Origin of the sequence: Caproiciproducens sp. CPB-2, from assembly GCF_036287215.1 — a bacterium.
Taxonomy (GTDB): domain Bacteria; phylum Bacillota; class Clostridia; order Oscillospirales; family Acutalibacteraceae; genus Caproiciproducens.
The window spans coordinates 1722916-1779756 of sequence record NZ_CP142860.1 but is presented as its reverse complement, the minus strand read 5'-3'; the positions used below and the strand labels follow the sequence as shown (position 1 = coordinate 1779756).

Here is a 56841-nt window from a genome sequence, read left to right as displayed (position 1 = left end):
GGCCGTAGATACGACGATCGCCGGCGTTTCCGTATCGTTTTCCGCTTCGACGTACTGCCGATAGACGTTGACCGCCACCGCCGTGTGGGTGTCGCAAAGGTAATTTTCCGCCCGGTAGATTTCCCGGATGGTTTCCTTTGTCGCGTCGTCGCCGCAGAACCCCGCCCAGAACAGCTCGTGAAGCCGGTTCAGGAGATCGCCGTCGACCTGATACCTGCCGCCTGACGCGAGTTCGCTCATCCACCCGGCTACTTTTGCGCTGGAGTTTCCGGTCAGGTCATACAGCAGGCGCTCCAGATTGCTGGATACCAGAATATCCATGGACGGGGAAATGGTGGTGTGAAAATCCCTGTTGCGGTCATAAACGCCCGTGTTCAGGAAATCGGTCAGCACATTGTTGGCGTTGGACGCGCAGATCAGCTTTTTCACCGGCAGGCCCATCTTTTTGGCGTAATAAGCGGCCAGAATATTTCCAAAATTGCCCGTCGGGACAACGATATTGACCTTTTCGCCTTCATGGGAAATTTTCCCGTTTGCCATCAGGTCGCAGTACGCGGAGAAATAATAGACGATCTGCGGCAGCAGCCTGCCCCAGTTGATGGAGTTCGCGCTGGAAAACATAATATCGTTCTGTTCAAGCAGACGGTTGATTTCGGGATCGGTAAAAATCTTTTTCACGCCGGTCTGGGCATCGTCGAAATTGCCTTCGATCGCACAGACCGCCACATTGTTCCCTTCCTGGGTGTTCATCTGGCGCTTCTGCATGGGGCTGACGCCGTTTTCCGGATAAAACACCTGAATGCGGGTTCCGTCCACATCTTTAAAACCTTCCAGAGCCGCTTTTCCCGTGTCGCCGGAAGTAGCGACCAGAATCAGAGCGGTCTTGGAGGACTGAATCTTTTTCAGCGATTTGGTAAGAAGGTGCGGCAAAAGCTGCAGCGCCATATCTTTGAACGCGCATGTCGGACCGTGCCACAGCTCAAGCAGGTACATCTTCATTTTCCCGTTCTGAAGATAAGAGAGCGGAGCCGGCCTGTCCTGCTCAAATTTTCCGCCGGTGTAAGCGTTCCCGACGCATTCCTCAATTTCTTCCGCGGTAAAATCGGAAAGAAAAGCCGATAAAATGCGGACTGCGCGCTCCGTATAGCCGCAGTGCTGCAGTTCCAGCAAATCCGAATATGAAAAACAGGGCAGCTTTTCAGGAACAAAAAGCCCGCCTTCGCCGCTGATGCCCTGCGAAATTGCCTGAGCAGAGGATACGCTGACGCTGCTGTTTCTTGTGGAGTGATAGTTCAAGTTTTTTCCCCCTTCGCGTTGTCTGTTTTTTAATCATATCATACTTTCCAGGAAAGAGAAACAAAAAAATGATAGGCATTCCTAAATAATATCGAATCAAATAGAAAATGCGTTTTCGATGTGTTCCACAGAAAGGATGGAGAAAGGGTCCGGCCTGGTAACAATGCCGATGACGTCAAACCGCGGCTGCAGCCCTGTTTCATGCGACTGCAGATAGTTAAGGGCGGTCTTGATAATTTTCTTCTGCTTTCCCGCCGTGACCGCCTCCAAAGGACTGACGCAGTAATGCTCGTCGCGTGTTTTGACTTCTGCAAAGACAATATAGTCCTTGTTTTCGGCAATCAGGTCGATTTCCCCAAAACGGGAATGGTAGTTGCGCGCAACAATCCGGTACCCCTTCTGTTCCAACAGCCGGGCCGCGCGGTCCTCCCCGATTTTTCCGGATGAATTGTTCATGGGGTCTCCCCCAGTATTTTTTTTAAAAACGTTTTTCTGTGAACCGGGCTGGGCCCGTACTGTTTCAGCAATTCCCTATGTAAAGCGGTGCCGTAGCCCTTATGTTTCGCGAACTGGTACTCGGGATAAATCCGGTCGATCTCGGTCATCAGCCGGTCACGGCTGACCTTCGCAAGGATGGAGGCGGCCGCGATGCTTGCGGAAAGCGCATCGCCTTTGATAATGGTCTGCGTATCCACCCCGAGCCGCGGCATCCGGTTTCCGTCCACCAGCGCCAGGTCCGGCCTGACGGAAAGCCCGTCGCACGCGCGCTTCATCGCCAAAAAGGTCGCCTGCAATATGTTGATCTTATCGATTTCCTGCTCCGTTGCGAATCCGACGGCGTAGACGATTGCAGTCTTCCTGATTACATCAAACAATGCTTCGCGTTTTTTTTCACTGAGCTTTTTGGAGTCGTTCAGCCCCTCGATCATCTGACCGGGGGGCAAAATAACGGCGGCAGCGAACACCGGGCCGGCCAGCGGGCCGCGTCCGGCTTCATCGATGCCGCAGATCATCCGGTATCTTTTTTTCAGCGCCATATTTTCATAGGCAAACCAATCCATACTTATCAACCAACCTGTTCCAGAGTAATTCTGCCTAATTTCGCACTTCGGAATTCATCCAGTATCATAATCGACGCGCGTTCCAGATCGATTTCCCCGCCGGAAATCAGCATCCCGCGTTTCCTGCCAATCAGCTCCAGCATTTCATAGCCTTTCAGATCGGCTATGTCGGCGCCCTCCAGCTTATATCTTGCTTTCAGCTCCCTGGGATAGCTGTCGCGGAGAACCTCCAGCAGACGGGAAGCCAGATGCTCCGTGTCAACCACTTCGTCTTTGACCGCTCCGGTAAACGCCAGCCTTTCCCCTACGGCTTTATCTTCAAATTTAGGCCACAGTACCCCCGGCGTATCCAAAAGCTCAAATCCCTTTCCAATGGTAAACCATTGGTTGGACCGCGTTACGCCCGGCCTGTCCTCAACATTTGCCTTGCCGTTTTTGGCAAGACGGTTAATCAGCGAGGATTTGCCCACATTGGGAATCCCGACGATCATGACGCGAATCTGCCGTCCGACCATCCCTTTTGCTTCCCAGGAGGCAATCTTGTCGCTCAGAACCTCTTTCACGAGGGGAATAAAGCCGTTCAGCCCTTTTCCGGTGCGGCAGTCGATCGCGATGGCGGGAATGCCCTGTGTTTGATAATAATCGATCCATCTGCCCGTCTGAACCGGATCGGCCATATCGCATTTATTCATTAAAATAACGCGGGGCTTCTGTTGGATCAGTCCGTTTAGAACCGGGTTCCGGCTGCTGACCGGAATCCGGGCATCGATAATCTCAGCGGCAACATCGACAAGCTTTAAGCTTTTTTCAATCTGCCTTTTGGTTTTGGTCATATGACCGGGGAACCATTGTATCGTTTGTGCTTCGCTCATTTTCGTTCGTCCCTGTATCTTTATTGTTATTTGATTGTCCCAAGTCTGTTAAACGGAAAGACAATCATTTCCGCTTTTCCAAGAATATATCTCTCGTCCACCATACCCACGTCAATAAACCGGCTGTCGTTGGACACGGAACGGTTGTCCCCGAGAACAAAGACATGTCTCGGAGGAACCTGAAGCGGATAATGGAAGTCCGAAGGCTGTGTGGTAATACCGTTTTCAATATAGGCGGACTCATCCAGCGCAACCCCGTCCACAGAAACGACGCCGGTTTCAAAATCAATATCCACAACCTGATTTTCCAGCGCGACGACCCTTTTGATAATCGGTTCCTTCAACTTGGTAGTGTGGGTGATTACAATCACGTCCCCCCGGTGCGGTTTGTAAAAAAAGCTGGACAAGATCACGCGGTCATTGGATCGCAGAGTCGGCAGCATGGAGGGGCCGCTCACATTGACCACCCTGAACAGAAACATGAATACCACGATCACGGCAATTAAAGAAGAGATCAGGGCTTCCACCCATTCGTAACTGTTGATGATAAAATTTCTTTTTTTCTCAGTTAGCGTTTCTTGCTGGGAAACGCTGTTTTCGTGATCCAATGAAGGAACAACTCCTTTATAAGAAAAAGGCAACGCCTTATAATTGACCAAATTTCTCAAACGGCATAATAATAAATTTGACCTTGCCGATAATATAGCGCTGGTCGATCATGCCGACCTCACTGAAACGGCTGTCCTCCGAAACCGTGCGGTTATCACCCAAAACAAAAACATGGCCGGCGGGGACCTTCTGCGGGAAAGTAACGTCATACTCGTCCTTGGTAATCCCATTCTCGATATAAGCGGACTCGTCGAGCGCAACGCCGTCAACGGAAACGATTCCGGTGTGAAAATCGATATCGACCGTCTGCCCTTCCGTAGCGATCACTCTTTTTACGATGCGCTTCTCCAAAGACGTTCCTTTGGCGTCGATCACGACAATGTCCCCGCGGACGAGGCCCGGCTCAGCACAGGCTGTAAACAGCTTATATCCGTCCACTAAATTGGGTTCCATGGAAGGCCCGTTTACAACGATATTTACCCTGAACAGGAATGTGAAAAAAATCATGATAATGATCAGTGCGGGAATCAGAGCCTCCATCCACTCGAAGCAGGCGCGGACGACACTGTTTTTTTCTTTTTCCGGGGACGCTGGTTCCATATCCGCCTGAATTTCATTTGCGTTCAAGAGGAATACAACTCCTTTTTTCAAATTGCTGTGTTTATATGGTTCCGAATTTTTCGTAAGGTATGAGAACGGTTTCGACTTTGCCGATAATATAGCGCTGATCGACCATACCGACGTCGCTTGAACGGCTGTCGTCCGAGAGCCTGCGGTTGTCGCCAAGCAGGAACACATGCCCTTTTGGGACAGTCTGCGGAAAACGGAGGTCGTACTGATTTTGGGTAATACCGTTTTTAATATAAGTCGATTCGTCCAGCGCAACGCCGTTGACAGAGACGGTTCCCGTCTGAAAATCGATATCCACCGTCTGGCCCTGGGTTGCAATGACCCTTTTGATAATCACCTCGTGAAGCGCGGTGGCCTTTGCGTCGACCACAACGACGTCTCCCAGAGAAAATGTCCGGTCAAAACATGATACAAGCACTTTATAGCCGTCCGTAAAATTGGGCTGCATGGAGGGCCCGTTGACCGTTATGATCCGGAACAGAAAAACAAATACCGCCATAATTACAAGCAGCGCGGGGATCAGGGCTTCCATCCACTCATAACAGCTCAAAACAACACGTTCCGGCGTTTTGCTGTCAGCCAGGGATTCCGCAGAAGGGCAACTTTTCAAGAACGGACACCTCTTTCGGGACCTGAAAAATATTGCAGTAGCAAAAAAGGGACACCTACATGTCCCTTTCAATCGCTATCTGATTCCTTATCTGAGCTGTTCCTTTACCTTTGCCGCCTTACCGACTCTGTCACGCAGATAGTAGAGCTTCGCTCTGCGCACACGGCCCTTGCGGACAATTTCAACACTCTTTACATTTGGAGAGTGAATCGGGAAAACTCTTTCTACGCCTACGCCGTAGGAAAGGCGCCTGACGGTGAAAGTTTCGGAAATGCCGCTGCCCTTACGAGCGGTAACGGTACCCTCGAAAACCTGAATTCTTTCTCTTTCGCCTTCTCTGATATTTACGCTCACCCTTACGGTGTCGCCAACTTCAAATACGGGAACTTCTGTTTTTACGGAATCTTGCGCAATCAGTTTTAACGCATCCATGGATATATTTCCTCCTTAAAATTCAGACATTCATGCCGCAGTGGCAGAGGACTGTCCGCTTCAATGTCACGGTACAACCGGGCATTAAACCCCACCAAAATCAATCAGCGGATTCCAAATGCCTATATATCATACCATAATCCTGAAAAAGGTGCAATATTTATTTTTATTTTACTCAAATATTTTAAAATCCGCGTCGTAAAGGTTGATCCTTCGGATATCGCTGAATAAATCCAGCAACAGGTATTTTTTCATCGCGTCGCATAAAAGCGAAGGGTTTACGTTCATGGTGCTTCCCGCGGGGAGCATCGCGCTGATTTCCACTCCGTCGTCCCGGGCAACGACTTCCGTCCTGTCAAGGTACGGTCTCAGATCCAGATCGATCATCCCGTTTTTTGTATGCTTGGGAACGACCACCGTTTCCCGGCTGAACAGTTCCCGGATGGCGGCGGCTGTTTCTTCGGGAGGGTGTCCCTGCGTCTCCAGCTTCATCAGGTAAGAGGCGTAGGCGATCTGCCCCGGCTTCATCACCGGCTCGGTAACGTCAAACACGGGGATGTCGTCCGGCAGAGCCGCGTTCAGCTTCCCGATGAGCTCTTCGCGCGTAATACCGTCGTCGTCCAACCGGATATCCATGCTTTCCCGCTCTCCCCCGATACCGAGCGACAGCGGAAGCGCAAACGTAATGAACGCGTGGGGATTATAGCCCTGGGTATACCAAAGAGGAAGCTTCGCCTTGTGAATCGCACGCAGCATGCAGCGGTTTAAATCAAGATGCGAAATATACCGCGCCGTTCCGATCTTTTTAAACCAGACCCTGACGTTTTTCATAGCAGATTCCTCCTTTGAAGCAGGACGCGCCGCAGGAAGAGCACTGTTCCCGGCAGTTGGGGGTGGTGACGTTTGCGTAAGCCTTTTTGCATTCGTCAATCAGGAAGGATTTTTTGATCCCGTAATCAATGTGGTCCCATGGCAGCACTTCGTCGAAGCTTCTCCTGCGGTTCGCGTAAAAGGCCGGGTCGATTCCGCACCTCTCGAAAATTTCCATCCATTTCGGAAACGAGAAAAAGTTCTGCCAGCCGTCCATTTTGCATCCGCTTCGATGCGCTTCCAGCAGGACGCCGCATAAGCGCCTGTCCCCGCGCGCAAAAACAGCCTCCAGAAAGCTGGTGTCCGCTTCGTGCCAATTGGGTTCCACCTTTCTGGTTTTGACCGAAGCGACCAGGTGGCGCTGCTTTTTGCGGAGCGTCTCCATGGTATCCTGCGGTTCCCACTGAAAAGGCGTGAACGGTTTCGGAACAAAGGAGGACGCGCTGACGGTGACTTTTACGCCTTTCCCCTTCGGTTTGTCAGGATTTGCGTAAAAGGCGTCGACCACCTTCTGCCCCAGCTCCGCGATCCCGGCAACATCATCCAACGTTTCCGTCGGTAGCCCGATCATAAAATAGAGCTTGATGGTCGTCCAGCCGCCCTTGAACGCGGTATTGACGGTTTTCATCAGCTCTTCTTCCGTGACGTTTTTATTGATAACGTCCCTCAGACGCTGCGTTCCCGCCTCCGGCGCAAAGGTAAGACCGCTGCGGCGGACGGATTTGATTTTGGACATCAGCTCCGGGGAAAAATTATCGACCCGAAGGGACGGCAGCGAAATACCGGTGTTCTCCTTTTCCGTCCATGTATGGAGCCGGTCGATCAGCTCGTTCAGCCTGGAGTGGTCGCTCGTGCTGAGCGAGGAAAGCGAAATCTCATCATAGCCCGTGCTGTCGCACAGATCGTGGCACTGCCGGTCAATGACGTCCACTGATTTTTCACGGAACGGGCGGTACAGGAAGCCCGCCTGGCAGAAGCGGCAGCCGCGGATACAGCCGCGCAGGACCTCCGCCACTGTCCTGTCGTGCACGATTTCAATGTAGGGCACCACAAATTTATCCGGGAAATAGGACTTGTCCACGTCCATCATAATGCGTTTTTTTACGGGAAGGGGCGCTCCCTCTTTCGGAACGATCGCCTTTACCGTATGATCTTCATGATAAGAAATATGATACAGAGACGGCACGTAGACTCCCTGAATCTGAGAAGCCGCCTTTAAAAATTCCTCTTTGGAACGGTCCTGCTTTTTGTATTCCCGGTAAAGGGCGACTACCTCCAGATCTACTTCTTCCCCCTCGCCGATAAAGAACAGATCAAAAAAGTCCGCCAAAGGCTCCGGGTTGCAGGCGCAGGGTCCGCCGGCCACCACAAGCTGGGAAAGGGAATGCCGGTCTTCGGCTTTCAGCGGGATTCCCGCCAGATCGAGCATATTTAAGATATTGGTATAGCTGAGCTCGTATTGAAGGGTAAAACCGATGATATCGAAGTCGCGGATGCTGTCCCCGCTTTCCAGCGCATAGAGCGGCAGGCCGTTTTTACGCATTTCCTCTTCCATATCCACCCAAGGGGCGAATACACGCTCACACCAGACATAGGGTACGGTATTCAGCTGGCTGTACAGAATTTTCAGCCCGAGGTGCGACATGCCCACTTCGTATATATCGGGAAAACAAAATGCAAACCGCACATCCACTTCATCCGCGTGCTTCCTCACGCAGTTGAGCTCGCCGCCGACGTATCTGCCCGGTTTTTGCACGTTTGCAAGCAGTTTTTCTATCTTTTTATTGACCATTCGTATCCTCCGCACAATATATGTTTTATATTATACTGCCCGCGTGCGGAGAATGCAAATCAATAATACCTTCCGTTCTTGTAAAGGAGCAGAAAGATTAAATAAACGGATACGGCAAGAAGATAAAAATTGCCGTTGGCACGGAACAGAAAAAGGAAACCAATCGCTGCCAGCGGCGTTAAAACCGCGAATGAAGCGACGGATACAATCCTTGCGGACAAAGTGGCGTTCAGGCGGGTACAAAGGACGGAATACAGCGCCTGCCCTCCGTCAAGCGGCTCCACAGGCAGTAGATTAAACCCTGCCAGCACCAGGTTGGCAAGGATAAAAGAGTGAAAATAACGCTCATCGGCGAGGAAACAGATCAGCGCGGCAGCAAGGTTGGTTCCCGGTCCCGCGACGGAAATGGCGGCGTCGCGCCAGTAGGACCGGTCGATACCCGCAGATTTGATCATATCGATTCCGAAGGGGGTAAACCGAATCTGCGACGGCGCCGCTCCGAACGCGGCCATGACCGCTAAATGACCCAGTTCATGCAGCGCCGCACAGGAAAGGCCCAGAACGGCCATTCCGCTCCTGTCGAACAGAAAAAAAACTGCCAGTACGGCTACAAATAAAAAATCGACGGTCACACGGCAGTTTTTGATGGAAAAAGACATCAGCCGCTGACCTGCTGGGAGGGTGCCGCCTGCTGGTTCTCCGGCTGCTGTGAATTTGTTGCGGAACCTGCGTCAGACTGGGAAACGGTTCCGGCCTGAGACCCGGGATTTGCCTGTGAATTGACGCCGCTTTGCGGATTCTCACTTGTCCGGGAAGTCACACCGGGCTGGGAGGCGGTGCTTTCTGACTGGGAGGAATTATCCTGAGCGCGCGGCTTTGTAAAAAAATCGGTAACCGACGGCAATATCTCTACAACGGTATGTTTTACATGGTCGATATCCTCGGTTGGAACAATGGAATTATTGATGTTCTGCAGATACCAGTTTTTGATGATCAGATATGCATTGCCCCCAAAGACCCGGAGAAAGACCGCCGTGGCTAAAATGATCGAACATACCGTTATTTGAATTGTGGTCAGCAGTCTTGTGCTGAGGGTTTTCGCTTTTTTGTTCCTCCTGTATTGCTGTCCGTCGTAGTCCTTTTCATAATTCCTTTCGTAGTCCCGCTGATCATCTTTTTCGTGATTCCTGTAATTCCTGTTGTCATTTCTGCTGTAGACATCCTCGTAATGATCTTCTACATAACCGTCGTCATCGTCTTCGTAGTCATCTTCATAATCTTTATCATACCGATTATCTTCATACCGATCGTCCATTGTTATTCCTCCTGCATCATTATAATCCTAATAATAATATGTCCGATGCAGGTGGAAGATGCCCTGATATGAAAAAACCGCCGTATTTTACGGCGGTTCAGTCGGTTTTGTCCTTATTTTGCTTTGTCTGCTTTGGACCGGATATACTGATCGATGGAGCGGGCGGCTTCCTTGCCGCCGCCCATGGCCAAAATCACGGTTGCGGCACCGCTGACGGCGTCCCCCGCGGCGTAAACGCCCTCCCGGGTCGTCGCCATGGTCGCTTCATCCACAACGATGCAGCCCTTCCTGTTTGCTTCCAGGCCCTCTGTCGTGGAGCGGATCAGCGGGTTCGGCGAGTTGCCGATCGCCATGACCACACAGTCCACCGGGATTTCAAAGTTGGAGCCTTCTTTGGGCACCGGCTTGCGCCTGCCGGAAGCATCCGGTTCGCCAAGCTCCATCTCGATGCACTCGATCGACCTGACCCTGCCGTTTTCGTCGCCGTGGATGGCAACGGGATTGCGTAAAAGATTGAAGAGAATACCCTCTTCCTTCGCGTGGTGAATTTCCTCTTTCCGCGCGGGCATCTGCTCTTCGGCGCGGCGGTACACAATATACACATTCTCCGCGCCCAGACGTTTGGCGGTCCTCGCGGCGTCCATCGCCACGTTGCCGCCACCCACAACGGCGACGTTCTTCGGCCGGATAATCGGGGTGTCGTATTCGTCCAGATAGGCTTTCATCAGGTTCACCCTGGTCAGGAATTCATTGGCCGAGTAAGTCCCGACCAGTTCTTCGCCGGGAATATTCATAAAGCTGGGCAGTCCGGCGCCGGTGCCGATGAATACGGCTTCATAGCCCATTTCAAACAGCTCGTCTACCGACAGCACCTTGCCCATGACCATATCGGTCTGAATGTCGACGCCCTTGTCCCTCAGACCGTCGATTTCCTTCTGCACGATCTCCTTCGGCAGTCTGAACTGCGGGATGCCGTACATCAGTACGCCGCCCGCGGTATGCAGTGCCTCAAACACGGTAACGGAGTACCCCAGGGCCGCCAGGTCCCCGGCGCAGGTCAGGCCCGCGGGCCCCGCCCCGATCACGGCGACCTTGTGTCCGTTCGGTTTCCCCTCAAACGTCTCGGCCCCGCCGTGCTTCATGTGCCAGTCGGCCACATAGCGTTCCAGACGGCCGATCCCCACCGGCTCCCCTTTGATGCCGCGCACACATTTTTGCTCGCACTGGGATTCCTGCGGGCAGACCCTTCCGCAGACGGCGGGAAGGGAGTTCGTCGTCTTAATGATCCTGTACGCGTTTTCCATATCGCCGGAAGCGACGCAGCTGATAAACTCGGGAATGCGCACGCCGACCGGGCATCCGCTGACACACGGCTTGTTTTTGCAGTTCAGGCACCGTTTGGCCTCTTCCGCGGCCATTTCTTCCGTGTAACCAAGCGAGACTTCTTCAAAGTTCTTGTTGCGCACATTGGGGTCCTGCTCCGGCATCGGCGTTTTTACTTTGGACATATTAGGCATTTTTCGCACCCTCCATCAAGCGGCAGTTGTATTCGCGCGTCGCTTCTTTTTCCGACTCAGAATAGGTTCTCGATCTTTTGATGGCCTCGTCGAAGTCCACTTCGTGGCCGTCGAAATCCGGACCGTCCACACAGGCGAATTTGGTTTTTCCGCCGACCGTCAGCCTGCATCCGCCGCACATGCCGGTCCCGTCGATCATAATGGGGTTCATGCTGATGAGCGTTTTGATGTTGTACTCTTTGGTCAGGTTGCAGACGGCGCGCATCATGACGAGCGGCCCGATGGCGATGACCAGGTCGTAATTTGCCCCGTCCTCAATATTTTTACGCAGGGCGTCGGTCACAAAGCCCTTGTTTCCGTTGGAGCCGTCGTCCGTTGTCAGGATCAGATGATCGCTGACCGCTTTCATCTCGTCTTCCAGGATGATGATGTCCTGATTCCGGAATCCCGCGATCATGTCCACCTTCGCGCCCATGCCGTGCAGGGCCTTCGCCTGCGGGTACGCGATCGCACAGCCGGCGCCGCCGCCAATCACCGCTACGTTTTTGTAGCCCCCCAGCTCGGTCGCTTTTCCCAAAGGCCCGATGAAATCCAGAATCGCGTCGCCGACGTTCAACTGATCCAGCATCAGGGTCGTCTTTCCGACCTTCTGATAAATAATGGTGATGGTTCCCTTCTCGCGGTCGTAGTCCGCTACCGTCAGAGGAATCCTTTCCCCGAATTCATTGACACGCAGAATAATGAACTGGCCGGCTTTCGCCTTTTTCGCAATATATGGCGCTTCTACCGCCATCAATGTCATCGAATCATTCAATATCCGCTTCTCCACAATCGTAAACATCGGTACACTCCCTTTTCTTTAACGAGTAGTAAAACATAGTCTTTTTTTATTATAAAGGTTTGTAGCAGATTTATCAATAAAAAAATGTGATTCGGCTAATTTTGCCGAATCACATTTGCGGTTTATTTTATGAATTTTACAGGATAATGCATATCAGGCCGTTGCAGCCTTCATTGATGATCCGTTCTATCGTCTCGCGCACCTTATCCCGTGCGTCCGTAGGCATTCTGTACAGCTTGTTGTGCAGGCCCTCGTTCACAAGCTCGTGCAGGCTCTTGCCGAAGATATTGGATTCCCAGATTTTGGAGGGGCTTTCCTCAAATTCCTTCAGCAGATACATGATCAGATCCTGCGACTGCTGCTCGGAACCCACAATCGGCGTCAGCTCCGTCGTAATTTTCGTCTTCATCATGTGGATGGAAGGCGCCGCCGCTTTCAGACGCACCCCGTATTTGCCGCCCTGTTTGATAATCTCGGGCTCGTCGAGCGTAAGCTCCTCAATATCCGGCATCACAATTCCATAGCCGGTGTCCTGCACATCCTGATAGGCGTCTTTGATCTTGTTATATTGATCCCGGATTTTTGCAAGTCCGAGGATGCTGTCGAGGAGCCCACCCTCATCCTCAATATCGATACCGGTTTTTTCACCCAGGATTTTATAGAACAGATTCGGCTGCAGATTGACGGCAACCCGCGCGTTGCCGGTTCCCAGATCGATGGATTCGGTTTTTGCGCCGCTGACATATTCGCATTGATTGATATCGTTGATAATCGACCCGACTTCCCGTATCCGGGAGATTTTCGAAGCCGAATTCTGGATGGTGCCGTAGACAGCGGAACGCAGCCAATGATTTTTTTCAAGGCTGGAAAGCCAGCGCGGCATGTCGACCTTAATCGCCTTCACCGGGAATTCAAACAGCACTTTGGAAAGAATATCCCTGATTTGTCCCTCTTCCATTTCAAGGCAGTTGACGGGCGCCACGGGTACCTTGTATTTCTCCTGCATCTGCGAAGCCATGGAAACCGCAGGACTTGAATTCGGGTCGGTACAGTTCAGAAGGACAATAAAGGGTTTGTTGATTTCCTTCAGCTCTTTCACGACCCTCTCTTCCGCTTCCTCGTATTCCTCCCGGGGAATATCGCTGATGCTGCCGTCGGTCGTGACGACCAGCCCGATAGTCGAGTGCTCCGTAATGACCTTCTTGGTCCCGATTTCCGCAGCCATGTTGAACGGAATCGGCTCGTCGTACCACGGGGTCATCACCATGCGCGGCTGATCGTTCTCTATGTATCCGAGCGCGCTTGGAACGATGTAGCCGACGCAGTCGATCATACGCACCGAGAAGGTGGCGCTGTCATCCACTTTTACTTTGACGGCCTGTTCCGGAATAAATTTCGGTTCCGTCGTCATAATGGTACGTCCTGCGGCGGACTGCGGCATTTCATCGATCGCGCGGTCGCGCCTGTAGTTGGAATCCATGTTCGGAACGACGATGGTATCCATGAATTTCTTAATAAAAGTGGATTTTCCGGTTCTTACCGGACCTACCACCCCAATATAAATATCACCGTTCGTGCGCTGGGAAATATCACTGTAAATATTGCGTTCTTCCATTTTACCTCCCCCTCAGGCAGAGAAATTTAATTTTTATTGCGAATGTCTCTCAAGGAATCCTTACATAGGAATCAGCAGCATCCCCCTGTTCTCAACGAAATCACCGGTAAGGTCGTTTTCCAGTTTAATCGCATTGACCGAGGTGCAGTATTCACGGGCGATATTCCATAAGCTTTCACCCGCGTCGGCGTAATAAATACTTAATGCCGCGGATTTGTCCTGTGCCCTGGGTTTGGTTTCGTCAGCTGCGACATCCGTGATCAGCTTCAGGTTGTATTGGCTGTAAATTCCGGCGCTGAGCCTTAATTCAACCTTCAGATCAATTCCGCCGCCCGTAATCCGGTAGCTGATCCCCGCTACCAGCATCGAGGCGCTGCATTTGATATGATCCTCTTTCGCCTGGTAGGGGCGGGCATATTCAAAATCCATCAGCCGTTCAAAATAGACCGCCTTATTGTCCGGATTCAGGGCAAGCACACAGATATTGAATTTCCCCTTGTAATTGATTTGTCCGTTTGCATAGTCGGCGGAAACAGTGTTCATTTCATTCCAGATATCGATAATCTTTGAAATCGGTACATCCTCCAGTGCCAGAGAACCCTTGTGAATATCGGTATCGTTGATGAATTCAACAGCATTGTCGATGTTTTTCTGTTTGGAGCTGATGTTCAGCTCGTACTGCTTGGAATAGGCGTCCGTTACCATAGTAACGTCGGAATTCTGATAGGCGGACGCATTTACAAACACCCTGGCCTGAACGTCAAAGTAAGTCTGATCACCGGAATAATCATTTTTGATCTGTGCTTCCAGCCCGGCAACATTCAGCTGGATATTGAAGATACAGTTTTCTGAGGCTCCCTCACAGTCAACCATTTCATTGAACGGAAGTGCGTACTCCATCACTTCCAGAGCAGCTTCGTTATCCGCTGTGGAATACAGGAATTTTACACATACTTCTCCCTTGATCATCAGCTTGTTTGCGACAGGGGTATAGTCCTGAAGCACCGCAAACGCGTCGGAACGGACCAGACTATCCGCGGGCGGCTTGCCCTGCCCGAGCTCCAGCACCTCTTCCACCGTAAACTGCTGCTGAGCGAACCCGGCCATCTTGTTGATCGACAGTGTGCTTTTCTGCTCTTCCACTCCTTCGCCGTCTATGTTGGAGACCACCTCGTTCTCCCCCTGCACAATTACTTTTGCGCATGCGGAAAAAGAACCGTGTATGTCCAGGCGCCGGGGACTGGTCGCACGGCAGTTAATATATTCCACCCTGGTAAACGCAAAAATCTGCGCGTTGTCGGCAGCCTGCTTCAACTGGATGGCGGCGGAAAACGACTGACTGGTTTCATAGCAGTGAACAGCCGTACCGCCGGGATCAAGATAGAGTATTTTCACGGTGTAACTGCCTTCCAGTTCCAGTCTGTCCCCTGTAATGCTTCTGGAGGTAATGTGCGGATAAACCTGACATTTTAAAATGCGCTGTATATCGGGGCAGTAGTCAGGCAGGCTGATGTCGAGATCCACCGGCTGCTCCTGGCAGCCATCATAAATCACTTCGCTGGTGGCCAATGCCTCACGGTTAAGCATATAATCCATAAAGGTTCTCTCCTTTTCCTGTTTCTACCTAATTGTTATTCTAATCTTGTACGGTTTATGCGCATTCGCATAAAAAATTACCGGCTGCATCAGCAGCCGGCATCCATTTTTTAATTTTCTTTTTTTATGTTAAAAAACTTTCGTAATACAAATCCTAAAAATTTCGAGCTCTTCAAAACGACTACTTTCATCTCACAAACCTCCCATTATGTTCCACACCTTAAAAGTGTGATTCCCAATATGACCATGATGATCGCTACTATAAACAGGATTAATCCCGTTGGGCAAAAACAAGAGGCAGCCAGCCCGAGCCCAAAAGCAACCGCGCATTTTGCAATTAAGCAATTATTTCGTTGCCACATCCAGCTCACCGCCATTATAAAGAATAAGACGATATTTCTTTTGTCTTATCCTCATTATATTCAGCGGCAAAGATTTTGGTTCGCTTATGACAGTAAAAAAATCAGGGCGTTTCCGCTGTGAACAAAAATCTGCGCCTGATCCTCCGTGATCTCATTGCTGACGCCGAGCGGATAGGCGGAAGAAATAGACGCTTCCCTGAGCGGATATTTCATTCCCTCGTAGCTTACCGTACAGAAACCGACGCCAAAAGGAAAAACGGAAACCGTCCGGCCTTTCAGCCCGCTCAGCGTCAGTCTGCCGCCGGAAAGCAGGAATACCCGGCAGTCCCTGTCCGCAATCACCGCTTTACAGCCCTGGGAAGCCAGATACTGCAGCGCGCAGAAATTGGAGAAGGAATGGTCGATCCTGCCGCCCAGAGCGCCGAAAAGAGTAAAATCACGGTATCCCCTTTTGATCGCTTCCTTGATCGCCGCCATCATGTCGGTATCGTCTTTTTCCTTGTTCAGACGGATGGTTTCAATGTTCTTCGGCAATTCATTTTTTACAGAGTCGAAATCACCGATGAGCAGATCGGGCGTAAGATGATGTTCCAGCGCAACGTCCAGACCGCCGTCGGCGCAAATAATAAAAGAATGATCAGGATCGATTTCATTCAGAATCCCGCCGTATTCGCAGGGCGACGAACCGATAATCACGCATTTTTTCATTTCATATTCCATTCTTTCAGATCTTTCACTTCATTGTACATGGCGACATAGCTTTCATGACGGGATTTACTGATAGCCCCCTCTTCCACCGCTTTCAAAACCGCGCAGCCCTTTTCGCAGGTGTGGGAACAGGAGACAAATTTGCACTGATTCAGATAGGGTTCAAATTCCCGGAAGCAATACTGAAGGTTTTCCTTTTTCACCAGATCATAGCGTTCCACACTGATGGAAGAAAAGCCCGGCGTATCCGCGACATAGGTATTTTCCCCCAGCTTTAAAAAGGCAACCTGTCTTGTGGTGTGGCGGCCGCGTCCAAGCTTCTGGCTGATTTCTCCGGTCTGAAGATGGAAACGCGAATCGATCCTGTTCAGAAGAGAGGATTTTCCGACCCCGGAATTCCCCGTAAAAGCGGATATTTTGCCCTTCAGGAGCTCCTCCACTTCTTCAATTCCCTCACCCGTAGCCGAAGAAACCGTAAGCAGCGGAATCCCGGTCGTCTGATAAATGTCGTTCAGCCACTGACAGTCTTTCAAATCGCTTTTGGAGATCACGATAACAGGCTCAATCCCCCTGTCCTCCGCCGCAGCAATGATTTTGTCAATCACCAGCGTGCTGGGGGACGGATCGCAGATCGACACGACGATCACCAGCTGATCGATGTTTGCAACCGGCGGGCGCACCAAAGAATTCTTTCGCGGGAGTATTTCCTCAATCGTGCCTGTCCCGTCTTTCTCCAGACTAACGGTTACATGGTCGCCGACGAAAGGAGTCACCTTGTTTTTCCGGAACACGCCCCTTGCTTTGCATTCATACAGCGTATCGGCGGCCTCCACATAGTAGAAACCGCCGATACCTTTTATAATGGTACCGTTTATCTTATCCATAAGCATCAGTCCGAAGGAGTGATGACGCCGCTCGGGATCTCGCTGTTTCCCCCCGTACTGCTGGCATTGTTATACGGATAGCTTTCCCCTGCCGTGGAAGTGCCCGCGTCAAAGTCAAGCGTAAACTCCTGGTACTTGTTTCCGTCCAGCTGAATAATCAGCTGCTTTTTGCCGCTGCTGCCTTTAAAAGTAAGCTGGCATACGTCATTGTAGGACGGGTTCACGGTCTTTTCCGTCTGGAGCTCATTGCCCAAATACGCTTTCAGGTTGATGTCGTGCGTCACTTCTTTCGGGAGCTTGACAAAGACATCGATGGATTTCTCCGATTTCTTACCCGAACTGACGACAATGGATACCGCGCTGCCTTTCACAACCTGCACGCCGGGCAGCGGGGAAGTTTCAATGACCACGTCTTTCGCTTTATCGCTGTCATCCTGTGCGGTAATATCCCCGACTGTCAGACCCGCCGCGATAATTTCCGTTTTTGCATCCTCTATAGTTTTGTCGATCACGGCAGGAACGGCCGTTTTTTCTTCCTCTCCGCCGGTGCTGACATAAATCTTCACCTTGGTTCCTTCCGTGACCTGCGTCCCCGCGGGGGGATCGGTATTTTTTACATGGCCCTTCTCGGTTTGGTTATCCACTACGGGCAGGACCTCGTACAGCAGATTTACTTTTTCCAGATCGGTAATCGCTTCCTCCTGCGTCTTGTTGGAAACGTCGGGAACAGAGACCGGCTTGCCGCCCGCGTTAATGGTAAGGGTGATTTCCGCGTTGGCTTTTACGGTCGTTCCCTCCTTGGGGCTTTGGCTCAAAATAATTCCCGTTTTCTGAGTGGAATCATTTTTTGTTTCGGTAACAAAGGTCAGATTTTTATACTGGTCGTTGCTCTTTACTTCTTCTTTTACTTCATCGTAGGTTTTTCCTCTGAAATCCGGTAGAACAATGTTGCCGACTCCGCTGTTGCAGCTGTGAAACAGCGCGGCGATGCCAAAGCCGATGACGACAATCAGAAACGCAGAGGCAATCCCTGCGATCACTAAAGAGGCAGCCGACCTTTTCTTCTTCTTTTTGGGCGCTCTGGACGGTTCTTCCTCATATTCATAATTATCATTGTACGCGGAAGGCTCCGCTCCCTTTACCGTGTTGATCGCGTCGATATATTTGGTAGGCTTTTCATCGATAAAATATTTGTACTGAAAGCTGATGCTGGGATTCCTCCGGAAAGCTTCGATATCCCTGAGCATTTCGGCGGCGGACTGATACCTTTGCGTAGGATTTTTCTGCATCGCCTTTAATGTAATTTCCTCCAAACCTTCCGGCACGGAGGGATTGATTTCCTTCGGAGGCTTGGGGTCTGCCTGCAGCTGCATAATGGCGACGGAGACAGCGCTGTCGGCTTCAAACGGAAGACGGCCCGTAATCATTTCGTAAAGCATGACCCCTACGGAGTAAATGTCCGCCTTTTCGTCGGTCAGATCTCCCCTTGCCTGCTCCGGCGCGATGTAATGGACCGAGCCGATCGCTTTGTCCGTCATCGTCCGCGTTTCACTGCGTGAAAAACGGGCAATGCCGAAATCGGTCACTTTAATCGTGCCGTCCTGCAGCAGCATAATGTTCTGGGGCTTTATGTCGCGGTGGACAATGCCCTTTTCATGAGCGTGCTGAAGCGCGCGCAGAATCTGGACGGTAAAATGGATGGCTTCTTTCCATTTGATTTCCTTCTGCTGATCCAAATATTCCTTTAACGTAATTCCATCGATAAATTCTTCGACAATATACTGGATTCTGTCACCAAAGCTGACGTCGTAAACTTTGACAATGTTTGGGTGGGAAAGCACCGCAATTGCCTTGGACTCATTTTTGAAGCGGCGGATAAACTCGTCGTTTCCCAAAAACTCGTCCTTGAGTATTTTGATTGCGACCGTACGGTCGTCAATCGTATCATACGCGCGGTAAACCAGAGCCATTCCGCCGGTACCGATCAGTTCATGTATTTCATAGCGTCCGTCGAGCCGTTTTCCTGTGTACTTATCCATAAAATCAACTCCTGTCAGCAGTAGTTTTCAATGATGACAACCGTAATGTTGTCACCGCCCCCACAGTCTTTCGCGAGCGTTACAAGCTTGTCTGTCAGGCTGTCGGCATCCATGGTTTTGGACAGCGCAAAAATCTGTTTGGCATCGATATAATTCGTAAGACCGTCCGTACAGATCAGAAGCATGCTGCCGGAACGAAACTCATTTTCGCAGTAATCAATTTGAATGGAAGGTTCGACACCCAGTGCACGGGTAATAATGTTTTTCTGGGGATGTATTTTTGCCTGCTGTTCCGTAATATCTCCATTATTAACCATTTCCTGTACCATGGAGTGATCCGTAGTCAGCTGCCGAATGTTATTTTCCGTTATTAAATACGCCCTGCTGTCCCCCGCATGGGCAATATGGGCAACCCCGCCCGAAACAATCACCGCAACTACGGTTGTTCCCATACCGGCAAGCTGGATATGGTTCATTGCTTCGTCATGGATAGCGAGATTGGCGTTGTGTATCGCCGCCATTATCAGATTCTTTACGGAACTGTCAGTCATACCTTCATGATAGGATGCGGCAATGCTTTCGGAAATTTTTTCTACCGCAATTTCACTCGCAATATTGCCTCCGTTGACACCGCCCATTCCGTCACAGACAACAGCCCACGCGGAATGTTCGGAAAAGGTGCCGCTTTTGCAGGCGTCCTGATTGGTTTGTCTGACAAGGCCAATATCACTTTTACTGAATACTCTCAACATTGGCCACCTCCTCTTTGTACCTGCGTCTGAGCTGTCCGCAGGAAGCATTGATATCCGAGCCGAGCGTCCTCCGGACGGTAACGGTAATTCCTTTATCCGAAAGGATACGGCTGAATTTTTGCAGTCGGTCGGCAGAGCTTTTTTTAAATCCGGCTCCGCTGACGTCATTGACAGGAATCAGATTGACATGGCTGAGTATCCCGCTGAGCCTTCCCGCAAGCTCCCTTGCGCAGGCGTCGCTGTCGTTCACCCCGTGAATCATGGCATACTCAAAAGAAATCCGGCGGCCCGTCATATCGACATAGTACCGGCACGCTTTCATCAGTTCCTCTATTCCCCATTTCCGGTTGACCGGCATGGTCCTGGAACGGATTTCGTCGTTTGGCGCGTGCAGGGAGACAGACAGGGTAAGCTGAAGCTTCTTTTCCGCAAGATCATAAATCTTATCCACAACGCCGCAGGTGGAAAGAGAAATGTGCCTCATCCCGATGTTCATTCCCTCATCGGAAGAAACCAGCTCAAGGAAACGAAGCACATTCTGATAGTTATCCAGCGGTTCTCCCATCCCCATCATCACAACATTGGATATCCGGATACCGGCATCCTTCTGGGCCGACTGAATCTGCGCAAGCATTTCGGAAGCCGTCAGGTTCCGTGAAAAACCGCTTTTCCCCGTTGCGCAGAACGCGCAGTTCATTTTGCAGCCGACCTGTGTGGAAATACAGATCGTATGACCGTGATGATAGTCCATCAGAACGCTTTCCACATATTCTCCGTCATTCAGGCGAAACAGATATTTTACGGTTTCATCCAAACGGGATTCCAGTTTTTTTTCTATCACAGCATTCGCTATGTAATATTTTTCCGACAGTACCTGCCGAAAGGCTTTCGACTGATCGGACATTTGTTCAAAATCTTCTGCTCCGCGATGCAGCCATCTATAAACCTGCAAAGCACGAAAAGCCGGTTGGCCGTCAGCGGCAAAATCGGCTTTGATTTCTTCGAGAGTCATTGATTTCAGATCCTGCAAGCTCAAGACATCCACTCCTGTTTTCTTCGAAAAGCCGCGATAAAGAAGCCGTCCGTCCCGTGAACGTGAGGCATCAGCGTCAGCTGGTTCCCCGGTTCCCCTTCGACGGCATGGCAAACCTGATCGGGCAGATTGAGAGGCAAAGGCTCAAAGTCATGGTTGTTCCGAAGGAATTTTTCCGACACCTCGCCGTTCTCTTTTGGGTTCAAAGTGCAGGTTGAATAAAATAAAGTCCCATTCGTCTTGACCAGTTTTGATGATTTACACAGAATAAGGTACTGCAAATCAGGCAAACTGTCAATAGCTGATGGTAATTTATACTTAATTTCCGGTTTTCTGCGAATGATTCCGAGACCGGAACACGGTACGTCACAAAGGACTTTATCCGCCGGGGCCAGATCGTCTTCCGCAACAGAAGCGTCCCGTACGGCGGCGCTGATCACAGAGAGCTTTAAACGCTGAGCCCCCTGCCGGATCAGGTTCACCTTTCCTTTATATTTGTCAAAAGCGAGAAGCTCGCCCTTGTTTTCCATGAGTTCGGCCATGGTAAAGGCTTTGCCTCCGGGCGCGGAGCACACGTCGATGACCCTCTCCCCGGGAAGCGGACGAAGTAGGAAGCAACAGAGCTGAGAAGAAAGATCCTGTATGTGAAACAGGCCCTCCCGGTAACCTTCGGATTGACTGATTGCGCCCGTCTGCTGCAACTCGACAGCCTGATCCAGCCATGTAATGGGGATGGCCTTTATACCTTCCGCATTCAGCTTTTCAATTAAGTTTTCCTCAGAAATACAAATATTATTCGTTCTGGCAAATACGGGCGGCTTTGAAAAAGTACTCTCCAGCAGACGGAGCGTACATTCTTCCCCATACGATTTCTGCCACAGAGAAATCAGCCATTGCGGGCACGAATATTGAATGCTTAGAGAGAACAACGAATCCTTTTCGGCATCCGGAATCTCTAAATTTTCAAGATTTCGGACCAGAGACCGAAGAACCGCGTTAATAAAGCCAGATGCCTTTACAGCATTGCTTTCTTTTGCAAGAATAACGGATTCGTTAACCGCTGCCGATTTTGGAATTTTTTCAAGATACAGAATCTGGTAGGCGCCCATGCGCAGGATCTCCAGCACCTGCGGAGAAAGCTTTTTAAGCGGCATTTTGGAAAACCGGCTGATGAAATAGTCCAGGGTGATCCGGCGTTCCAGCACTCCGTAAAAGATCGCAGAAGCAAGCGCTTTGTCGCGCGGTTCCAAAGAAAAGGAAGCCAGCGTTTTGTCCAGAACAATATTGGAATAGCCTTCGTTCACATCGACATGCAAAAGAGCGGCCAGTGCTGCGGCTCTTGCATCGTCCATCAATCTCTGCCCCTTCTGTTTCCGGCAAGTACAAGCAGTCTCAGCAGGGACATAATGGCGGTAAAGCTTGCAGCCAGATACGTCATCGCCGCCGCCCGCAGAACTTTTTTTGCGCCCTCCAGTTCATCGGGATACAAAATACCGGCTTCGTCCAGCGCGCGGATTGCCCGGAAGCTGGCGTTGAACTCGACGGGAAGCGTTGCGAGCTGGAACAATACAGCAAAGCTGTAAAGCGCAATCCCCAGATTCACAACAAAGTCGTACTGAACGGGCAAAACCAGTCCGACAATAATCAGCGGAACCGCGAGCCGGGACCCGAAATTCGTGATGGGGACCAGAACGGTGCGGATTTTGTTCGGCAGGTATCCCTGCGCGTGCTGAATCGCATGACCCGCTTCGTGAGCGGCCACACCAAGCGCCGCAATAGAAGTTGAAGCATAAACCTGGTCCGAAAGGCTGATCGTATTGTCCCGGGGATCAAAATGGTCGGTCAGGCTGCCGGAAATGCGCTGCACCTGTACGCCGGAGGCGCCGCCGAACTGCGCGACACTGGAAGCCGCCTGTGCTCCCGTCATGTTTCTTGCCGTTGAGATACGGGAATATTTTTCAAAAGTCGACTTTACCCGAAACTGTGCAATCATTGTCACAATCAGCGCGGGCACAATATATACGAAATATGTATAGTCAAAATAATAAAATCCCATACCCATGATCAATCCCTCCGTTATTTCCTTTATTTTACCATAAAATCTTCGCCGGTTGGATGCCCGCGAAGAAAATCTTTTCCATTCATTTTTTTCCCGCCTTCGTATTGAACTTCCAGAAGTTCAAGGGCGGTCTTTTCCCCACAGCAAACGACAAACGAGCCGCCCTCCGTCAGAATTTCGCCGGGCTTGCCTTTGTATTGGCCCGCCGGTCCGGTCCTGTGAATTTTTAAAAGCTTCCCGTGATAGGTCGTATTGGCCACAGGCCACGGGGAAAGCCCCCGGACCAGATTGTGGATCGTACCGGCCGGCTGATTCCAGTCAATACGGGAAAGCTCTTTTGTCAGCATGGAAGCATAGCAGGTGTTTTCCTCGCTCTGCGGAATGCGCTGAATCGTTCCGTCCTCTACTTTTTGAAGGGTTTTGACGATCAGATCCGCGCCCATCAGCGAAAGCCTGTCATGCAGTTCGCCGGAGGTTTCCTCCGGACCGATCTCCGTCCGGGCGGTCAGCAGCATGTCTCCGGTATCCAGCCCCTCCGACATATACATTGTGGTAACGCCGGTCATCTTTTCACCGTTGATCACGGACCATTGAATCGGGGCGGCTCCGCGGTATTTCGGCAAAAGGGACGCGTGAATATTGATGCAGCCGTAAGGAGGAATCTCCAGAACCTCTTTCGGCAGTATTTTCCCATAGGCGACGACAACGATCACGTCGGGGTTCAGATTCCGGATCGTTTCGGCGGCTTCGGCGGTGCGAAGCGTTTTCGGCTGGAAGACCTCAATATTTTTCCCGGCGGCCAGCATCTTGACCGGAGGCGGCGTAAGCGTATAGCCTCTCCCCTTCGGTTTATCGGGCTGCGTAAAAACAGCGCAGACGTCATGCCCCGCGTCAATCAGGCTTTTCAGGCACGGAACGGCAAATTCCGGCGTTCCCATAAATACAATGCGCATTGAATCACCCGCTTTTCTTATTTTAACTTCGCCAGCTCTTCATCACTCAGCATATGAATTACATGCGATTTAAACAGAATACCGTCCAGATGGTCGATCTCATGACACATCACCGTGGCAAGCAGTTCTTCCCCTTCTATTTCAAAGAATTCCCCTTTACGGTTCTGCGCGCGAACCTTCACATGCATCGGGCGTTTCGTAATGCCGTATTGCCCCGGGGCGGACAAACAGCCTTCCAGACATTCCTGCTCCCCGCTCTGTTCCAGAAAAACAGGATTGATCAGCTCAATTGGACCTTCGCCGATGTCGATAACAACGGCCCTTCTTAAAATTCCCACCTGCGGCGCGGCAAGGCCGACTCCGTCGGCGCTGTGCATGGTTTCCTGCATATCGTCCAGCAGGGTCGCGAGCTTTTTATCAAATTTATCTACCGGATGGGAGACTTTATTCAGGAACGGGTCTCCCTCTTTTATAATGTTTCGTATCGCCATAATTATACCTCCAAGTTACATAATACTGTCAGGGTTCATATCCGCAAATACCGATACCGAGGAAAATTCACGTACTCCCGCAAACTGAATCAGCAGGCGGGAGATCATTTCCCTGAATTTTGTACGATTGCGGCATTTAATGATCAATTTATATCTATATTTATTACTTACTTTCCCAATTAATGCCGGAGAGGGGTTCAGCACCCTCATCGGCTGCCCGGAATACTCGCTTTGCGCAAGAGTTGTCAGCATATTTAAAAAGGTTTTGCTGGCTTCCCGCACTTTCGCTTCCGTACCGCCCACAAAACCGACAACACAAATATCTGAAAAAGGAGGATAGAGCATCGCTTTTCGGATTGCAATTTCCCCTTCATAGTATTCCTGATAATCCTGCCTGGCGGCAAGCTTGATAATATCGTTTTCCGGGGTAAAGGTCTGAATAATCGCTTTCCCCGCAAACTGACCGCGGCCCGAACGGCCGACTACCTGTGTCAGAAGGTCGAACGCGCGCTCATAGCTTCTGAAATCGTCGCTGTAAAGCGTCTGATCGGCCGAAAGCACACCGACAAGCGTAACATTTTCAAAATCAAGCCCTTTTGCGACCATCTGCGTCCCGATGATAATGTCGTATTCTCCTTCGGCAAACTGCCGGAGCTTTTTCTCATAGGCAAACCGCGTCATCGTTGAGTCGGTGTCCAGCCTCAGTATACGCGCATCGGGCAAGAGCTCCTGCAGCTGCTGTTCGGCCCGCTGCGTGCCGTAACCGGTGAAGTGGACCTTATTTTCATGGCACTGGGGGCACTCTTTGATCAGCGGCATGGAATAGCCGCAGTAATGGCACATCAGGCGGTGATTGGCGGAGTGGTATGTCAGCGAAATGCTGCAGTTCGGACACGTCATTACATGGCCGCAGGCCTTGCAGGAAACGAACGTGTTATATCCCCTGCGGTTCAGCAGGATAATCGACTGACGACCGTTCTTCAGGTTCTCATCCAATGCCTGATGCAGAACCGAACTCAAAATCGTATTGTTTCCGCTTTCCACCTCCGCATTCATATCCACCACCGTTACTTCCGGAAGGACGGCATTGCCGTAGCGGGTGGAAAGCACATTGAAGCTGTAGTGCCCATTCTGTGCAAGATAATAGCTTTCAATGGACGGAGTGGCCGAGGACAGTACAAGCAGCGCCTTATGGTAAGCGCAGCGAAATTTTGCCACATCCCGCGCATGATAGCGCGGAGAAGATTCCGATTTATAGGTGTATTCCTGTTCCTCATCCAAAATAACGAGTCCCAGATTTTCAAACGGAGCAAAAACCGCCGAACGCGTCCCAACCGCGATCAGCGCTTCTCCGTTCCTGACTCTTTTCCATTCGTCCATGCGCTCCCCAAGGCTCAGTCCGCTGTGAAAGACGGCAACGTCCCTTCCGTAGCGCTGGTGAAACAAAGAGATCGTCTGAGGGGTGAGCGAAATCTCCGGTACCATCACAATCACGCCGCGGCCGTCCGATCTGACCGCATCGATCAGCTTCATAAAAACGGACGTTTTTCCGCTGCCGGTAACACCGTACAGCAAAGAAACGCCGCCGCTGCCGGAAGCGTATTGCCGGTATAAATTCGTGTATGCCTGCTGCTGCTCCGCAGAAAGGACGATATCTTCCGCGGGCCCGCCGTTCTGAATATGATCGTAGGGATTCCGATAAATTTCAATCTCGTAGTATTGCGCGAGTTCCTTTTTGACCAGCGCGTTCACAACCACAGGGGTAACACCCGCAAAATAACAGAGCTCCTTTAAAGAAGCGCTGCCGACGTCGCTGAGAAGATTGTAAACGCTTTTCTGCTTCAACGTCAGTTTATGCGGTTCCTGATTTTCGGTTAACCGCACCATTTTCTGCGAAGCGTCTCCCACCTGCCGGACTGTTCCGCTGCTCTTGACCAGTACGTTTGCCTTACAGAGCTTTTCGGGGACATTGGAATCACCGGAAAGCCCCAGCTCCTTTAAAAGCTTATCACGGCCGACGCCGGCGCCGGCATGGGAAAGATAGAGAACGATCTGTCTTTCAACTTCGTCCAAGCCGTCCATATCCAAAGAAGGAATGGGAACGGCAAGCGAATACTCCGTTCTGATTTTAAAGTTGATTCCCGTTGGCAAAAGCAGTTTGACGGCATCATAAAGCGTACAGAAATAATGCTCCTTCAGCCAGACAACAAGGCGAAGCGCCTCCCGGGAAAGGAGCGGAGCCGGGTCCAGAAGCTCCAAAACCGGCTTCAGTTTTTCCGCGCTGTCCCGATGGGTCAGAGCGAGGACCATTCCCTGCCGCTTGCTGTCGGCCCCGCCAAAAGGCACCATTACACGGCATCCCGGTTTCACCGCTGCGAGAAGCCCGGAGGGAACCGTGTAGTCAAAAGCTTTATCAAAATGATAAACGGTTTTATCTACCGCTACTTTCGCAATGGTAAAATCGGACATTTTATACCTCGCCGGATTATTCTTTGGAACGGCTGTCGGGCTCGACAATCCTGTATTTATTTTCCATCAATTCATGAACGGCCATATCAACCGGCTTTTCAATCAGGATTTCTCCCCTGTTTTCAGCATCGGCCGCAATTTCTCTCGCTCTTTTTGAAACAGCGATCACAAGGGAATAACGGCTTTGATTTGGTTTTACAATCAAATCTGCGGATGGTTTAAGCATGATTCAGTATCCTTTCAATTAAAAGATTATCTCTCTTTACCTTATGCTTTTCGGCACAAATAATATGAATAATTTCGTCGACCGCATGATCGACCGTATCGTTAATCACAGCGTAATCGTAGTGGACTGCTTCCAGGATTTCATTTCTGGCGGCGGCAAGCCTTTTTTGTACCGCTTCTTCGCTTTCCGTTCTGCGGTTCTTCAGCCGCTGCTCAAGCGCCGCGAGCGATGGAGGAAGGATAAAAACGCTGACGCTGTCGGGACACTTCTTTTTGATCTGGGACCCGCCCTGCACTTCGATTTCCAAAATGACATCATCCCCATTTGCAAGCCAATTATCAATCGGTTTGCGCGGAGTACCGTAAAAATTTTCGCAGTATTCCGCGCTTTCAATCATTTCGTCCTGTTGCGTCATTCTGATAAATTCATCTCTGTCCACAAAAAAATAATCTCTGCCGTGGACTTCTCCCTCACGGGGCTGACGGGTTGTGGCCGATACGGATAAGCGGATATTCGGATTCTTTTCCAGCAGCTTTTTCAGGATAGTATCTTTCCCCGCACCTGACGGACCGGAAAATACAATCAGAAGCCCCTTATTCTTCATCGTCTTCAAGCTCCTCATCGGTCAGGTCCTCTTCGCGGTCATTCAGCCTGTTGGCGACGGTTTCCGGCTGCACGGCGGACAGAATCACATGGTCGCTGTCCGTGATAATCACCGCTCTGGTCCGGCGGCCATAGGTTGCGTCGATCAAAGTGCCGCGCTCCTTCGCGTCCTGTATCACGCGTTTGATCGGAGCGGACTCCGGACTGACAATCGCAACAAGCCGGTTGGCGGAAACCATGTTGCCAAATCCGATATTAATAAGCTTCATAAAGATATCCCCCTCCATTGCCTTGGCAATGATTACTCTATATTTTGTATCTGTTCGCGGATTTTTTCAACCTCCGCTTTGATGTCCACAACCATGTACGCGATTTGGGAATCAATGCATTTGGAACCGATGGTATTCGCCTCACGGTTCATTTCCTGTACGATAAAATCCAGCTTACGGCCGATCGCCTCATTGGAATTCAGCATATTGGAGAACTGTTCAAAATGGCTGCGAAGCCGTACGGTTTCTTCAGAGACAGCGATCTTATCGGCAAAAATAGCAGTTTCGGTCAGGATTCTCTGTTCGTCGATATTGCTGTCGCTCAACAGCTCGGTCAGCTTCTGGGTCAGCTTCTGCTGATATTCGCTTACGGTCTGCGGAGAGCGCTCCTCAATTTTCCCGACCGTCTGCAAAATCGTTTCCGCACGCTGCAAAACATCCGCCTTTAAGCGTTCCCCCTCTATTTCCCTCATTTTCAGAAACGCAGTTAACGCCCGGTCGGTAACCTGCCGGACGGAATCCCAAATGATCTGCTCGTCTTCGGGCGCTTTATGAACGGTGAAGATATCGGAATATCTTGAAACGGTCCCCACGGAAATATCGTCCCGCAGATTGTACCGCTGCGCAAGCTCCCGCAGCGCATTCACATATCCCGCTGCCAAAGAATGGTTGACCAGCACCTGGGCATCCGTATTCTCCATGGTCTCAATGGAAGCATAAACGTCGATTTTTCCTCTGGAAATTTTGCTTTGCAGGTATGATTTCAATTTCTCATCCAAAAAGCCGTATCCGCGGGTGATTCGGGATGAAAATTCAAAATATCTGTGATTCACGGATTTAATCTCAACGATAATGTCCCTTCCGCTGATCATCTCTTCGCATCTTCCAAAGCCCGTCATGCTTTTAATCACGCAGTATCATCTCAATTCACTTTCAATTTATCGTGCAGGGCTCTCTTCCATTTTGAACAAAGAGCATTATTAATAATAATATCAGTTTTCCATAGGAATTGTCAACTATAGCAAAACAATTCAGCCCCAATTCTGGGGCTGAATTGATCGGGAAATGGATATTAGACTGGGTGAACCATTTTTTCGGCATCCGCGTGCTTTCCGTCAATACCGTATTTTTTCTCCGCGCGTTTCTTGAAGAAGTCGGTAGCGACCTTCGGGAACTGGGCATAGGAAAGGACGTCTTCCTCCTGCTCCGTCCACTGGGCGCACTCTTTGCGGAGGGATTCGAGTTCGGGCTGCAACAGGTCGGCCGGGCGGCATGTAACTCTCGGCGTGTCGCCGATAATCTTCTTCGCAAACTCGTCGTCGACCGGCAAAGGAGTGGAGCCGTATTTTCCGGCCACCAGATCCTTGAATTCATTCGTACACATTTTGTAACGCTCGCCGGTAATGATATTGTACACAGCCTGCGTACCGACGATCTGGGACGTAGGCGTAACCAGCGGCGGATAGCCGGAATCCTTGCGGACACGCGGGACTTCCTGAAGAACCTCCTCCAGTTTGTCTGCCTTGCCGGCCTGCTTCAGCTGTGAAAGCAGGTTGGACAGCATTCCGCCCGGCACCTGATAAATCAGGGCCTTCGTGTTTGTCGCCAGCATGCTGGGGTCAAGCAGACCGCTCTTGATGTACTTTGCCCTCAGGGTCATGAAATATTCCCTGATTTCGTTGAGCAGAACCAAATCCAGGCCGGTATCGTATTCCGTTCCCTTGAGCGCCGCCACCATGGACTCCGTCGGAGTGTGAGAGGTTCCCAGCGCCATAGGAGACATGGCCGTGTCAAGCAGATCGGCGCCGGCTTCCACGGCCTTCAGCTCACACATGGAAGCAAGGCCGGAGGTATAATGCGTATGCAGCTGAACCGGGATTTTGACCACGGATTTGATGGCTTTGACAAGGTCGTAGGTCTCGTAAGGCGTTAAAAGAGCGGCCATATCTTTAATGCAGATGGAATCCGCTCCGGTTTCCTCGATCCTCTTCGCATAGTCAATATAATATTCATGCGTAAAAACCGGGCCGGTCGTATAGGAAATAGCGACCTGTGCGTGAGCGCCCTCTTTTTTGGCAGCCTTGATGGCGACATTCAAATTCTTGATATCATTCAGGGCGTCAAAAATTCTGATAATATCAATGCCGTTCGCTACGGAACGCTGGACAAAATATTCCAGTACATCGTCGGCGTAATGACGGTAGCCAAGCATATTCTGTCCTCTGAAAAGCATCTGCAGCTTTGTGTTCGGGCAATTTTTGCGCAGGGTCCTCAATCTTTCCCACGGATCCTCATTCAGGAAGCGGAGACAGGCGTCGAAGGTGGCGCCGCCCCAGCATTCCAGGGAATGGTACCCGACCTTGTCGAGCTTATCGAGGATGGGCAGCATGTCTTCAATGGGCATTCTGGTTGCAATCAAAGACTGGTGAGCATCGCGCAGAATCGTTTCGGTAATTCCAATTTTTTTAGCCATGATAATGCCCCCTTACTGGAGGGAAACAAGAGGAGTGCCGGAATCAACACTGTCCCCTTTGTTTACATGAACCGCCGCGACAGCAGCGTCGTGCGGAGCCATAATCTCATTCTCCATCTTCATCGCTTCTAAAACAAGCAGGACATCGCCCTTTTTCACAGTCTGGCCCGCAGTTACGTTAACGGAAACGATCGTGCCCGGCATCGGGGAGGAAATCAGTTCCGCATCGGCCGGAACAGCCGCCTTCGGAGCGAGAGCCGGCGCCGGCACAGGTGCAGCGGGCGCACTTGCCGGAGCAGGAGCGGGGGCCGCGGCCTTGGCAGCCGGTGCGGCGGGCGCGGAAGCCGCAGCTCCAGGAGCAGAACCGCTTACTTCTTCAACCTGAACATCATAAACAGTGCCGTTGACGGTTATTTTAAGGTTTTTCATATGTTTGACCTCCTAAATAATTCAAATGGATCTGCGGTGACTATATTTGAATGTTGCTGTGTTTCTTGGGAAGACCGGAAACTCTTTTGCCCGATATCATCTGCAGGGCGGCAATCACGCGGATTCTTGTTTCTTCCGGAAGAATAATGTCTTCCACAAATCCGTGGGCGGCGGCGCCAAACGGAGACGCTTCCGTCGTTTTGTATTCTTCAATCAACCGCTTACGGTCCTCAACAGGATCGGCGGAACCCGCCAGACGGTCATTCCAAAGAAATACGGCCGCAGTTTCCGGTGCAAGAGGAGAAACTACCGCGTTCGGCCACGCCATGGTGTAATCGGCATTGGCTCCGCGTCCGGCCGCCGCAACGTAAACCGGACCGTAAGCCGAGCCGGTAATGACGGTGACTTTTCCGGTCGTTGCTTCCGAATAGCAGCTGGACAGCTTGGAAGCCTCCGGCAGGGAAGTGAATTTTTCAGCGTTTACAAAGGTGACGACCGGCAGCGAAAACGCATCGCAGAATCTTACAAAGCGCGCCGCCTTTGCGCAGGCATCCGCATTTAGCACGCCGGTCAGGGCAACGACGCCCGTGGTTGAGCCGTCAATCTCGGACAGTCCCGTAACAGCGGCTTTGCCGTATTTTTCACTGAGCTCCAGGAAGCTGTCGTCATCGCAAACCGCCGAAAGAATGGAATGGATGTCGGAGTCATCGGTCAGGTCGGCCGTGTCGGCGGAGCCCTGCATATCCAAGACCGGGGCCCCGGAAAGATTATTGGAAGGCAAAAGGGTAATCAGCTTGCGTACGGAAGAAATCGCGTCCTGCTCGCCACCGGCAACAAGATGGCAAACGCCCAGCTCCGCGGCCTCATCTGCGGAACCGTGTTCCCCGTTTGTATCGATGGTCAGCTCGCCCTTATCCGACATCACCACAATATCGGCGCTGGCGGCGATCATAGCGGATGTACCGATGCAGGGACCCAGCACGAGTGAAATCTGAGGAACAACGCCCGAAAGATTATTGGCGGTCAACAGAATGTCGCCGTAAGCCGCCAGCATATTGCCGCCCTCTTTCAGCCGGCCGCCGATAGAATCGTAGATCCCAACGACGGGAAGTCCTGTTTTAAGGGCGAGATTGTATAGCTTTTTGATTTTTGCAGCCTGTGCGCTCGACATGGCACCGCCCGCAACGTCGCTGTTCTGGGCAAAAGCGTAAGCGGGTACGCCTTCAATTGTGCCATAACCCGCAACAACTTCCGTATAGTCTTCCCCTGACCTGGACAAGCTGTCGATTTCATTGAAGCTGCCTACGTCAAATAAAGTGCTGATACGTCGATAGCCTGTCGCATTTTTCGCCGTGTCACGGGCGGTATGCAGCCGTTCCGCACAATCGACCTTACTCATTTTCCATTCCTCCGTTTTATATTGAATTTTCATGTAAAAAAATTAACGAAATCAAATTAAGTATAATATATTACAAAGAAGTTAGCAAGTATTTCCGAAAAATTTTGTTTATTTTTGACATATCTTTATAAAATTCGACAGAGGACTTGTGAATTTATCATTTGACCATAGAAAACCGCATCCGGAAAGGAACTCCTGAAGTTCGTCTATCCGGGATTCCATCCGATAGGCGCCGATCGCCGCTCCGTAGGAGGCGGCGGCCCGGAGCATGCTGTCCGCGCACAAAAGGCCATGCGCATCCAGCTCTTTCAGGCTTTCGCACCCGGCGATTTCCATTTTCAGCATCCGGATCACCGAAGACTGCATGTCGACGACCACATATCCCAGCTCCCGCTCCCCTTCCCTCATCACGAGAACCCGCGCATTATTTTCTGCGGCGGGAAGGGGCCGTATGATTTGGGCGGCTCTGTCTCGGTCGTTTAATGTCAGAATGGAAATCATCCGCTTCACTCCCCGCTTCTTTATGCTGCTTGTCCGCTTTTGCTCCGGCAGCAAGCTTTTTGACTTCCTCAGCGGTAAGGGGCCGCCACGTTCCGGGCTGGAGCATTCCAAGCTTTACAGGACCGACCGCAATCCGCTTTAACCGCGCTACTTCCAGACCGAGCTGTTCGCACATTTTGCGGATCTGGCGGTTTCTGCCTTCGTACAGCACGATTTCCAGCACCACGCGCCCGGTTTCCTGGGAAAGAACATTGACCTTGGCCGGCGCGGTTTTCCTGCCGTCGATTACGATGCCCACCGCTATCTGGGTCAGCTGGTCTTCCGAAATGGAAGGATGCACCGTTACGCGATAGGTTTTGGGAATATGCAGCGACGGGTGGGTCATCGCGTTGGCAAATTCCCCGTCGTTCGTCATCAGCAGAAGCCCTTCGGACTCCCGATCCAGACGGCCCACCGGATAAATACGCTCCGGCACATCCTTAATGAGCTCTGCCACACATTTCCGGTCCATCTCATCACTCATGGTGGTGATAAAGCCGCGCGGCTTGTTCAGCATGATATAGATTGGCTTCACATGAGTGTCCAGCAGCCTGCCGTTCACGCTGACCTTATCCTTTTTCGGATCTGCCTTATCGCCGATTTTTGCTGTAATGCCATTTACCTTTACTTCCCCGGCGGAAATCATTTCTTCCGCCTTTCTTCTGGAAGCAACCCCGCAGTCCGCAAGCATTTTTTGCAGCCTAACATCTTTTGCCATCGTATAATACATCCTTTATATTTCATTTATAAAAACAGATTTTTTACCCAGTCCCAAAATATCTGGAACCTGTTTTTGTGGATCGCAGCTCTCGGGACCTGCCCGTCGGCAATCAGGTCCGTGGTGGCAAGCGTTTTCCCATTCAGCGTGTACCTGACAACGCCGAGCGTCTGCCCCTCCTGTACGGGCGCATAAAAAAAAGAGGGCAGTTCAACAGTCCTTTTTATGTTCGGTATTTCATCAGCGGTTACAACGATTTCTTTCCCCGTGCTGCCCTTCACCATAATCCGGTTTGACGAACCGCCCACAACCGGGATCTGCACAGTGAAAGAGGAGTCGTCAACGGGATACGAGGACAATTGCGCAAACCCGTAATTCAGTATTTTCTGATGATCGTTCCAGTCGTCGGGCGCATCCAGCGTAACCGCGACCAGACAGACCCCATTCCGCTCCGCCGAAGAGACCAGACATCTTCCGGATTTTTTGGTAAAGCCCGTTTTTACCCCGATACAGCCCTCATACATGCTCAGCAGCTTGTTGTGATTGGTAAAGCGGATGGTCTGAACCGGATTCACATATTGCACGGTGACTGCCTTTTGGGAGGCGATTGCCGCAAAATCGGGGTTCTGCATCGCCGCCATGGCCAATTTAGCCAGATCGCTGGCTGTTGTATAATGCTCCGAATTGTCCAGGCCGGAGGGCGTGACAAAATGGGTATCCTTCATGCCCAACTGCTGCGCCCGTTGATTCATCAGCTCCGCAAAGGCATCTAAGGAACCGCCTATGGCGATGGCCGCGGAGTTGGCCGCGTCATTTCCCGAAACGACCAGCATCCCTTCCGCCAGAGACTTCAGGCTGAGCTTGTTGCCGGGCTTCAGGCCCATGGAGGAACCCTCTACCCGAACCATGCTGTCCGTTATGGTAACGATTTTATTATCCACCGCGGCGGTTTCCAGCGTAATCAGAGCCGTCATGATTTTTGTCGTGCTTGCCATGGGCCGTTTGTCATCTTCGTTCTTCGCGTATAGTACCTGCCCATTGTCCGCGTTCATCAACACCGCTGATTTTGCGGAAACCTGCGGCTGGCCATCCGCCCACACGGAAACCGGAAAGGAAAGAGAAAAAAATAACAGACATAGCCATAAAGATATTTTCTTTTTTAACAAAACAACCACCTGCCTATCAATTTATATGCAAGCGGTTGCTTCAATATTGAAAAATTATATTTGCGGGTCGTCCAGTTTCACGCCTTTTGTCTGTGAAACATCATCCCCGTTTTTGTTTTCAGGGTTCTTTGATTTTTTTCCTTCGTCCTTTTTGTTAAAAAGGCCGCTGATTTTATCGACCACATCGGGGAACATGCCGATCACTCTGTCCACGGTATTGTTGTAAGGGTCAATCTGCAGCATTTTCACCGATCCGTTGCAAATCGTAATGAAAGCCACCGGATTGATGGAAACACCGGCTCCGGTACCTCCGCCGAAAAAGTTCTTTTCCGACTGGACTTTACTTGGGAAGTCAGAACCGCCGGAAGCGAACCCATAGCTGATTTTGGAGATCGGAATAATAATGGATCCATCCGGTGCGGTAATCGGGTCACCGACAATGGAATTGATGTCAACCATTTGCTTGATTTTTTCCAGAGTTGTATTCATCATGCCTTCAATAGGATGATCGCTCATTTTTAATGCACCGCCTTATCTGTCGTTTTTTTGATTTTCGTTGGGTTTATTTTTATTTTTTTCAGCAGCATCAATGATTTTAATAGCGCGGGCAGCATGGACGAAAGGATAAAAAGCAGTTTTGTTTTTATTTCGCAGGTAAAGAAAATCCGGCTCTCCTTCTCATTGAAGTCGGGAGCGATATGGATATGATAGTCCCTGCATTTCACCCGGGTAACAAGCACCGCCATTGCGGGATAAACCACGGAACAGGTGCATCCGTAGGAAATGGCAGCCTGCGCGGCGTCTTCATCCGCAACTGCAATATCAACAAAAATACGCTGAATGACAACGTGAGAAAAAAGGTTTTTAGCCGCTCCTGTGGCAATGGAGGCAAATTCACTGATGATGTCCAAAAAACCGGATAAACCCTTACGCTTTATTATGTCCCTAAATTTTGAATATGCGTCACTTTTTTCTCCTGTTTCTTCCTTTCCAGTTTTTTCCGGTTCCCCGGTTTCCCGGGGTTCCGAAGGAATTTGATAGCTGAAAAACAAATACTTGATTTTCGCGGAAAACTCCTGTTCAAAACAGGCGGAAACAGAAACGGGAAAGAGCAAAAGGACAAAAAGGAACAGGGCGATTCCCAAAACAATCAATAAAGCTGTCATAATGCCTCCTGCAGTTCATCCATTTATCCGGTCATCCGGCGGAAACGTCCGCCATTTTCTCTGCCGCGTTTTCCTCCTGCCGTGATTTTTCAAGAGGCGGAAGCTCGCTGAGAGAAGAAATATTCAGGCACCGCAAAAAATTAGGCGTGGTGCCGTAAAGCAGCGGCCTTCCCGGAAGCTCCAGCCGGCCCCGCTCTTCGATCAGTCCCTTTGCAGTCAGACTGCCCAGCACCCCGGAACAGTCCACACCGCGGACCTGCTCTACAAAAGCCTTTGTTACCGGCTGATTATAGGCGACAATAGCAAGCACCTCCATGCCCGCCTGGGACAGGGGGGTGTTGCGGCGCATATCCAGAATCCGGCGGACATATTCGGCATATTGAGGATTGGAGCACATCTGATAATGATCTTCCAGCTTTACGATCTGGACGCCCGCCTCTTCGCGGTTGAACTCGTCCATCAGGTTTTGAAGCATTTTCGCGACGGTGGACTTGTCCAGATCCAGCGCGTCCGCTATTCTGTCAATGGAAACCGGATCTCCGCTTGAGAAAAGGATCGCTTCTATTGCTCCCTGAAATTTCTTGATCTCCAATTTTTCACACCGCCATTGATTAATTTTACCACCGCGCTGCAGCTTCCGCCTTCGATACGCACCCGCTTCCCTTTCACCAGCTCCAGGACCGCCAAAAAAGTAGCCACCAGATCGGATTTGTCCCGTTTTTCCTCAAACAATTCTTCGTATCTGATGCCGTCTCTCTGCCAAAGACGGCGCAGCACATAGATGATCCGTGAGGAAACCGTTACGGTTTTGTGCGTAACAAGGTGAGAAAACGCTTCGGGAGGCGGCGGAACCAGGCGCCTTCCCCTCCCCACCGCGTTATGGTAAGCGTTAAAAAGCTCCGCGGGCGTATGATTGCGCCGGTAAGTGGGGTCAACCTGTATTTCAGCAGGTTCACGGACAAAAGCGTTAAAGCTGAAATGTTCGGCTAAAACCCGCGCGACGCGCTTGCATTCCTGATATTCCAGAAGCTGTCCGCTCAGTTCCCGCCGAAGCTCGTCCGCTTCCTCGTGCTTCGGGAGCAGATAAACGGTTTTCATATAGACCAGCCGCGCCGCCATCTCCAGAAAATCGCTCGCGATATCCATGTCCTGTTCCTTCATTGCCTGTATGTGCTCCGTGTACTGGTCCAAAAGCTCGGCAATCGGAATCTCACAGATATTCAGTTTGTTTTTGGCAATCAGATAAAGCAACAGGTCAAGAGGCCCTTCAAAAACAGGCAGCCTATAGGATAGTTTTTCCATAATCCTTCCCTTTTATAACAGGCCGAACAGTTTGAACGGAAGTTCCGCCAGCCACAGTACAACGTTCAGGCAGGCGCTCTGCAGGACGGCAAGGGGAACACGGAGCATACCGCTGAACAATACCACGAAGGCGATCATGATGATAATGTTCTGGTACCTGTAATAATTGTAAAGCGCTTTACTGGACAGAAAAGCACCCAGAATTTTGGAACCGTCCAGCGGCGGAAGCGGAATCATATTGAACACCGCGAGGGCGACATTGATCGTGATATAGGCGATAAAGAAGGTCTGCACAAACGCAGGGACATTTGCTTTCAGCGCAATCCAAAGCCCCTGATAAATCATGGCGCCGACAAGAGACGCCAGCAGGTTGGACAAGGGTCCCGCCAAAGCCGTGATGGCCATATCTCGTTTCGGGTTTTTAAAATACCGGGAATCAACCGGAACCGGCTTCGCCCAGCCAAAGCCGAACAGAAGAAGGAACAGCGAACCGACCGGGTCAATGCTGGCGAGCGGATTCAAAGTCAGTCTGCCGCTGTATTTGGCAGTTTTGTCGCCAAGCTTGTAGGCAACCCAGCCGTGCGCACATTCATGCAGAGGCAGAATGCAGAAAATGATAAACAGGGTAGCCAGTATTTGGGATAAAGCGGAAGCCATGTCAAACGGCTGTCCTGAAAAAACATCACTTATCATGTTAAACAGCATATCATAGTCTCCTTTATGGAATATTATTATAATACCTTTCGGCCTAAAAAACAAGCAAGGCGGTAAAAACCAGGAGGTTTATCGCTGAAATTCATTTTTCTGGCACAATATAATCAAAAAAGGCAGGAAAAGGCTTGCAATTCCATTTATTATCTGATAGAATACTACTGTTGCGATTCTATAAACAGTCCTTTTAAAGGAGGTGCAGACACATGGCAAAATGTGATGTTTGTGGCAAGGATATGGCTTTCGGTATTAGGGTCTCCCACTCACACAGACGTGCGAACAGAACTTGGAAGCCCAATATTAAGCGTGTTAAAGCAGTTGTGAACGGTACTCCTAAGCGTATTTACGCCTGCACCCGTTGCTTGCGTTCCGGCAAGGTAACCCGGGCCGTCTGATCAAAAAAACATTATGTTTAGAGGAGCCTTGAAGGGCTCCTTTTTTCTGCGTAAAAAAGTGGATATAAAAGCAGTGCCGCTATGACCGGAATTCATAGCGGCACTGCTTTTATGTTTTGTGATTAATCGTGATTTTCTTTTCGGTCCCGTTCTTGATTCTTTCAATATTGGTTCTGTGCTTATAAATCAGAACAAAGCCCATACAAAATGCAACGGCGGTCGTTATCCATACATAAGAAATCGGAACCGGCCCGGCGGCCGCCTGATTTCCTCTGAAATCGATAAAAAAGGTAATGATGAATGTGGCAACCGGAAAAGCCGCCGCCGCGCAGATGGAGGACAGCGAGACAATCTGGGTGCTCAGGAACAAAGCCAGAAACACACCGATCACGATCAGGAACACACGCCAGTCGATCAACGCGATCATTGCGGCGCTGGTCAGTACGCCCTTTCCGCCTCTGAAACCGAAATAAATCGGATAAATATGTCCGAAAACGCAGGCCACACCCGCAATATAGGCGCCGTACTGCGCCACAACGTGCGGGTTTATCATCAGGGGCACCGCAGCCTGGCTGCAGACATACTGAAAAACCGCCCTGCCGATCATAACGGAAACCGCGCCTTTGGCAAAATCAAAAATAAAGGTAAAAATCGCAGCCTTGACGCCGACGGAACGCAGAACATTGGTCGCTCCCGCGTTTCCGCTGCCCAGCGTGCGGATATCCACATTATTATCGAATACTTTTGTAAAAATGATAGAAGAACTGATACTTCCTAAGAAATATGAAACAAGCGCTACTAAAACCGATGGCAGTGCAAAATCTCTAAGATAACTGAACATCAGTAACTCCTCCTTACTTATCTCCTCGCTCGCGCACAATCAGCCGGATGGGGGTGCCTTCCAGTCCAAAAGTCTCTCGGATTCGGTTTTCAAGATACCTTTGGTACGAAAAATGGAACAGCTGTGCGGAATTTACAAAGCATACAAAGGTAGGCGGTTTGACCGTCGCCTGTGTCATGTAATAGATTTTCAACCTCCTTCCCTTGTCCGTCGGCGGCTGGACTCTGGCCACAGCCTGCGCCAGGACATCGTTGAGCATGCCTGTGGCAATCCGCATGGAGTTGGAATTCGCGGCATGCTTGATCAGGTCAAAGAGACGGTCGAGCCTCTGGCCTGTTTTTGCTGAAATAAAGATCATAGGGGCATAGGACATAAAAGAAAAATCGTCCTCCAGCTTTTTGCGGTATTCTGTCATGGTACGGTCGTCTTTTTCTATAATATCCCATTTATTGACGACAATGACGCAGCCCTTCCCCGCTTCGTGCGCCAGACCGGCCACCTTGGAATCCTGGTCGGTAAACCCGACCGAGGCGTCTATCATGATCACACAGACGTCGGCCCGTTCTATCGCCATCTGCGCACGGATGACACTGTATTTTTCAATGGAATCGTCCACTTTGCTTTTCCTGCGGAGCCCGGCGGTATCGATCAGCGTAAAACGTCCGTGCTGATTTTCAATGGTCGTATCGATCGCGTCCCGCGTTGTGCCGGCAATGTCGGAAACGATGCATCTTTCCTCGCCTGAAATTTTGTTCACGAGGGAAGATTTCCCCACGTTCGGCTTGCCGATGATGGCGACCTTAATGATTTCACTGTCGGTCTCGTCTTCTTCCTCTGCGGGAAGATGCTCCACAATCCTGTCGAGCAGATCGCCGGTACCGTGGCCGTGGACGGAGGAAACCGCCACCGGGTCGCCGAGCCCCAGATTGTAAAACTCGTAAAATTCCGCCGGAGGTTCCCCGATCGTATCGCACTTGTTGACGCAGAGGATCACGGGTCTTCCGCTTTTCAGCAGCATAGCCGCGATATCGGAGTCCGTGGCCACAACGCCCGTACGGATATCCGTAACAAGCACAATGACATCCGCCGCGTCGATCGCAAGCTGGGCCTGCATCCTCATCTGCGTTAAAATCACGTCGCCGGAATCGGGTTCAATACCGCCCGTATCGACAATGGAAAAGGTTCGGTTCCCCCACTCGCATTCTCCGTAGATTCTGTCCCTGGTAACCCCCGGGGTATCGTCTACAATGGAAAGGCGTTCACCGATCAATTTATTAAAAAGTGTCGATTTTCCGACATTTGGCCTGCCTACAATTGCAACTACAGGTTTAGCCAATCACATCAACTCCCTAATACTGTATTCAAAAGCTCATATCCGTCATTGGGAGATACGGTAACTTTTATATTCAAGGTTTTGCTCAGATCGTCAAGGGAAAGATCATCCAGAAAAATATCCCCTTCGCGGCGAAGCATAACGGCGGGCACAATCAGCTCATCGCCTAAATCTTTCCCCTTTAACTGCCGTATGATATCGGTACCGGTTACCAGTCCCGTAACATTTATGGTATCCCCAAAATAATGATTCATAATTGGGATCAGATTACATGCTAAATTATTGCATTTTATTCTTAATTCGTCAAGTAAAGAGTTAAGAAAATTATAAACGCTTGTCCCTGTCACCAGCGTAACGCGGCGGGGTTTGGAAGGAGCCTGAAAATCCTCCAGAGCACTCTCAAATTCCTGTTTCAGATTCGCCATCAGGCCCACCCCGTTTTCCAGCTGGTCGAAATCGCCGTAGAATTCGGCTGGCGGGATGGGACGTCCCGCCTTCAGGTAAAATTCGTCCGCGGCATAGCAGATCCTTTCCCCGAACTTGGCTGTAAAGCGGTCCCCGAATTCCTCGAGAATCCGTACAGCCGCTTCCGCAGAATCCCTGTCGAACGACTCAAGCGGGAACAGCCCTTCCCTGAACCGTGTCAGGCCGACCGGCACGGCGGCAATGCTCTGCACCGCGGGATAGAGGTTTCCCAGATCGGTTAAGCTGCGTTTTAACTCTTCCCCGTCGTTGATTCCCCTGCAGACGACGAGCTGCGTATTCATCTTGATGCCCGCCTGCGCGAACCGGTACAAACTTTGAAGCGATTCCCCGGCGAACCGGTTCCCCATCATTTTTACCCGAAGCTCGGGATTTGTGGTATGAACCGATATATTCACGGGGCTGATGTGCATTTTTATGATTCTGTCGACATCATGATCGCTCATATTGGTCAGCGTAATATAATTTCCGAACAAAAAAGAGAGACGGGAATCATCGTCTTTGAAGTAAAGGGTACTGCGCATTCCCTTCGGCAGCTGGTCAATAAAGCAAAAAATACATTTGTTGCGGCAGGAATGCTGCTCATCCATCAAATAAGTCTCGAATTCCAGCCCGATCGACTCGTATTCCCCTTTTCGGATGGAGACCGTACGCGGATTCTGGCCGCTGTCCGTCAGCAGGAGGGACAGGTTCTTGCTCGTCTCGTAAAAGCGGTAGTCCAGAACGTCGTTAATCTCATTGCCGTTGATGGAAACAAGCGTTTCCCCCGGCAATATCTTCCCTTTTTCGGCAGGGCTGTCCTGATCGACCGATAGAATCTTAACTGACATAATAACTCCTCTGCTGCACAAAGATTTCATAAAAAAATAAGAGAAGGATCGCTCCTTCTCTACATTTTTGGAAAATCAAACAAAGCTTATGCTTCTTTTTTGATTACTTCCCTGCCGTTGTAGTAACCACAACTGCCACAAACTCTGTGCGGAGTTTTCAACTCGCCACATTTAGGGCATTTCACCAGAGCAGGAGCACTCATCTTCCAAACATTTGAACGTCTTTTATTCTGTCTTGCACTCGACACTTTACTCTTTGGTACCGCCATCTTCAGCACCTCCTTATAAAACTCAGACTAATCTATTAGTTTTTTAAGAGCCTCCAAACGAGGATCAATCTGATGAAAATCACAATCGCATGTTCCATCATTCAAATTTTTCCCGCAGGAAGGACACAGACCTTTGCAATCATCGCTGCATAAATACTTGGACGGCAGCTCAAGCAAAATATCCGCCCGGATCAGCTCATCCAAATCCAGCTGGTAATCGGGAACCTCCACATAGCTGACATCGTCCTCGTTTTCCAAAGACAACACCAGGGTGTGCCAAAAGGTATAATGATAGCATTTATCGATCTGCTTCATGCATCGGTCGCACGGAATGGAAAATTCAAACGAAACCTCGGCGTTAAGCTGCGCAAAGCCGTCCTGACCTTTCACGGTCCCCCGAACCTTCACAGGTGAAACAAAAGGATGATAGCCATTGATATCGGTAGATGACAAATCCAGCAGGTAGTCAAAGGAACAGCTTTCCTCTCTGTCGGAAAACACCTTTTTCAAATCAAGAAGCATAATTACACCTCAGCGCTACATTAGCTTATTATATAGATTTATCTATGTTTTGTCAATAGAAAATTACAATATATTCATATTCATAAAGAAGCTGCCGAAGACGAAACGCCTGCGGCAGCATTATGAAAGAAAGGTTTGCCCTTAGCTCTGAACGGAGAAGGAGCGGATTTCCTCCGGCAGCTCCTCTTTGCTTGCGGAAACAAGAAGTGAGATCCTGGTATTGGCCTGCGTGGAAAGGGCATTCATCTTTTCAGTAAACTGTACGAGGGCTTTCATATCATGCCCAATTATCTTTAAGGTGGAATCAACAAAAATATCCGTCAAGTCATAGTTTCCTGCACAAATACCGCTGATAAAACCAACGAGTGCGTCCGCACCCTGAATTCCGTATGCGTCGCTGTCGATCAGCCTTACCTGATGGGATAAATCATAGGTCAATTTCAGACCCTTTTCAATGACTACAACATTGCCGTTTGACTTTTTTGCTGCGTCGTTTGCACTTTCGATCAGCTTTTTTGTTTTTCCTGAACCTTTTTTGCCAACGATAAGAGTTATCATGAAAACTCCTCCTATATTATATTATTTCCGCAAAAGCGGAGAAAACTCCTGCTTTTGCTAGTTCTTTAATCTCGCCTCCAAAGCACTTTTTTCCGATTCATAACCCGGCTTGCCGAGAAGGGCAAACATGTTTTTCTTGTAGCTTTCGACTCCGGGCTGGTTGAAGGGGTTTACGCCGAGCAGGCTTCCGGAAATCGCACAGGCCTTTTCAAAGAAATAAACCATGTAGCCGAGCGTCTCTTCAGAAAAATCGGGTGCGCGGAGTACAACGCTGGGAACACCTCCGTCAGCGTGTGCCAGAACAGTTCCCTCAAATGCTTTTTCATTGATATAGGCCATGCTCTTTCCCCGCAGAAAGTTCAAGCCGTCAACATTTTCAGGGTCTGTTTCTATAAACAAATCTTTTTTCGCTTTATCGAATAAAACAACCGTCTCAAACAGGGAACGTCGGCCATCCTGAATGTATTGACCCATGGAATGCAGATCGGTCGAGAAAATAACCGAAGCCGGGAAAAGGCCCTTATGATCTTTGCCTTCGCTCTCGCCGAACAGCTGTTTCCACCATTCGCACATCATGGAGTAACACGGCTCATAGCTGACAAGGACTTCAATTTCTTTTCCCTTGCGGTATAAAAGGTTGCGGGCGGCTACATACTGATAGCACGCGTTGGAGTCCAAGTCCGGATTGTTCAGCTCCTGCTGCGCCTTTGCCGCGCCGGCCATCAGCGCGTCGATATCGGCTCCGCTGACCGCGATGGGCAGAAGGCCGACAGCCGTCAGCACAGAGTATCTGCCGCCGACGTCATCCGGAATCACAAAGGTTTCATAGCCTTCCTTCGTCGCAAGCTGCTTCAAGGTGCCGCGCGCCTTGTCGGTGGTGCAGTAAATCCTCTTGCGTGCTTCTTCCTTACCATATTTCTCTTCCAAAAGCTTGCGGAGCACCCGGAAAGCGATTGCCGGCTCGGTCGTAGTGCCGGATTTAGAAATCATGTTGATGGAAACGTTCCTGCCCTCGCAGAGCTCTAAAAGCTCGCTCAGCGCGGATGAACTGATGCTGTTGCCGGTAAAATAAATATCCGGGGTATTTTTCCTGACCAAGTTATAATTCGGGGAATTTAAAAATTCGATTGCCGCACGTGCGCCAAGATAAGAACCGCCGATGCCGATCACAATAAAAACATCGGTATCCGACTTGATTTTTTCCGCCGCCGCTTTCATACGGGAAAATTCCTCTTTATCATAATCGGTAGGAAGGTTGACCCATCCGATAAAATCATTGCCCACACAATTTCCTGAATGCAGAGCCTCATGGGCCTGACGGATCTGCGGGGCAATCGCCGTGTATTCATTTTGTCCGATGAAACTTGAAAGATGTTTTAATTCCAGTCTGACAGACATTTTTAGCTTCCTCCTAAATGATACGTTCGATATGATTATATTACAATATATTGACTACATTTGCAAGGAGGAGCACTATATTTTATAATTATTTCATAAATTCTATTCAAAGCATTTTCAGCAGATATTTTGCTAACAGCCGGAAAGCGGAGCCAAACGTTATTTGGGAAACGGAATTTTTTGCACAGATATTATATTCCTTTACAACCTCGTCCCCAAGCTTGCAGGTGATTTTTCCCACGACCTGGCCTTTTGTCACCGGGGCCGTGATCTCCGGCTGAAAAGAAACGCTGTATTTGATTTCTCCGGCCTTTCCTTTCGGCACCAGAATGCTGCCGTCCGTTTCGGCGGTCGTTTCCACCGTATCGCTCATCCCGTTCAGCACCGGGACAGGTTTAACAGCCTCCTGCGGAACGGCGGGAGTGGTCACAGACCAGTTGGCAAAACCGTAGTCCAGCAAAGCGGACGCAGCAGAAAACCGCGTCTTTGTGTCCGCCGCGCCCAGCACAACCGAGATCAGCTTCACATTGTCGCGTTCGGCGGTGGCTGTCATACAGCTGCCTGCCTTTCCGGTGGTTCCGGTTTTCAACCCGGTGATCCCCTTATAGGTCTTCAGCAGCTTATTGGTGTTGACCAGCTGAGTCTTGCCGTCACGGATATTTTCCATCCAGATTTTTGTATAATCGAATATTTTCGTATGTTTTATCAGCTCGCGGGACATCAGCGCGACATCGTACGCGGAGGTGACGTGCCCGTCTTCGTCGAGGCCGTTGCAGTTCTTAAAAACGGTGTCCTTCATGCCGAGGTCCTTTGCTTTCTGATTCATCTGCTGCAAAAATTCATCCTCGCTGCCGGAAACATACTCCGCCAGCGCTACGGCCGCATCATTCGCACTGGCGACTACCGTAGCTTTCAGCATGTCGTCCACCGACATCGTCTCCCCCGGCTTCAGCCAAATGTCGGAGCCGCCCATGGACGCCGCGTGTTCGCTTGTGGAAACCATATCGGTAAGCTTGATTTTACCGGAGTCAAGCGCTTCCATAATGAGAAGCAGCGTCATGACCTTCGTAATGGACGCGCAAGGGCGCTTTTCATGTGAATTCTTCTCGTAAAGTATTTTTCCGGTCTGCGACTCCATCAGTACGGCTGACGGGGCTTTCACCTCCGTGTCGGACAGTGCAGCCGCTTTCACCGGCAAAACTGAAATAAGCATCAGAACCACGAGGAAGCATGCCGACAATTTTTTTAACTTCATCTCCAGCACCTCCAATTTATTAGTAATTCTTATGCCAAAAAAAGAGGTTCTATCCATAAAAAATGAGGCCGAATCAAATTCGGCCTCATTTTTACTGCCTGACAGGGATTCCTCTTTGCGCGAGATATATTTTCAGTTCCGGAATCGTGATTTCCCCGAAATGGAACAGCGAAGCCGCCAGAACCGCGTCCGCTTTTCCCGCGGTAAACGCATCGTAAAAATGCTCAAGCTTTCCCGCCCCGCCGGAAGCAATCACCGGAATATTGACGCTTTGCGAAACCGCCGCAGTCAGTTCCAGATCATACCCGTTCTTCACGCCGTCACAGTCCATGCTGGTCAGAAGGATTTCCCCCGCTCCCAGCCGGGCCGCTTCCACCGCCCATTCCACGGCGTCTTTTCCCGTATCGATGCGGCCTCCGTTTTGATAAACCGTCCAGCCGCCCTCTTTCCTGCGTTTCGCGTCAATCGCGCACACAACGCACTGGCTGCCGAACTTTTCCGCGGCCTCGCTGATCACGGCGGGGCGGTTCAACGCGGCGGAATTGACGGAAACCTTGTCCGCACCCGCCCGAAGCAGGGCTGTAAAATCATCCACCGTTTTGATTCCGCCGCCGACTGTGAACGGAATAAAAATCTGTTCGGCCACCTTGCTGACGATGTTCAGCATAATGCCGCGTTTATCGGACGACGCGGTAATATCCAGCAGCACAAGCTCGTCCGCACCCTGTTTGTCATATTCAATGGCGGCCTGCACCGGGTCTCCCGCATCGCGCAGATTGACAAAGGAAGTTCCTTTTACAACCCTGCCGCCGTTTACATCCAGGCAGGGGATAATCCGTTTTGCATACATAATCATAACCTCCGCGCAAAAAATCAAGAAACAAACGATACGAAATTTTTCAGCATCTGCAAGCCTGTTTTCCCGCTTTTTTCCGGATGGAACTGGGTCGCGAACAGGTTTCCGCGTTGGACGGAGGCGTCGATGGCAACCCCGTAATCGGTGGTGGAAGAGACGACACCCGGGTCTTCCGCTTTCAGATAGTAGGAATGGACAAAATAGACATAGGGATTGGGGTCCATATTTTGAAAAAGACCGCTGTTTTCTTTTACTGAAAGAGAATTCCACCCGATATGCGGGATTTTCAGCCCCGTCTCCGCGGGAATCTTTTGAATTTTTCCTTTTAATACGCCAAGCCCGCTGATTCCCGGAGTTTCCTCGCTTCCTTCAAAGAGGAGCTGCAGACCGAGGCATATTCCCAGAAAGGGCTTGCCGCTCTCTATAAAATCAAGCACCGGGGTCACGAAATCGGCTTTTTTCAGGCAGCTCATCGCGTCGCCAAACGCGCCCACACCGGGCAGTACCGCAGCGGAAGCGTGTTTCAGCTCCTCCTTGTCCGCCGTGACGAGGATGTCACAGCCGATAAAATGAAATGCCTTTACAACGCTTTGCAGGTTTCCGGCACCGTAATCGATCACAGCAATCATAATACATTATCCTTCTCATTAAACTTGCATCCGATTCTACCTAAATTTTATCATGATTAAAAAAGAAACGCAATTGATTTAACATATTAATTTATTACCATATTAAATTAAAAACTTGTCCATCGTTATGATTGACATCGCTTTAATAAAAAGGTATGATAATATTCATGTCTTTTTTGATTCGGAGGAAAAACCATGGATTATATTTCATTGGTCGGCATTGCTTTGGGCCTTGCCATGGACGCGTTTGCAGTCAGCATTACCAACGGGGCGACGATCCGAAAAGTTACGCCGAGATTCTCTTTAAAGCTTGCATTCAGCTTCGGACTTTTTCAGGCGCTTATGCCCATGCTCGGCTGGCTCATTGGCAAAGCGGGAGAAGGTTTTATCAATGCGGTGGATCACTGGATCGCTTTGGTACTTCTTTCTTACCTGGGAATCAGAATGATGATGGAATCCTCTAAACAACCGGAAGAAAAAAGCACCGGTCAGAGGCAAAACGACATCGGTTTCAAGACCCTTGTTACTCTTTCAGTTGCGACAAGCATTGACGCTCTGGCCACCGGAATTCTTCTTCCATCCGCAGTGGGCGCCAAAACGGCAGCCCTGATGGTTTCTTCCGTGGGAATCATCGGAACCGTTACCTTCTTCCTTTGCCTGATCGGCGTTTATATCGGGAAAAATTTTGGGAAACTGCTTTCTTCAAAAGCGGAACTGTTCGGCGGGATCGTCCTGACGGGCATTGGCGTCAAGATTTTCGTGGAACACATGTTTTTTACGTGATTTGATACGCGGCGTGCATCGCTTCGATCCGCTTCAGCATCTCGTCTTTCAGCGTCTGCGGCGACAGAACGATCACCCGGTCCCCGTACTGCAGCAGCCATTCGATCAGACCGTCGCTGACATACACGGAGGCCCTCACGGTGAAAGCGTTGCTGTCGTGACAGGAAAACTCGATGTCCCCGCCGAATTTATCGATGATCGTTTCGAGCAGGCTGTTGGAGCACCGCAGCATAATGCGCTCCTGTTCCCCATTGTACATATTGAATGTCCTGCGCAGATAGTCCGCGGTATCAAAATAATCCCGATAAGAACAGACCTCGCTGAACGGACGCGCCTCCAAAGCGGTCAGGGCAATCCGTTTCATCCGGTCCAGCCGGTAATTGCTGATCGTATCGTATTTTTCATAATTTCCCGCCAGGTAATATTTATCGTTCGCCCACAGAAGCGCGTAGGGGCTGATGATAAATTCCCGGCCTTCATCCAGCTGCGCTTTCCCGCCTGCGATCACGCGATGGTGATAGGAAAACGATAATTTTTTACGCTGGGCAATGGCCCGGTTGATGGTATCGATATTATAATAGATTTCTTCATTGTCAAATTTGACGCGTTGATCCACGTAAATTTGCTTCAAAACCGTTTCAGCCTGATGACAGCTGAGGAGCTCGCAAAGCTTGTCCGTCAATTCGGCTGTTTTTTTATTGGTGATAAAAGGCGCCGTGAGTACGGCATCCATCAGCAGACGAACTTCAGCCAGCTCAAAATCGCGTTTTGCTATAAAAAAGCCCTGCCGCGGGGAACGGGTATAGACAATATCCACCCCGAATTTCGTCAGGACATCAAGATCGCGGTAGACGGACTTTCGTTCTGTCCCGATCCCCTCCTGCTCCAACAGACGGCAAAGCTCCACCGCGGAAACCGGATGCTCATCATCGGAATATTTTCTCAGCAGCTTTAATAAGAATAGAAGTTTCATTTTCGCGTTGCCATGGTCTGTCAAACGTTTCACCTGCTTTCCGTTTTTGAAATTATTCTACCATAATATGGTAGAATTTGGTATCATTCTTTGCCAATCTGTCAAAAGATCGTATCTTTTTACCATATTGGCCACTAAAAGACATATTTTGGTACAAAGGAACTTGTAATTTTACACGGAAATGATATAATATTAACAAAGTATTTTTTTCGGAGGATTAAAGAATGGCTGTAAAGATATTGACTGCGCGGCAAGCGGCCGATCTGGTGCCAAACAATATTAATTTCGCAACAAACGGATTTATGGGCGCCTCGGTTGCCGAGGAAATCGCAATGGAAATTGAGAACCGTTTTCTGGAAACCGGCAAACCGAATAACCTTACCCTTCTGTTTTGCGCCGCCCAGGGCGACGGAAAAACAAAGGGCCTGAATCATCTTGCCCACGAGGGCCTGGTGCGCCGGGGAATCGGCGGCCACTGGGGGATGGCGCCCAGGCTCGGCAAACTGGTCATTGAGAACAAAATACTGGCGTATGATTTCCCCCAGGGCGTTACCACCCACATGTTCCGCGATACAGCGGCAAACAAGCCGGGGACCATCTCTCAGGTGGGCCTCGGTACCTTTGTCGACCCCCGCAGCCTGGGCGGGAAGCTGAATCCCCTTACCCGGGAAGCGGAGGATTTGGTCAGCTTAATGGAAATCGACGGAAAAGAATATCTTTTCTACAAGACCCATCCTGTTGATTTCGCCATTCTGGGCGGCACCTATGCGGACGAGAACGGAAATATTTCCATAGAGCGCGAAGGCGTCCGTGCGGAAACGCTCGCGGTGGCGCAGGCGTGCAAAAATTCCGGCGGCACCGTTATCGTCCAGGTCGAAAAAGTCCTGGAGGCGGGATCTCTCGACCCGCAGAAAGTGGAAATTCCGGGCGTTCTGGTGGACGCGGTAGTCGTTGTCAGCGATATCAAATATCATATGCAGAACTATGGCACGCAGTATAATCCCGGCTTCTCCGGCGAACACAGAATGGGGCTTTCCGAATTCACCCCGGCCCTTCTGAACAACAAGAAAATCATTGCCCGCCGCGCGGCGATGGAGCTGAAAGACGGCAGCATTGTCAACCTTGGGATCGGCATCCCGGAATACATCTCTTCCGTCGCTCAGGAAGAAGGCATCACAAATAAATTTTCTTTGACCGTAGAGTCCGGTATCTTTGGCGGCAACCCGCAAAGCAGCATTGACTTTGGCGTCAGCCTGAACCCCGAGTCCATCATTTCCATGCCCTCCATGTTCGATTTCTATCAGGGCGGCGGGCTCGACCAGGCGTTCCTGGGCTTTGCCGAATCCGATAAGGAAGGCAATGTAAACGTATCCAAATTCGGCGCGAAGCTGCCCGGATGCGGCGGATTCATCGATATCTCCCAAAACTCCAAACAGGTGTTTTTCTGTGGGACCTTTACGGCGAACGGTTTGAAAACCGAAATAAAGGACGGCAAACTCCATATTTTGCACGAAGGCAGCGCCAATAAGTTCCGTGAGAGCGTCGAACATATTACATTCAGCGTAAAAACAGCCATCAAGAATCATCTTCCGGTTATGTACATTACGGAACGCGCCGTGTTCAAGCTGACAGAAGACGGCGTTATGCTGACGGAAACCGCCCCCGGTATTGACCTGGAAAAAGATGTGCTTGCCCATATGCCGATGAAGCCGATCATATCCCCCGACCTGAAACAGATGGACGCACGTATCTTTATAGACGAAAAAATGGGTCTGAAAGAATAAACCTGAAGGAAAACAGATTCCCATTCGCCTGAATAGAATGATGAGGGAGTTCCCCGGTAAAGCCGGGGAACTCCCTCAATTCTTACATAGAAAGGACTCCGTGGATATCCACGGAGTCCTGATTTTAGCAGTGCGAAATCACGCGTTGAAATTACGCGTTGCGGGCAGCCATTGCCTTTTTGACCTCTTCCGTAAACAGAGGCAGGATTTTGGTGACATCTCCGACAATGCCGTAGTCGGCTACTTCAAAGATCGGAGCGGTTTCGTCCTTGTTGATTGCAATAATCACGTCGGACTCTTCCATACCGGCAAGATGCTGGATAGCGCCGGAAATACCGCAGGCAATGTAAAGGTTCGGGCGGACCGTCTTCCCTGTCTGACCGACCTGAATGTCCTTTTCAACCCAACCGGCGTCAACACACGCTCTGGAGGAGCTGACGGTGCCGCCAAGTGCGTCGGCCAAATCCTTGAGCAGGGTAAAATTCTCGGGACAGCCCATGCCGCGGCCGCCGGAAACGAGGATTTTTGCGTCCTGGATATCCATTTTATTGGATACCTTCTTGATGATATCAACGATCTCTACATTCTGATGATCCGCGCCGATTTCAAGATCATACTTTTCGACCGGAACTTGTGCGCCTTCGATCGGCTTGATCTTCTGCATAACGCCGGGACGCACGGTTGCCATCTGCGGACGGTGATCCGGGCAAAGGATCGTCGCCATGATGTTTCCGCCGAATGCGGGACGGGTCATTCTCAGGTTTTTGGAGCCGTCGTCCGCGATTTCGAGCTTTGTGCAGTCGGCGGTCAGGCCGGTCTTTACTCTGGCGGATACGCGCGGAGCCAGGTCGCGGCCGATTGCGGTTGCGCCGTAAAGGACAACTGCGGGTTTGTATTTTTCAATGACATGATACATGCTGTGTGCATAAGGCTCTGTGGCATAAACCTCGAGCGCCTTGTTGTCGACCATGATAATCTTATCGGCGCCATGTCTGGCCAGCTCTTTGCAAAGGCCGGATACGTTGTAACCAAGCAGAACAGCGGTCACTTCTGTTTCCATATCTTTCGCAAGTTCCCTGGCTTTTCCAAGAAGCTCAAAAGAAACGCCGGCTATTTTGTTGTCGACCTGCTGTACGAAAATAAATATGCCTTTATATTCTTGAATATCCATACTGCTCACCACTTTCAACTATATAATGAATTTTTCTCTGAGTTTCTCGAGCATATACTCAGCCGACTCCTGTGGGTCAAGGTTTACAAGCTGACCCGCCGCCTTCAAGCTCTTTGTAAATGTCTGTGCAACTCTGGTTGGTGAGCCTTTTAATCCGATCTGAGCGTCATCCACTTCAATATCCGCACGGGTAATGGTTTTGACTTCCTTGCTTCTGTATGCGTCAAAAATTCCGCCCGGGGTCATGTAGCGCGGCTGGTTCAATTCGCTTAAAGCAGTAATCAGGCAGGGCATTTTCACCTTGAGGATGTGGTATCTGTCTTCATACTGGCGTTTTACGGTGATGGAATCGCCTTCGACTTTGATCTCCTCCGCATAGCTGACATTCGGAATGCCGAGGTGCTCGGCAATCTGGGGGCCAACCTGCGCGGTATCGCCGTCGATGGCCTGGCGGCCTGTGATAATCAGGTCGTATGGAAGTGTTTTGACCGCTGCGGCGATCGTAGTGGAAGTTGCCAGAGTGTCGGCGCCGCCGAAAGCCCTGTCTGTTACCAGAATCGCTTCGTCCGCGCCCATCGCAAGCGCTTCGCGCAGAGCGGCATCGGCCTGCGGCGGGCCCATGGACAAAACGGTAACATGCGCGCCCTGCTCGTCTTTCAGGCGAAGGGCGGCTTCCAGGCCGGCCTTATCATCGGGATTGATGATGCTGGGCACGCCTTCTCTGATCAGTGTTCCGGTTACCGGGTCCAGCTTCACTTCGTTGGTGTTTGGAACTTGTTTTATGCAAACAACAATATTCAAAGATTGTCACTCCTTTTGGGCTTTTATCGTTATTTAAGTTCGTTCGAGGAAATAACCATGCGCTGAACTTCGCTGGTACCTTCGTAAATCTCGGTGATTTTGGCATCACGCATCATGCGCTCAACTGGATATTCTCTCGTGTAACCATAACCGCCATGAAGCTGAACTGCTTTTGTGGTAACTTCCATTGCAACTTCAGCCGCAAACAGCTTTGCCATTGCAGCTTCTTCTGAATAAACCTTCTGGGTATCCTTTGCCATAGCGGCGCGATAAACAAGCAACTGGGCCGCTTTGATCTTTGTTGCCATATCCGCGATCTGGAACTGTGTGTTCTGGAATTTTGCAATCGGTTTGCCGAACTGCTTTCTTTCCTTTACATACTTGACGGTTTCCTCATAAGCGCCTTCCGCAAGACCCAGAGCTTGGGCAGCGATGCCGATACGGCCGCCGTCGAGTGTGTTCATAGCGATTCCAAAGCCCTTGCCCTCTTTACCGAGCAGGTTTTCCTTCGGAACAATGCAGTTTTCAAAAATGAGCTCACAGGTAGAAGAACCGCGGATACCCATTTTCTTTTCCTTCTTGCCTACGCTGAAGCCCGGGAAATCCTTCTCAACGATGAACGCGGAGATGCCCTTTGTTCCCTTGCTCTTATCGGTCATGGCAATGATGATATAAGTATCGGCATATCCGGCATTTGTGATAAAGATTTTGCTGCCGTTCAGCACATAGTGGTCACCCTCCAGGACAGCTTTCGTCTGTTGCATGGATGCATCAGTACCCGCGTTCGGCTCTGTCAGAGCGAAAGCGCCTAATTTGTCACCCTTTGCGAGCGGAACAAAATACTTTTCAATCTGCTCGGGAGTACCGAATTTTAAAATCGGGGAAGCGCCCAGGGAAGTATGTCCGGACACAACCACGCTGGTCGTGCCGCAAACCTTCGCAATCTCTTCAACGAACATGATATAAGCAAGCGTATCGCAGCCCTGGCCGCCGTATTCCTTCGGGAATGGAATTCCCAAAAAACCATATTTGTGCAGTTTTTCTACTGTTTCTACAGGAAAGCGCTCTTCTTCATCCAGTTCCTGGGCAAGAGGCTTTATTTCATTTTCAGCAAATTCTTTGTACAGCGTACGGAGCATCTCATGCTCCTTGCTAAGTACGAAATCCATACTCGTTCCTCCAAAATCTATAATTTGCAGCAATCAGCAATCTTTATTTTGTATAATCGTAAAAACCCTTACCGGTTTTTCTGCCCAGCAATCCGCCGCGGACCATTTTTCTGAGTAAGGGGTGAGGACGGTATTTGCTGTCGCCCGTTTCGGACTGAAGCACTTCCATAACAGCAAGAACGACATCCAGACCGATCAGATCGCCCAGAGCCAGGGGGCCCATCGGATGATTGGCGCCCAGCTTCATTGCCGTATCGATATCTTCAGCGGAAGCGGTGCCGTCAGCATAGATTCCAACCGCTTCATTGATCATAGGAACAAGGATTCTGTTGACAACGAAACCGGCAGCTTCCTTGACCTGTACAGGAGTTTTACCGATTTCAACGGAGATAGCCTTGATTTTTTCGACCGTCTCGTCCGGAGTCGTGATGCCGGCGATTACTTCGACCAGCTTCATAACCGGAGCGGGGTTAAAGAAATGCATGCCCACGACCGCTCTGTCAAGCCCGTTGGAAATTTCGGTAATGGAGAGAGAAGACGTATTGGTGGCAAAAATCGCATCGGGCTTGCAGATGCCCTGCAGCGCCTTGAACAGTTCCTTCTTCAGATCCATTCTTTCAAGAGCGGCTTCAACAACCAAGTCACAGTCGGCGACAATTTCTCTTGTCCCGGTTGTGATTTTTGCGAGGACTTCGTCCGCTTTTGCCTGATCCATCTTTCCTTTGGCAACAAGCTTCTCAAAGCCTTTGGCGATTTTCTTTTTTCCGCCGGCGGCAAACTCTTCGTTAATATCGCAAAGCTTAACCGTATATCCGTCGGTCTGAGCAAACGCCTGAGCAATTCCGGAACCCATGGTGCCCGCGCCAATAATACCAACTTTCATTTTAATTCCTCCTGATTCAATATAATTTATTAAAAAATTATCTATTTACGAACGGATCCGGTTTACGCTTCTCACAGAAAGCCTTCATGGCGTTTTTCTGGTCTTCTGTTTCAAAGCAGGTGCCGAACTGAGCGGCCTCGATGGCAATTCCGGAATCGATGTCGACCTGGATGCCGTCATTGACCGCTTTTTTAGTGGCACGGACAGCGATCGGAGCGTTGCCCGCGATTCTGCCGGCAAGCTTCAGGCATTCCTCCATCAGCTGATCCGCCGGATAAACCGCATTGACAAGGCCCAGCCTCAGCGCTTCCTCCGCCTTGACCTTACCGCAGGTGTAGAGCATTTCCTTGGCTTTGCCGATGCCGATGGTACGGGCAAGCCTCTGGGTCCCGCCAAATCCGGCGGTAATGCCGAGGCCCGCTTCGGGCTGTGCAAACACCGCGTTTTCAGCGGCGATACGGATGTCGCAGCTTAAAGAAAGCTCGCAGCCGCCGCCAAGAGCAAACCCGTTTACCGCGGCGATCACCGGGATCGGGAAGGTTTCGATTTTTCTGAAAACAGCGTTGCCCTTTGCGCTGAAGGCCTCCCCCTCCGCCCGTGTTTTGCTGCTCATTTCGGCGATATCCGCGCCGGCGACAAAGGACTTCTGTCCGGCGCCGGTAATGATCAGGCATCTGGTAGTATCAATGGAAACACCGTCCAGCACAGCCTCGAGATCGGTCAGGACCTCGCTGTTCAGGGCATTCAGCGCCTTTTCACGGTCAATGGTAATAATCCCGATAAAATCCTTTTGCTCGTATTTTACGTAACTCATAATTCAATAACCTTCTTTCTGCAGTTTATCAATTATTCGTCATCGCCCATTTTTACGATTGTGGAAACGCCCATGCCGCCGCCTACGCAGAGTGTGGCAAGGCCGTACTTGGATTTTCTGCGCTGCATTTCATACAGAAGGGTAACAAGGATTCTGCATCCGGAACATCCGACCGGGTGGCCCAGCGCGATAGCGCCGCCGTTTACGTTGACCTTGGACTGGTCGAATTTCAGATCGTGCGCAACGGCAAGAGTCTGGGCGGCGAAAGCTTCGTTTGCTTCAATCAGGTCCATATCGTCCACTGTCATGCCTGTCTTCTCCATGACCTTGCGGGTGCTGTAGATCGGGCCGAGACCCATGACGGAAGGATCAACACCGGCGGAAGCACCGGCAATCCAGGTTGCCATCGGTTTTACGCCGAGTTCTTTTGCTTTTTCTTCGCTCATCAGAACGATGGCGGCAGCGCCGTCGTTGATGCCGGAAGCGTTTGCGGCGGTAACGGTGCCGTCTTTCTTAAATGCCGGTTTCAGCTTGGAAATACCTTCCGCTGTAACGCCTGCACGGGGGCCTTCGTCCTTCGTAAACAGAACGGTTTCTTTTTTTACTTTAATCGGAACGGGAACGATTTCTTCGTCAAATTTGCCTTCCGCCTGTGCCTTTTCGCACTTCTGCTGGCTGAATGCGGAAAACTCGTCCTGCATTTCACGGGTGATTCCGTACTGCTCCGCAACATTTTCAGCGGTGATGCCCATGTGGTAGTGGTTGAAGGTATCTTCCAGACCATCGTGGATCATGGAATCGAGCAGCTCGCCGTTGTTCATGCGATAGCCGAAACGGGCATTTTTCAGGAGATACGGAGCGCCGGACATGCTTTCCATACCGCCGGCTACGATGATGTCAGCTTCGCCGGATTCAATCAGCGCGGCGGCAACGTTGACGGTTTTCAGAGCGGAACCACAGAGATTGTTGAGGGTGAACGCCGGAACGGTTACCGGAATGCCTGCGTAAACAGCGGACTGACGGGCGACGTTCTGGCCAAGACCGGCCTGATACACACAGCCCATAATGACTTCGTCAACCTGCTCCGGTGCTACGTTTGCACGCTTCAAAGCTTCCTTAATGACGATGGTACCGAGGGTTGGGGTCGGGACGTTGGAAAGTGCGCCGCCCATCTTGCCGATGGCCGTACGGCACGCGCCTGCTAAAACAACTTTTCTTGACATAAAAATTTTCCTCCATTCATGTTTTTGCAATTCGTCCAATTGCGAAGCATCATGTTCTTCAAT

61 protein-coding genes (1 of these 61 only partly in view) are annotated in these 56841 nt (G+C 50.5%); 3 read left to right on the top strand and 58 right to left on the bottom strand.

Annotated elements, in window-relative coordinates; genetic code table 11:
- The 41 genes from thrC to VXK30_RS08665 all read right to left on the bottom strand — a co-directional run.
- Positions 1–1296, bottom strand: partial view of a threonine synthase gene (thrC, locus tag VXK30_RS08865; RefSeq protein WP_275715819.1) — the 5' portion only. The gene continues 228 nt to the left of window position 1, outside the view; only the first 1296 of its 1524 coding nucleotides appear in the window; its start codon is at positions 1294–1296; its stop codon lies beyond the left edge, outside the window.
- A gap of 96 nt (positions 1297–1392) precedes the next feature.
- On the bottom strand, positions 1393–1752 hold the full coding sequence (locus VXK30_RS08860) for a YraN family protein (RefSeq protein WP_275715817.1): 360 nt from the start codon (positions 1750–1752) through the stop codon (positions 1393–1395).
- Complete coding sequence (locus tag VXK30_RS08855) at positions 1749–2357, bottom strand: ribonuclease HII (RefSeq protein ID WP_275715815.1); 609 nt, start codon at positions 2355–2357, stop codon at positions 1749–1751. Before VXK30_RS08855 ends, VXK30_RS08860 begins: the two co-directional genes overlap by 4 nt.
- Before the next feature lie 5 nt (positions 2358–2362).
- Positions 2363–3229, bottom strand: coding sequence for a ribosome biogenesis GTPase YlqF (ylqF, locus tag VXK30_RS08850; protein ID WP_275715813.1), 867 nt, complete (start codon positions 3227–3229; stop codon positions 2363–2365).
- 26 nt (positions 3230–3255) lie between these two features.
- Positions 3256–3837, bottom strand: a complete 582-nt coding sequence (lepB, locus tag VXK30_RS08845) for a signal peptidase I (RefSeq protein WP_275715810.1) — start codon at positions 3835–3837, stop codon at positions 3256–3258.
- 37 nt (positions 3838–3874) lie between these two features.
- Positions 3875–4465, bottom strand: a complete 591-nt coding sequence (gene lepB, locus VXK30_RS08840; RefSeq protein ID WP_275715808.1) for a signal peptidase I — start codon at positions 4463–4465, stop codon at positions 3875–3877.
- Between the two features lie 34 nt (positions 4466–4499).
- Positions 4500–5078 carry a signal peptidase I gene (gene lepB, locus VXK30_RS08835; protein ID WP_275715806.1) on the bottom strand — a complete coding sequence of 193 codons (579 nt, stop codon included), beginning with the start codon at positions 5076–5078 and terminating at the stop codon, positions 4500–4502.
- A gap of 87 nt (positions 5079–5165) precedes the next feature.
- Positions 5166–5510 (bottom strand): 50S ribosomal protein L19, encoded by a 345-nt coding sequence (gene rplS / locus VXK30_RS08830; RefSeq protein WP_275715804.1) that lies wholly within the window; start codon positions 5508–5510, stop codon positions 5166–5168.
- 171 nt (positions 5511–5681) lie between these two features.
- Positions 5682–6341, bottom strand: a complete 660-nt coding sequence (locus tag VXK30_RS08825; protein ID WP_275715801.1) for a TIGR03936 family radical SAM-associated protein — start codon at positions 6339–6341, stop codon at positions 5682–5684.
- Complete coding sequence (locus tag VXK30_RS08820) at positions 6316–8172, bottom strand: TIGR03960 family B12-binding radical SAM protein (RefSeq protein ID WP_275715799.1); 1857 nt, start codon at positions 8170–8172, stop codon at positions 6316–6318. The genes VXK30_RS08825 and VXK30_RS08820 overlap by 26 nt, the downstream gene beginning before the upstream one ends.
- Positions 8173–8231: 59 nt before the next feature.
- The gene (locus tag VXK30_RS08815) at positions 8232–8831 is read right to left on the bottom strand and encodes a site-2 protease family protein (protein WP_275715797.1); all 600 of its coding nucleotides are present in this window, start codon (positions 8829–8831) and stop codon (positions 8232–8234) included.
- Entirely contained in the window at positions 8831–9487 is a 657-nt protein-coding gene (locus VXK30_RS08810) for a hypothetical protein (protein WP_275715795.1), read from the bottom strand. The genes VXK30_RS08815 and VXK30_RS08810 overlap by 1 nt, the downstream gene beginning before the upstream one ends.
- Before the next feature lie 113 nt (positions 9488–9600).
- Entirely contained in the window at positions 9601–11004 is a 1404-nt protein-coding gene (gene gltA, locus VXK30_RS08805) for an NADPH-dependent glutamate synthase (RefSeq protein ID WP_275715792.1), read from the bottom strand.
- Positions 10997–11845, bottom strand: a complete 849-nt coding sequence (locus VXK30_RS08800; RefSeq protein ID WP_275715789.1) for a sulfide/dihydroorotate dehydrogenase-like FAD/NAD-binding protein — start codon at positions 11843–11845, stop codon at positions 10997–10999. Before VXK30_RS08800 ends, gltA begins: the two co-directional genes overlap by 8 nt.
- Positions 11846–11981: 136 nt before the next feature.
- Entirely contained in the window at positions 11982–13460 is a 1479-nt protein-coding gene (gene spoIVA, locus VXK30_RS08795) for a stage IV sporulation protein A (protein WP_275715787.1), read from the bottom strand.
- 60 nt (positions 13461–13520) lie between these two features.
- Positions 13521–15056, bottom strand: a complete 1536-nt coding sequence (locus VXK30_RS08790) for a DUF3794 and LysM peptidoglycan-binding domain-containing protein (protein ID WP_275715785.1) — start codon at positions 15054–15056, stop codon at positions 13521–13523.
- A 446-nt stretch (positions 15057–15502) separates the two neighbouring features.
- Positions 15503–16126, bottom strand: a complete 624-nt coding sequence (locus VXK30_RS08785; protein WP_275715783.1) for a thiamine diphosphokinase — start codon at positions 16124–16126, stop codon at positions 15503–15505.
- Positions 16123–17010: a ribosome small subunit-dependent GTPase A gene (gene rsgA, locus VXK30_RS08780; RefSeq protein ID WP_275715781.1), complete on the bottom strand. Its 888-nt coding sequence runs from the start codon at positions 17008–17010 to the stop codon at positions 16123–16125. Before rsgA ends, VXK30_RS08785 begins: the two co-directional genes overlap by 4 nt.
- 5 nt (positions 17011–17015) lie before the next feature.
- Positions 17016–19049 (bottom strand): Stk1 family PASTA domain-containing Ser/Thr kinase, encoded by a 2034-nt coding sequence (gene pknB, locus VXK30_RS08775; RefSeq protein ID WP_275715779.1) that lies wholly within the window; start codon positions 19047–19049, stop codon positions 17016–17018.
- A gap of 14 nt (positions 19050–19063) precedes the next feature.
- A complete protein-coding gene (locus tag VXK30_RS08770) occupies positions 19064–19801 on the bottom strand; it encodes a Stp1/IreP family PP2C-type Ser/Thr phosphatase (RefSeq protein ID WP_275715777.1) in 738 nt (245 codons plus the stop codon).
- The gene (gene rlmN / locus VXK30_RS08765) at positions 19782–20813 is read right to left on the bottom strand and encodes a 23S rRNA (adenine(2503)-C(2))-methyltransferase RlmN (protein ID WP_275715971.1); all 1032 of its coding nucleotides are present in this window, start codon (positions 20811–20813) and stop codon (positions 19782–19784) included. Before rlmN ends, VXK30_RS08770 begins: the two co-directional genes overlap by 20 nt.
- A 20-nt stretch (positions 20814–20833) precedes the next feature.
- The gene (gene rsmB, locus VXK30_RS08760; RefSeq protein ID WP_275715775.1) at positions 20834–22186 is read right to left on the bottom strand and encodes a 16S rRNA (cytosine(967)-C(5))-methyltransferase RsmB; all 1353 of its coding nucleotides are present in this window, start codon (positions 22184–22186) and stop codon (positions 20834–20836) included.
- The gene (locus tag VXK30_RS08755; RefSeq protein ID WP_275715969.1) at positions 22186–22890 is read right to left on the bottom strand and encodes a zinc metallopeptidase; all 705 of its coding nucleotides are present in this window, start codon (positions 22888–22890) and stop codon (positions 22186–22188) included. The genes rsmB and VXK30_RS08755 overlap by 1 nt, the downstream gene beginning before the upstream one ends.
- 29 nt (positions 22891–22919) lie before the next feature.
- The gene (gene fmt, locus VXK30_RS08750) at positions 22920–23846 is read right to left on the bottom strand and encodes a methionyl-tRNA formyltransferase (RefSeq protein ID WP_275715773.1); all 927 of its coding nucleotides are present in this window, start codon (positions 23844–23846) and stop codon (positions 22920–22922) included.
- A gap of 17 nt (positions 23847–23863) precedes the next feature.
- Positions 23864–24337, bottom strand: coding sequence for a peptide deformylase (gene def / locus VXK30_RS08745; RefSeq protein WP_275715771.1), 474 nt, complete (start codon positions 24335–24337; stop codon positions 23864–23866).
- 15 nt (positions 24338–24352) lie between these two features.
- Positions 24353–26806, bottom strand: coding sequence for a replication restart helicase PriA (gene priA, locus VXK30_RS08740; RefSeq protein WP_275715769.1), 2454 nt, complete (start codon positions 26804–26806; stop codon positions 24353–24355).
- Between the two features lie 16 nt (positions 26807–26822).
- Entirely contained in the window at positions 26823–27032 is a 210-nt protein-coding gene (gene rpoZ / locus VXK30_RS08735) for a DNA-directed RNA polymerase subunit omega (protein WP_275715767.1), read from the bottom strand.
- Complete coding sequence (gene gmk / locus VXK30_RS08730) at positions 27025–27636, bottom strand: guanylate kinase (protein ID WP_275715765.1); 612 nt, start codon at positions 27634–27636, stop codon at positions 27025–27027. Before gmk ends, rpoZ begins: the two co-directional genes overlap by 8 nt.
- Positions 27626–27904: an extracellular matrix/biofilm regulator RemA gene (remA, locus tag VXK30_RS08725; protein ID WP_219966407.1), complete on the bottom strand. Its 279-nt coding sequence runs from the start codon at positions 27902–27904 to the stop codon at positions 27626–27628. Before remA ends, gmk begins: the two co-directional genes overlap by 11 nt.
- 32 nt (positions 27905–27936) lie before the next feature.
- Positions 27937–28815 carry a YicC/YloC family endoribonuclease gene (locus VXK30_RS08720; RefSeq protein ID WP_275715760.1) on the bottom strand — a complete coding sequence of 293 codons (879 nt, stop codon included), beginning with the start codon at positions 28813–28815 and terminating at the stop codon, positions 27937–27939.
- Positions 28816–28976: 161 nt separating this feature from the next.
- Positions 28977–30377, bottom strand: coding sequence for an oxaloacetate decarboxylase subunit alpha (locus VXK30_RS08715; RefSeq protein ID WP_275715758.1), 1401 nt, complete (start codon positions 30375–30377; stop codon positions 28977–28979).
- A 12-nt stretch (positions 30378–30389) separates the two neighbouring features.
- Entirely contained in the window at positions 30390–30806 is a 417-nt protein-coding gene (locus VXK30_RS08710; protein WP_275715756.1) for a biotin/lipoyl-containing protein, read from the bottom strand.
- A 40-nt stretch (positions 30807–30846) separates the two neighbouring features.
- On the bottom strand, positions 30847–32205 hold the full coding sequence (locus VXK30_RS08705; protein WP_275715754.1) for an acyl-CoA carboxylase subunit beta: 1359 nt from the start codon (positions 32203–32205) through the stop codon (positions 30847–30849).
- Positions 32206–32313: 108 nt separating this feature from the next.
- Positions 32314–32613, bottom strand: coding sequence for a hypothetical protein (locus VXK30_RS08700; RefSeq protein WP_275715752.1), 300 nt, complete (start codon positions 32611–32613; stop codon positions 32314–32316).
- A 16-nt stretch (positions 32614–32629) separates the two neighbouring features.
- Positions 32630–33463, bottom strand: coding sequence for a pseudouridine synthase (locus VXK30_RS08695; protein WP_275715750.1), 834 nt, complete (start codon positions 33461–33463; stop codon positions 32630–32632).
- A 26-nt stretch (positions 33464–33489) separates the two neighbouring features.
- The gene (locus tag VXK30_RS08690; RefSeq protein WP_442868000.1) at positions 33490–34638 is read right to left on the bottom strand and encodes a D-alanyl-D-alanine carboxypeptidase family protein; all 1149 of its coding nucleotides are present in this window, start codon (positions 34636–34638) and stop codon (positions 33490–33492) included.
- Positions 34639–34683: 45 nt separating this feature from the next.
- Entirely contained in the window at positions 34684–35145 is a 462-nt protein-coding gene (gene ytfJ / locus VXK30_RS08685; RefSeq protein ID WP_275715748.1) for a GerW family sporulation protein, read from the bottom strand.
- 2 nt (positions 35146–35147) lie between these two features.
- Positions 35148–35540 (bottom strand): DUF2953 domain-containing protein, encoded by a 393-nt coding sequence (locus VXK30_RS08680; RefSeq protein WP_275715746.1) that lies wholly within the window; start codon positions 35538–35540, stop codon positions 35148–35150.
- A gap of 286 nt (positions 35541–35826) precedes the next feature.
- Positions 35827–36387, bottom strand: coding sequence for an SMC-Scp complex subunit ScpB (gene scpB / locus VXK30_RS08675; protein WP_275715744.1), 561 nt, complete (start codon positions 36385–36387; stop codon positions 35827–35829).
- On the bottom strand, positions 36357–37097 hold the full coding sequence (locus VXK30_RS08670) for a segregation and condensation protein A (RefSeq protein ID WP_275715743.1): 741 nt from the start codon (positions 37095–37097) through the stop codon (positions 36357–36359). Before VXK30_RS08670 ends, scpB begins: the two co-directional genes overlap by 31 nt.
- A 12-nt stretch (positions 37098–37109) precedes the next feature.
- Complete coding sequence (locus VXK30_RS08665; protein ID WP_275715741.1) at positions 37110–37802, bottom strand: site-2 protease family protein; 693 nt, start codon at positions 37800–37802, stop codon at positions 37110–37112.
- Positions 37803–38014: 212 nt separating this feature from the next.
- On the opposite strand from VXK30_RS08665, the gene rpmB reads away from it, so the two are divergent.
- A complete protein-coding gene (gene rpmB, locus VXK30_RS08660) occupies positions 38015–38203 on the top strand; it encodes a 50S ribosomal protein L28 (protein ID WP_081928271.1) in 189 nt (62 codons plus the stop codon).
- 109 nt (positions 38204–38312) lie between these two features.
- Here rpmB and plsY read toward each other — a convergent pair whose 3' ends face one another.
- The 10 genes from plsY to hisH all read right to left on the bottom strand — a co-directional run bounded on the left by plsY (position 38313) and on the right by hisH (position 47177).
- The gene (gene plsY / locus VXK30_RS08655; RefSeq protein WP_275715738.1) at positions 38313–39044 is read right to left on the bottom strand and encodes a glycerol-3-phosphate 1-O-acyltransferase PlsY; all 732 of its coding nucleotides are present in this window, start codon (positions 39042–39044) and stop codon (positions 38313–38315) included.
- Between the two features lie 13 nt (positions 39045–39057).
- Complete coding sequence (gene der / locus VXK30_RS08650) at positions 39058–40380, bottom strand: ribosome biogenesis GTPase Der (RefSeq protein WP_275715736.1); 1323 nt, start codon at positions 40378–40380, stop codon at positions 39058–39060.
- A gap of 5 nt (positions 40381–40385) precedes the next feature.
- Complete coding sequence (locus VXK30_RS08645) at positions 40386–41690, bottom strand: DUF512 domain-containing protein (protein ID WP_275715734.1); 1305 nt, start codon at positions 41688–41690, stop codon at positions 40386–40388.
- 86 nt (positions 41691–41776) lie between these two features.
- Positions 41777–41959 carry a 50S ribosomal protein L32 gene (rpmF, locus tag VXK30_RS08640; RefSeq protein ID WP_275715732.1) on the bottom strand — a complete coding sequence of 61 codons (183 nt, stop codon included), beginning with the start codon at positions 41957–41959 and terminating at the stop codon, positions 41777–41779.
- Positions 41960–41986: 27 nt separating this feature from the next.
- On the bottom strand, positions 41987–42481 hold the full coding sequence (locus tag VXK30_RS08635) for a YceD family protein (protein WP_275715730.1): 495 nt from the start codon (positions 42479–42481) through the stop codon (positions 41987–41989).
- Positions 42482–42622: 141 nt separating this feature from the next.
- A complete protein-coding gene (locus VXK30_RS08630) occupies positions 42623–43039 on the bottom strand; it encodes a hypothetical protein (RefSeq protein WP_275715728.1) in 417 nt (138 codons plus the stop codon).
- Between the two features lie 57 nt (positions 43040–43096).
- Positions 43097–44437, bottom strand: coding sequence for a glucose-6-phosphate isomerase (locus VXK30_RS08625; RefSeq protein ID WP_275715726.1), 1341 nt, complete (start codon positions 44435–44437; stop codon positions 43097–43099).
- A 106-nt stretch (positions 44438–44543) separates the two neighbouring features.
- Complete coding sequence (locus VXK30_RS08620; RefSeq protein WP_275715724.1) at positions 44544–45692, bottom strand: D-alanyl-D-alanine carboxypeptidase family protein; 1149 nt, start codon at positions 45690–45692, stop codon at positions 44544–44546.
- Positions 45693–45783: 91 nt separating this feature from the next.
- Entirely contained in the window at positions 45784–46542 is a 759-nt protein-coding gene (gene hisF, locus VXK30_RS08615; RefSeq protein ID WP_275715722.1) for an imidazole glycerol phosphate synthase subunit HisF, read from the bottom strand.
- A 23-nt stretch (positions 46543–46565) separates the two neighbouring features.
- Entirely contained in the window at positions 46566–47177 is a 612-nt protein-coding gene (gene hisH, locus VXK30_RS08610) for an imidazole glycerol phosphate synthase subunit HisH (RefSeq protein ID WP_275715720.1), read from the bottom strand.
- A gap of 195 nt (positions 47178–47372) precedes the next feature.
- Between hisH and VXK30_RS08605 the strand changes: the two genes are divergently transcribed.
- Positions 47373–47960: a manganese efflux pump MntP gene (locus VXK30_RS08605; protein ID WP_275715718.1), complete on the top strand. Its 588-nt coding sequence runs from the start codon at positions 47373–47375 to the stop codon at positions 47958–47960.
- On the opposite strand, the gene VXK30_RS08600 is transcribed toward VXK30_RS08605, so the two are convergent.
- Positions 47953–48933: a helix-turn-helix transcriptional regulator gene (locus VXK30_RS08600; protein ID WP_275715716.1), complete on the bottom strand. Its 981-nt coding sequence runs from the start codon at positions 48931–48933 to the stop codon at positions 47953–47955. The genes VXK30_RS08605 and VXK30_RS08600 overlap by 8 nt on opposite strands.
- Before the next feature lie 224 nt (positions 48934–49157).
- Between VXK30_RS08600 and VXK30_RS08595 the strand changes: the two genes are divergently transcribed.
- Positions 49158–50717: an acyl CoA:acetate/3-ketoacid CoA transferase gene (locus VXK30_RS08595; protein WP_275715714.1), complete on the top strand. Its 1560-nt coding sequence runs from the start codon at positions 49158–49160 to the stop codon at positions 50715–50717.
- A 151-nt stretch (positions 50718–50868) separates the two neighbouring features.
- Here the strand turns inward: VXK30_RS08595 and VXK30_RS08590 are convergent, their stop codons facing one another.
- Genes VXK30_RS08590 through VXK30_RS08565 form a run of 6 tightly spaced genes read right to left on the bottom strand, consistent with a single transcriptional unit; the run spans position 50869 to position 56778 of the window.
- Positions 50869–51888, bottom strand: a complete 1020-nt coding sequence (locus VXK30_RS08590) for an electron transfer flavoprotein subunit alpha/FixB family protein (RefSeq protein ID WP_275715712.1) — start codon at positions 51886–51888, stop codon at positions 50869–50871.
- Between the two features lie 18 nt (positions 51889–51906).
- Entirely contained in the window at positions 51907–52689 is a 783-nt protein-coding gene (locus tag VXK30_RS08585) for an electron transfer flavoprotein subunit beta/FixA family protein (protein ID WP_275715710.1), read from the bottom strand.
- A gap of 29 nt (positions 52690–52718) precedes the next feature.
- A complete protein-coding gene (locus tag VXK30_RS08580; protein ID WP_275715708.1) occupies positions 52719–53858 on the bottom strand; it encodes an acyl-CoA dehydrogenase in 1140 nt (379 codons plus the stop codon).
- A 43-nt stretch (positions 53859–53901) separates the two neighbouring features.
- A complete protein-coding gene (locus tag VXK30_RS08575) occupies positions 53902–54741 on the bottom strand; it encodes a 3-hydroxyacyl-CoA dehydrogenase NAD-binding domain-containing protein (RefSeq protein ID WP_275715706.1) in 840 nt (279 codons plus the stop codon).
- 37 nt (positions 54742–54778) lie between these two features.
- Positions 54779–55555 (bottom strand): enoyl-CoA hydratase-related protein, encoded by a 777-nt coding sequence (locus VXK30_RS08570; protein ID WP_275715704.1) that lies wholly within the window; start codon positions 55553–55555, stop codon positions 54779–54781.
- A gap of 32 nt (positions 55556–55587) precedes the next feature.
- Entirely contained in the window at positions 55588–56778 is a 1191-nt protein-coding gene (locus tag VXK30_RS08565) for an acetyl-CoA C-acetyltransferase (protein ID WP_275715702.1), read from the bottom strand.
- Positions 56779–56841: the final 63 nt, after the last annotated feature.

Excerpts from the sequence above, each read along its gene's own strand:
- VXK30_RS08770 (WP_275715777.1), bottom strand. The coding sequence starts at position 19,801 with ATGTTGAGAGTATTCAGTAAAAGTGATATTGGCCTTGTCAGACAAACC.
- VXK30_RS08715 (WP_275715758.1), bottom strand. The coding sequence starts at position 30,377 with ATGGCTAAAAAAATTGGAATTACCGAAACGATTCTGCGCGATGCTCAC.
- def (WP_275715771.1), bottom strand. The coding sequence starts at position 24,337 with ATGGCGATACGAAACATTATAAAAGAGGGAGACCCGTTCCTGAATAAA.
- VXK30_RS08700 (WP_275715752.1), bottom strand. The coding sequence starts at position 32,613 with ATGAGGGAAGGGGAGCGGGAGCTGGGATATGTGGTCGTCGACATGCAG.
- hisH (WP_275715720.1), bottom strand. The coding sequence starts at position 47,177 with ATGATTGCTGTGATCGATTACGGTGCCGGAAACCTGCAAAGCGTTGTA.
- hisF (WP_275715722.1), bottom strand. The coding sequence starts at position 46,542 with ATGTATGCAAAACGGATTATCCCCTGCCTGGATGTAAACGGCGGCAGG.
- VXK30_RS08710 (WP_275715756.1), bottom strand. The coding sequence starts at position 30,806 with ATGAAAAACCTTAAAATAACCGTCAACGGCACTGTTTATGATGTTCAG.
- VXK30_RS08590 (WP_275715712.1), bottom strand. The coding sequence starts at position 51,888 with ATGGATATTCAAGAATATAAAGGCATATTTATTTTCGTACAGCAGGTC.
- ytfJ (WP_275715748.1), bottom strand. The coding sequence starts at position 35,145 with ATGAGCGATCATCCTATTGAAGGCATGATGAATACAACTCTGGAAAAA.
- VXK30_RS08570 (WP_275715704.1), bottom strand. The coding sequence starts at position 55,555 with ATGAGTTACGTAAAATACGAGCAAAAGGATTTTATCGGGATTATTACC.
- VXK30_RS08645 (WP_275715734.1), bottom strand. The coding sequence starts at position 41,690 with ATGTCAGTTAAGATTCTATCGGTCGATCAGGACAGCCCTGCCGAAAAA.
- VXK30_RS08595 (WP_275715714.1), top strand. The coding sequence starts at position 49,158 with ATGGCTGTAAAGATATTGACTGCGCGGCAAGCGGCCGATCTGGTGCCA.
- VXK30_RS08580 (WP_275715708.1), bottom strand. The coding sequence starts at position 53,858 with ATGGATTTCGTACTTAGCAAGGAGCATGAGATGCTCCGTACGCTGTAC.
- rpmB (WP_081928271.1), top strand. The coding sequence starts at position 38,015 with ATGGCAAAATGTGATGTTTGTGGCAAGGATATGGCTTTCGGTATTAGG.
- VXK30_RS08635 (WP_275715730.1), bottom strand. The coding sequence starts at position 42,481 with ATGCTTCTTGATTTGAAAAAGGTGTTTTCCGACAGAGAGGAAAGCTGT.
- VXK30_RS08600 (WP_275715716.1), bottom strand. The coding sequence starts at position 48,933 with ATGAAACTTCTATTCTTATTAAAGCTGCTGAGAAAATATTCCGATGAT.
- priA (WP_275715769.1), bottom strand. The coding sequence starts at position 26,806 with ATGTCCGATTTTACCATTGCGAAAGTAGCGGTAGATAAAACCGTTTAT.
- gltA (WP_275715792.1), bottom strand. The coding sequence starts at position 11,004 with ATGCCTAATATGTCCAAAGTAAAAACGCCGATGCCGGAGCAGGACCCC.
- VXK30_RS08860 (WP_275715817.1), bottom strand. The coding sequence starts at position 1,752 with ATGAACAATTCATCCGGAAAAATCGGGGAGGACCGCGCGGCCCGGCTG.
- VXK30_RS08620 (WP_275715724.1), bottom strand. The coding sequence starts at position 45,692 with ATGAAGTTAAAAAAATTGTCGGCATGCTTCCTCGTGGTTCTGATGCTT.
- VXK30_RS08625 (WP_275715726.1), bottom strand. The coding sequence starts at position 44,437 with ATGTCTGTCAGACTGGAATTAAAACATCTTTCAAGTTTCATCGGACAA.
- remA (WP_219966407.1), bottom strand. The coding sequence starts at position 27,904 with ATGAAGCTTATTAATATCGGATTTGGCAACATGGTTTCCGCCAACCGG.
- gmk (WP_275715765.1), bottom strand. The coding sequence starts at position 27,636 with ATGAAGAATAAGGGGCTTCTGATTGTATTTTCCGGTCCGTCAGGTGCG.
- rpmF (WP_275715732.1), bottom strand. The coding sequence starts at position 41,959 with ATGGCGGTACCAAAGAGTAAAGTGTCGAGTGCAAGACAGAATAAAAGA.
- VXK30_RS08575 (WP_275715706.1), bottom strand. The coding sequence starts at position 54,741 with ATGAAAGTTGGTATTATTGGCGCGGGCACCATGGGTTCCGGAATTGCT.
- VXK30_RS08605 (WP_275715718.1), top strand. The coding sequence starts at position 47,373 with ATGGATTATATTTCATTGGTCGGCATTGCTTTGGGCCTTGCCATGGAC.
- rlmN (WP_275715971.1), bottom strand. The coding sequence starts at position 20,813 with ATGACTCTCGAAGAAATCAAAGCCGATTTTGCCGCTGACGGCCAACCG.
- fmt (WP_275715773.1), bottom strand. The coding sequence starts at position 23,846 with ATGCGCATTGTATTTATGGGAACGCCGGAATTTGCCGTTCCGTGCCTG.
- pknB (WP_275715779.1), bottom strand. The coding sequence starts at position 19,049 with ATGGATAAGTACACAGGAAAACGGCTCGACGGACGCTATGAAATACAT.
- VXK30_RS08705 (WP_275715754.1), bottom strand. The coding sequence starts at position 32,205 with ATGAGTAAGGTCGATTGTGCGGAACGGCTGCATACCGCCCGTGACACG.
- VXK30_RS08755 (WP_275715969.1), bottom strand. The coding sequence starts at position 22,890 with ATGGGATTTTATTATTTTGACTATACATATTTCGTATATATTGTGCCC.
- VXK30_RS08665 (WP_275715741.1), bottom strand. The coding sequence starts at position 37,802 with ATGCTGTTTAACATGATAAGTGATGTTTTTTCAGGACAGCCGTTTGAC.
- VXK30_RS08810 (WP_275715795.1), bottom strand. The coding sequence starts at position 9,487 with ATGGACGATCGGTATGAAGATAATCGGTATGATAAAGATTATGAAGAT.
- rplS (WP_275715804.1), bottom strand. The coding sequence starts at position 5,510 with ATGGATGCGTTAAAACTGATTGCGCAAGATTCCGTAAAAACAGAAGTT.
- VXK30_RS08630 (WP_275715728.1), bottom strand. The coding sequence starts at position 43,039 with ATGATAACTCTTATCGTTGGCAAAAAAGGTTCAGGAAAAACAAAAAAG.
- VXK30_RS08790 (WP_275715785.1), bottom strand. The coding sequence starts at position 15,056 with ATGGATTATATGCTTAACCGTGAGGCATTGGCCACCAGCGAAGTGATT.
- rsgA (WP_275715781.1), bottom strand. The coding sequence starts at position 17,010 with ATGGATAAGATAAACGGTACCATTATAAAAGGTATCGGCGGTTTCTAC.
- VXK30_RS08670 (WP_275715743.1), bottom strand. The coding sequence starts at position 37,097 with ATGGAAAAACTATCCTATAGGCTGCCTGTTTTTGAAGGGCCTCTTGAC.
- VXK30_RS08695 (WP_275715750.1), bottom strand. The coding sequence starts at position 33,463 with ATGGCAAAAGATGTTAGGCTGCAAAAAATGCTTGCGGACTGCGGGGTT.
- VXK30_RS08825 (WP_275715801.1), bottom strand. The coding sequence starts at position 6,341 with ATGAAAAACGTCAGGGTCTGGTTTAAAAAGATCGGAACGGCGCGGTAT.
- rpoZ (WP_275715767.1), bottom strand. The coding sequence starts at position 27,032 with ATGCTTAAACCATCCGCAGATTTGATTGTAAAACCAAATCAAAGCCGT.
- spoIVA (WP_275715787.1), bottom strand. The coding sequence starts at position 13,460 with ATGGAAGAACGCAATATTTACAGTGATATTTCCCAGCGCACGAACGGT.
- plsY (WP_275715738.1), bottom strand. The coding sequence starts at position 39,044 with ATGTTCAGTTATCTTAGAGATTTTGCACTGCCATCGGTTTTAGTAGCG.
- VXK30_RS08815 (WP_275715797.1), bottom strand. The coding sequence starts at position 8,831 with ATGTCTTTTTCCATCAAAAACTGCCGTGTGACCGTCGATTTTTTATTT.
- VXK30_RS08820 (WP_275715799.1), bottom strand. The coding sequence starts at position 8,172 with ATGGTCAATAAAAAGATAGAAAAACTGCTTGCAAACGTGCAAAAACCG.
- ylqF (WP_275715813.1), bottom strand. The coding sequence starts at position 3,229 with ATGAGCGAAGCACAAACGATACAATGGTTCCCCGGTCATATGACCAAA.
- rsmB (WP_275715775.1), bottom strand. The coding sequence starts at position 22,186 with ATGGACGATGCAAGAGCCGCAGCACTGGCCGCTCTTTTGCATGTCGAT.
- VXK30_RS08785 (WP_275715783.1), bottom strand. The coding sequence starts at position 16,126 with ATGAAAAAATGCGTGATTATCGGTTCGTCGCCCTGCGAATACGGCGGG.
- VXK30_RS08565 (WP_275715702.1), bottom strand. The coding sequence starts at position 56,778 with ATGTCAAGAAAAGTTGTTTTAGCAGGCGCGTGCCGTACGGCCATCGGC.
- VXK30_RS08800 (WP_275715789.1), bottom strand. The coding sequence starts at position 11,845 with ATGTTTACGATTGTGGAGAAGCGGATATTGAATGATTCGATGACATTG.
- VXK30_RS08855 (WP_275715815.1), bottom strand. The coding sequence starts at position 2,357 with ATGGATTGGTTTGCCTATGAAAATATGGCGCTGAAAAAAAGATACCGG.